We start from the raw sequence: 50,935 nt of genomic DNA on the forward strand, positions 1-50,935 counted from the left end.
CTTTCCTAAAGCCGCCTAGTCAATTTTTAAAAAAATAATGGCAATAGGTTTCTTTGTCATGCACATTTTTGAAAATACAATGAAAATAATGAGTGTGCAGGCCATTCCAATCCAATTTCCAGTAATTTTGGTTCATTTCACCCGGAAAATTGTTATTTATTCCGAGACTCTATTAAAAGGCTACCCAAATAAGTGAGCAATTATGTTTCATTCACCTGTTAAAAGAGCTGTTAGGACAGCCTTTTGTGCATGGAGACGGTTTTCGGCTTGATCATAAATAGCCGAATGAGGACCGTCAATGACAGAAGCTGTTACTTCTTCTCCGCGGTGAGCTGGTAAGCAATGTAAGAAACTAACGTCCTTTTTGGCTAATGTTAAAAGCTGGTCATTCACTTGATACGGCTGGAATATCTCTTCACGCTCAGACTGCTCTGCTTCATATCCCATACTGGCCCAAACATCTGTATAGATCGCATCAGCATTTTCTGCGGCTACTTGCGGGTTTGTCGTCTGAACGAGCGTTGCTCCTGTCTCTTTCGCTGCTTCTGTCGCTCGTTGAAAAATCTCCTGATCGACTTCGTATCCTTTTGGAGTAGCAACCGTCACATCCATGCCCGTTTTTGCCCCTATGGCAAGCAATGAATGGCAAACATTGTTCCCATCGCCAATATAAGCGAGCTTTTTACCAATAAGGGTCTCTTTTTTCTCGAGAATCGTCAAGGCATCTGCAAGCGCCTGACAAGGATGATAAGCATCCGTTAATGCATTAATCACTGGTACGGTCGCATAGTGTGCAAGCTCTTCCACAGACTCATGAGAATTCGTTCGAATCATAATTGCATCCACGTAGCGGGAAAGGACATTGGCGGTATCTTTAATTGGTTCTCCTCTACCAATTTGCAAATCTTTTGGGCTTAAAAACAGTGCATGCCCTCCAAGTTGCGTCATTCCGACTTCAAATGACACCCGGGTTCTCGTCGACGCATTTTCAAAAATCATCCCGAGTGATTTTCCTGTAAGATAAGGGGTCGGCTCTCCATTCTTTGCTTTTTGCTTCAGCTCGAGCGCTTGGGTAAGAAGTTGCTGAACTTCCTCTGGTGTATAATCTAACAGTGTTAATAAGTCACGACCTTTTAAAGAGATGACTTTTTCTGACAAATGGTTCATCTCGTGTTCTCCTCCCATGGTTTCCTAATTCATCACAACATCTGGAAGTAAAAACGGCTCGCCATCCTTTACTTCTAGACATTCAATCATTTTTTCGAAAGTGGCTAGATCAGACACGACCGTCACTCGTTGCTTCAATGCCTCTTCTCTATTTTGTTTTCCGGTTTTTTGCCCAGGAGCCGGAACACTCACTAAACAAATGGCATCCTCTGAAGCGAGCCACTCAGAAAAGGACATCGCTTCCTCCGTTACAACTGAATACCCTTTTTCTTTTAATTGTCGAAGAAGCGGTTGCCATTCGGTATCGTACGCTCGATCCACTTGACAGAAAACAGAGCCTTTTTTCCGGAAAAGCGCTGGAGTCTGTTCCTCTCCCCACGCAAACGCTTTTCGGAAAGCCGATGGGAGATCCTTACTAATAGCAATCAGCTCACCAGTGGATTTCATTTCCGCTTCTAGTAATGGATCGAGCCCCGCGAGCTTTTGATATGAAAACACAGGTGCTTTTACCGTATAATACGGGGATTCCTTTCGGTAACCAGCTGATAGGCCTAACTCGGCAATGGTTTTACCGAACAAAACATCAATTGTATGCGTGATGAGTGGTAATGAAGTGGCCTTACTGAAAATCGGCACGGTCCGGGAAGCCCGGGGGTTCACTTCAATAACGTATAGCTCTTCATCATAAAGGACGAATTGAATATTGAATAATCCTTTGTACGCCATCCCTTTAGCAATTTGCCTTGTATAGTTGATCGCCTGTTGCTTCCACTTAGCTTCAAGTGTAGGTGGTGGAGTCACCGCCATACTATCACCAGAATGAACACCTGCTTTTTCCACATGTTCAAACATCCCCGGTATGAAAATATCAGATCCATCTGTTAATACATCGACTTCAAATTCCACACCCGGATAATAGGCGTCCACAAGTATTGGGTACGTGACCGAATGGTTCTTGTCTTCACAAAAGGCCGCCAGTTCCTCCTGATTAGAAGCGATGAACATCCCTTGACCACCGATCACATACGATGGGCGGAGTAAAATTGGATAACCGATCGATTGTGCAGCTTTCAGTAGTTCTTCCTTCGTCTCTGCCGTCTTCCCTGGAATGTGAGGCACCTCGACGGAGCACATAAATTCATAAAAACGCTCACGATCCTCTAGCTGGTCGATGACATCTTGCGTCGTCCCTAAAATCGAGACACCTGCTTCTTCAAGCCCTTTCGTAAGACCGATCGCTGTCTGTCCACCAAGCTGAACAATGACGTGATCTACATTTTCCACCTCGATGACGTTCAATACATCTTCTACAGCTAATGGCTCAAAGTAAAGACGATCGGCTGTTTCATAATCAGTGCTGACCGTTTCCGGATTGTTGTTAATAATGATCGCTTCAAAGTTACGTGCTCTAAGGCTTTTGGCCCCATGTACAGAACAGTAATCAAATTCGATCCCTTGTCCAATACGAATCGGACCAGAGCCAATAATTAACACTCGTTCTTTTGCTTTTTCCGGTAGCAGTAAATCGTTTTCCCCAGTCCAACTAGAGTAGTAGTATGGCGTTTTTGCTTCAAATTCCGCCGCACACGTATCAACCATTTTGTAGCTTGGAACAACCCCTAACGCTTTTCGAGTGTGCCGAACATCAGCCAATCCAACTCCCCAACTAGATGCGAGCCATTCATCGGAAAATCCGTATTTTTTATAAGTGGAAAGTTCATCTGATGTTATGTCATCTAGTGATTGTCCTGCAATTTCCTTTTCCAATGTCATTAACTTGGCAAAGGAGGTGAGGAAAAAACGATCGATCTTCGTTTGCTCGTGAATCGCTTCAATTGTTACGCCACGGCGAAGCAGTTCAAGGATTGCAAAAAACCGGCGGTCATCCGCTTTTTTCACAATCGCCCATAACTCGCTGTCCTCCCATTGGCTAAGAGAAGGAAGAGAGAGTCCGTGCGTTTTGATTTCGAGCGAGCGTACCGCTTTTTGTAAGCCAGCCTCAAGATTCCGCTCGATCGCCATCACTTCACCAGTCGCTTTCATTTGCGTTCCTAGTTCGCGATTGACATGGACAAGTTTGTCAAACGGCCAACGTGGAAACTTTACAACAACATAATCAAGAGAAGGCTCAAAGCTCGCATACGTATCTTCGGTAACTGGGTTTTTTAGTTCGTGTAACCCGTAACCTAAGCTAAGCTTCGCTGCCATTCGTGCAATTGGATACCCTGTCGCCTTCGAAGCGAGCGCCGATGAACGACTCACGCGAGGATTGACTTCAATAAGATAGTATTGTTTGCTATCAGGGTCTAAGGCGAATTGAATGTTACAGCCGCCTACTATTCCAAGGGTACGAATGATCTTTAACGATGCTGAGCGAAGCATTTGATACTCTTGATCGGTTAACGTTTGTGACGGTGCGACAACGATTGAATCCCCTGTATGAACGCCAACTGGATCAATGTTTTCCATGTTACAAACAGTAATACACGTATCATTGCTGTCACGCATCACTTCATATTCAATTTCTTTAAAACCAGCAATGCTTTTCTCGATCAAACATTGTTGAATCGGACTTAGTTCTAAGCCGCCTTTTACAATGCGGATGAGCGCTTCCTCTGATTCAGCGATTCCACCACCAGCACCGCCAAGGGTATAGGCTGGCCGAACGATAATTGGATAACCAACCGTGTTTGCAAAATCAACGGCTTCTGCCACTGAATGAACAATTTCGCTTTCTGGTACAGGCTCATGGAGCTCATGCATTAATTGACGAAACGCTTCTCGGTCTTCCCCTTTTTTAATTGACTCCATGGGTGTCCCTAATAGCTCCACATTGTAGGCCTCTAAGATACCAGCTTCCTCTAGTTTCATCGCCAGGTTAAGGCCTGTTTGCCCACCTAATGTTGCCAGTAAGCCATCAGGTCGTTCCCGTTCAATAATGTTCTTCACACTGGCAACCGTTAATGGCTCGAAATAAACGACATCAGCGCACGCTTCATCCGTCATAACCGTTGCTGGGTTGTTGTTGACGAGAATGACTTGGATCCCTTCTTCTCTTAAGGCGAGGCATGCTTGTGCGCCAGCGTAATCAAATTCAGCCGCTTGCCCGATGACAATCGGACCTGAGCCGATTACGAGTACTGATTGAATATCCGTCCGTTTAGGCATAGGTTTTCTCTCTCCCCTTTGCTGCTACATCATCGATGAATGAGTGAAAAATTTCGTCACTGTCACTTGGCCCTGGATGAGCCTCTGGGTGGAATTGAACCGTCTGAATCGGTAAATGTTTGTGGGTTAACCCCTCAATGGAACCGTCATTAATATTTTTAAACGTAGTGTCCCAATCCGTTCGTTGGAGTGAGTCTTCCTTCACTACGTAACTATGGTTTTGTGACGTCATATACACACGATTCGACTTCAGGTTGATCACGGGTTGGTTCGCTCCCCGATGACCGAAACGGAGCTTCTCCGTGTCTGCACCAAAGGCTAAGGCGAGCAACTGGTGTCCAAGGCAAATCCCGAGACTCGGATAGGTCGATGCAAGGCGATAAATAGTCGGAAGCCGATCCTCGATTTGCTTTGGATCTCCTGGACCGTTCGAAAATAAGAGACCATCTGGATTTAATTCTTGCACCACTTCAAACGAAACATCGTAGGGAACAATCGTCACCTGACAATCACGTTTTAGTAAAGAATTTAAGATCGATTGTTTAAACCCGTAATCAATTAAAACAATGTGAGGACCGTTCCCTTCAAACGTCTCTACTTTTTTCGTTGACACTTCATCCACTAACGCCCGCTCAGACAGGGGCACCCACTCTTCAAATGACACACGGGAAAGGTCGGTCGTGATGACCGCAGGCATATCACCTTGCTCACGAATTCGTTTCACGACAGCTCTCGTATCAATGCCTGTTAGTAGCGGAAGCTGGTGCTGATCACAAAATTGCTGCAACGATTGAGTCGCTTCATAATGGTGTCCTTCTTCCGATTGTTCACTAACGATAAGCCCAGCGGCTTGTGGCTCCTTGCTTTCAAAATCTGAAGCGTTGATCCCGTAATTCCCGATAAGAGGGTATGTGAAGACAACTAGCTGCCCTTTAAACGATGGATCACTTAACACCTCTTGGTAGCCAGTCATTCCCGTAAAGAAAACAACCTCTCCATATACATCCTCTTTTGCATTCGCGATCTCTCCAGCAAATGTTTCCCCTGTCGCTAATACTAAATATGCCTTCACCTTCGCTCGCCTCCAAAAATCGAATACTTATTACTCCTTAAGAATTTTTATACATTCAATCGCTAAAAAAATACGTTAAGCGTGTACGGAAGCTTGATCAAGCACTTCCTTCAATTGTGTGACCGCCTCGTGCAACTCTTCCGAAGTCACAACGAGAGGTGGCAACAGACGAATCACATTCGGCCCTGCGTTTAAGACTAACAAGCCTTTTTCCCGCAGTTGTTTGATGAAAGGGGCCCCTTCTTCTTGAAGCTCGATTCCGACTAAAAGCCCGTTGCCTCGAATCTCTTTCACAATCTCTAGACCGGAAAGGGCTTCGTTCAAACCGCTCAACAACTGCTTTCCTTTTTCTTGCACAGCCTGTAAAAAGTTAGGCTGGAACACTTCTGTCAGTACCGCTTGTGCGGCCGCCATTGCTAGCGGGTTTCCACCGAACGTAGAGCCGTGACTTCCTGCTGAAAAAGCGTCGATCAAATGTTGTTTTCCAAGCATCGCGCCGACTGGAAAACCGTTTCCGAGTCCTTTTGCGACCGTTATGATATCAGGTGTTAGCTCGTATTGCTGGAAGGCGAATGCCGTCCCTGTACGGCCAATTCCTGTTTGAATTTCATCTACTATAAGTAAAATCCCATGCTCCTGACATACATAATTCACACTAGCGGCAAACTCAGGATCAATAAGGTTCACGCCACCCTCTCCTTGAATTACCTCAAGGACAATCGCAGCTGTTTGCTCGTTTACAACCTGTTTTAAAGCCGCAATGTCATTGAATGGAACGTGATGGAACGTTTCTAGCATCGGACCGAATCCAGTCTTAATTTTGTCCTGTCCTGTCGCAGACATCGTTCCGAGTGTACGCCCGTGAAACGATTGAGTAAATGTGACGATCTCGTGCTTGCCCGTTGCTTTACGTGCAAGCTTAATTGCCGCCTCATTGGCCTCTGCCCCGCTGTTGCAAAAAAAGACAGCATCCATTCCGCTTTGCTCCGTTAACAGTGCTGCTACATTTTCTTGAATTGGAATATGGAATAAGTTCGACACGTGCCAAAACGAATGAAGCTGCTCTTCTACGGCAGCCACGACCTTCGGATGGCAATGACCGAGGTTACAAACAGCGATTCCTGAGACAAAATCTAAATATTCATTTCCTTGGTTATCATAAAGCTTTGTTCCTTTTCCAGAAGTAATCGTTACATCCCATTTGGCATATGTGGGAAAAAGATGGCTCATCGCGTTCCTCTCCTATCCTTGCGAATGAATGACTTGCTTTTTTATCGTCGTTCCGATCAACTTCCCAGACTCTGCAAAAAACACGTCGTTGCCATTAACGATCGAAACAGCCTCAAGGGTCCCTGTCAAACTATGAATTGCGGAACGAACCTTTGGAATCATCCCGCCATAGATCGTGCCCTCTTCAATCAATGACTCTACTTCCTCAGGCGTTAAAGCAGGGACTAACTCATCATCCTTTAAAATTCCTGCAACATCGGTTACGAAGATTAGTTCTTTTGCTTGTAACGCAGTAGCAACCGCCCCTGCGACCGTGTCTGCATTCACATTGTACGGTTCAAATTCATCATTGACGCCGATTGGAGCGAGCACCGGGACAAATCCGTCAGCTACAAGCATATGCAAAAGTTCACCATTAACGTGCACCGGTTCACCCACGTAGCCAAGATTTGCTTCATCGATCGCCTTGACGCGAACGAGTTCACCGTCAGAGCCAGATAATCCAATGCTTTTCACGCCTGCTTTTTGCAGTTTGCGGACGACCTTTTTATTCGTCTGACCACACAATACCATTTCGGCCACTGACAACACGGAATCCGTTGTTTTTCGCAAACCATCAACAAACGTTGTTTCAACCTCGAGCTTGGCGAGCATGCCATTAATGGCTGGTCCGCCCCCATGCACAATGATCGGTTTCGCTCCTTCGGCCTGCAAGCGCCGAACACTCGTAAAAAATGAATCTGACAGTGAATCTAATACACTTCCCCCGCATTTAATGACGACAATGTCCCCCATAAATGTTTCCGCTCCTTTTTTCAATCCCTTACGTTCGATAACCGGCATTAATTCGTACGTAATCATAGGTTAAATCACAGCCCCACGCTTTCCCTGTCCCATTGCCAATATGAAGGTTCACCGAGATTTTTACAGGGTCTGCTTCTTTCAAGTAAGCTGTTGCTTCCTCTTCTGAAAAGCCTGTAGGCTCACTTTGCTTTAATGTCACAATCGGTCCGATCGCTATATCAATTGTCTCTTGATTAACTTCACAACCGCTGTACCCAATCGCACAAATGACCCTTCCCCAGTTGGCATCAGCCCCGTAAATCGCTGTTTTGACAAGATCAGAACCGACGATTTGCTTCGCCACCATTCCTGCTTCTTGATCATTAGCAGCGCCTGTGACTTCGACTTCGATCAATTTTGTCGCCCCTTCGCCATCACGGGCAATTTGCTTCGCGAGATCTTCACAAGCAAGCTGGAGTGCCTTGTAAAAATTAGCCCAATCGGGATGCTCCGGTGTAAGAGTTTCGTTTTCGGCAAGACCGCTCGCCATGACGACAACCATGTCATTTGTTGATGTATCTCCATCCACGGTAATTCGATTAAAGGTCTCATTCGTAATCGCCGATAACGCCCCTTGAAGATGACCATGATCAATATTTGCATCCGTTGTCACGAACGATAACATCGTCGCCATATTCGGATGAATCATCCCTGATCCTTTTGCAACTCCTCCAACAGTAACGGTCATACCATTTACTATCGTTTGATAGCACGTATGCTTTTCTACCGTATCGGTCGTTAAAATCGCTTCATTAAACGCGTGAGCGCCCTCGATAGTCGCTTCTGGCTTCAATTGACGAATCCCATTCGTGATGACGTCCATCGGTAAAAATTCGCCGATCACTCCCGTAGAGGTCACCGCAACATAATGCTCTGGAATGTGAAATGTTTCTGCCCCTACCGCTCTCATCGTATAGGCATCATCCAATCCCCGTTTTCCCGTACAAGCGTTAGCAATTCCACTGTTGACGATCATCGCCTGCAGCTTCCCTTCCACGGCAATGCTTTCTTGTGTCACCTTTAACGGTGCCGCCTGCACTTTGTTTAATGTATAAACAGCCGCGCTGCTCGCAGGAACTTCACAAACAATCGCGCCTAAATCTTTTCGCTTTCGCTTGACACCCGTATGAATGCCTACGGCGGAGAAGCCTTTCGCCGATGTCACGCTGCCCGTTTCAAGTTTTAAGACATTTGCTGTTTCATTGATGACGTTCATCTCTATCGCCTCCATCACGGGTATAGGGGAGAGCTTTCCAAGCCCAATGTTTCCTCATATCCGTTCATTACGTTGTAGTTTTGTATCGCTTGCCCTGCAGCACCTTTCACCAAATTATCAATCACCGAAACGACCGTGATTCGATTCGTCCGCTCATCATAAGTCACGCCGATGTGACAACGATTGCTCCCAAACACTTCTTTCGTTGCTGGGTAATGCCCCTCTGAGTACACATGAACGAACGGTGACGTCTCATACACGTACGCAAAATGTTCGCGCAATTCCTTTTCAGAGATTGCTTGATTAGCCTCAGCATAAATGGTCGCCATAATTCCTCGAACCATTGGGACGAGATGTGTAGAGAAGGTAACATTGCCGACCGACTCATCCCAGTTACGCAATTGTTGCTCAATCTCCGGTGTATGTTTGTGCTGGTTCACTTGATAGATTTTAAAGTTTTCGTTCATCTCACTAAAATGGGTAATCTGCGAAGGGTTTCGTCCAGCCCCTGATGTTCCTGATTTCGCATCAATAATGATTCGTTTCGGGTCAATCCATTTCTGTTGTACTAATGGCGCTAACCCGAGCAGGACAGCCGTTGGATAGCAACCTGGATTGGCAATGATTTGGGCCGCTGCTATTTCGTCACGTTGCCATTCGGTTAATCCGTATACAGCGCCTCGGATCGTTCCCACTGGAGCCGCTTGTCGCTTATACCAAGCTTCATAGACATCTGGTTCATTTATTCGCAAATCACCAGATAAATCGATCACCTTCAGGCCTAATTTCACAAGATCAGGTGTCAACTCTCCCGATACTCCAGGTGGTGTCGCTAAAAACACGGTATCCACGTCCGCGCGTATCGCTTCTGGATCGATTGCCTTTAACGTCCAGCGCACGTTTCCAGAAAGGTGCGGATACATGTCATCTAACGGTAACCCTTCTTGTGATGATGAATAGCAGATGATTTCCTCAACGTTCGGATGCTGCGATAACAGACGAATGAGTTCTAGTCCTCCGTAGCCTGTTGCACCGACAATACCAACCTTCACGATTGTTCTCCCCCAATATCTGTTTTCAGAACTTTTTTAACGTTGCTTCTGATTATAAAACTGAATAAAAATAAATTCAACTGTATTTTTATATATTTTTGTTTTATTTTCTAATCGGCGAAAATGACAAACGATAAGTGCTGAAGTTTTCATGTTTAGCTCCCGTTCTCGTCGGTGTTCATTCATGACTCTGTATAAGCGGCCGCTTAAATCCATAGCTACAACTGAGTGAAAAGAATGATGGTCGCTTTTTAGAACCTTGATGATTTGTGCTTTGTATAAGGTCTCTCCGTTTATACCTTTTAATAAAAGTACCATTTCCTTAGAGTGAAAAAAGAGCGCCGATACCATCTCGTGGTCAGCACTCTTCCTCTTTATTCATTGAGCTCGCTCCTTAAACATTTCTGGCGAGCTAGATTGATTTAATATCTTGGTATGACGAAATAATGATTTTTTGGGGATAAAACCATTATATCTTCGTGAGTTCCGCTATTATCCCCCCAATGGATAAGGAGTTGTATATAGTCATTTTTATTCGTAAACATCGATTCAAAGCTGTGAATAAAATCTTCGCTCTGATGCTCTTCTGTTAAAATCGCTTCTTCATAGAATTCAGCTTTATGCATTAGTTCACCATTCCGTGTAAACTCTGCATCTACAAGAGAGACCTCTCCCTCCCCTTGTCAATAGATAACACCGAGCCAGTCTCCTGGGGCATCAGGTTCTCGATTATAATCGTAAGCCGCTTCCCATTGGTATCTTCTGTCGCTCCTCCCCATTTCAGTGATTGATTGATTGAATATGCACCCCATATGAGAAGGAGGGTTGCGATTACGAAAATTGTGTAAAGATATGGTTTGTGTCGAGCCATTGTACTCACTATCCCCTCTGCCAAAGTAAACAGACTTAATATCGATTACATCTCTCATGATACACGTTGTTCAAAAATTACTATCCTATCTCCTTTGCGTAGTTACAACCTCAGCATAAAAACCTGCTGTGTGTTTTACAGTAGGCTCTACTATTCTATTCATTCTTTCCCAAATAGACTCTTGCTTCATATGGACGTAATCGGAAGGATGTATATGATCCGTTTTCTTCTTCATCATAGTTGCTAAGCAGCAAGGTCGGTTCGCTTAACACTACCTCGGCTGGGCATTCAAAGTCGGTTATTCGCCCGTAAAAGTTACATACGACGAGAAGTGTTTGCCCATTGTACGTCCGTTTGTAGGCAAAAATCTCTGGATCGTCCTCAAGAATGAGATCGTACGAGCCATGAACGAGGATCGCATGCTCTTTTCTTAATTGAATCAGTTTTTGATAGTGATAAAAAATCGAGTTCGGGTCTTTCAATGCTTGCTTTACGTTAATTTCCTTATAATTTGGATTGACTTCAAGCCACGGCGTTCCGTCTGTAAAACCTCCATGTTTTGTCTCATCCCACTGCATCGGCGTTCGTGCATTATCTCGCCCTTTTGCATGAATAGACGCCATAAGTGTTTCATGAGGAACCCCTTGTGCTCGTTTTTCTTTGTACATGTTCAGTGTTTCAATATCTTGATATTGCTCAATCGAATCGAAGCGAACATTCGTCATCCCGATTTCTTCCCCTTGATAAATAAAAGGGGTTCCCTTCATACAATGGAGAAGAGTGGCAAGCATTTTTGCTGATTCTACACGGTAGGATTGATCATCACCGAACCGTGAAACGATTCGCGGTTGATCGTGGTTGTTCCAATAGAGTGAATTCCACCCGATGTCTTGCAATCCTTTTTGCCAGCGGGAAAGACTTGCTTTCAAGTCTTTAAGCTCGAGAGGCTTAAGATCCCATTTCCCGTTTGGCCCTTGATCGAGACCAACGTGTTCAAATTGGAATACCATATTCAGCTCGTTACGCTCTTCTCCCGTATAAAGCTGGGCAAGCTCTGGTGTTACGCCTGGCATTTCACCAACCGTCATGAGATCATAATGCTGCAGGACGTTTTCATGCATTTCCTGTAAATACGTATGGATGTTAGGTCCATTCATAAAATAGTTCGAACCAGATACGTACGGTTGCCCCGGCTGAGGTTCTGCATCAGGTAGCCCGTCCACTTTTGATATAAAGTTGATCACATCCATGCGAAAGCCATCGATTCCTTTGTCAAGCCACCACGTCATCATCTCATAAATCTTTTCCCGTAACTTCGGATTCTCCCAATTTAAATCAGGTTGCTTTTTTGAAAACAAATGCAAATAATATTCACCCGTTGTCTCATCGTACGTCCATGCAGACCCGCTAAAATTAGAAGCCCAATTGTTCGGTTCCTTACCATCTTTCCCTGGTCGCCAAATGTAAAAATCCCGATACGGATTGTCTTTTGACTTTCGTGATTCTACAAACCATGCGTGCTCATCTGAACTATGGTTAACGACAAGATCCATGATCAGCTTCATTCCCCGGGTGTGAATCTCAGCTAAAAGTGTTTCCCAATCGGCCATTGTACCGAACTCATCCATGATCGCCTTATAATCACGAATGTCATAGCCATTGTCATCATTTGGAGAATCGTAAACTGGTGAGAGCCAAATGACATCCACTCCGAGCGTTTTTAAATAATCAAGTCGTGAAATGATACCAGGAATATCGCCAATTCCATCCCCATTGTAATCTTGAAAGCTTCGCGGGTAAATTTGATAAACGACACTTTCTTTCCACCATTGCGTACTCATCGTTTTACCTCCTAACGAAAACGTTTACGTAAACGACCAATTAAAATCTCCCCCATTTATCGGTCCGAGTTCTACTTTGATAGATATGTTCGAGAGAGAAAACGTTTACGTGGACATCCTATCACATCTTTTTTATCCCTTCCACCATTGTCTTTTATTTTTTACCTAAAGGTTCAACGGATAAAAGAGCCTTGACTCAGATGTCAAGACTCCACAAGTATTCCTATTCAACAGTTGCCTTTAAATCGTTAATAATTTCGGCTTGGTCTGTCGCCATTCCATCATAACGACGAATCACTAGCCCTTGATCATCCACTAAGAAAAAGTCCGTCGTATGGATAATATCCTCATTTTCCGGATCTTCTTGGACGATCGAAGCAAAGGCTGTTTTCGCCAATTCTGTGATCTCCTCATCGGAGTAACCAGTGACAAACGACCAATATTCGAAGTCGGCACCGACATTTTCCCCATAAACCTTTAACAGTTCAGGAGTATCGCGATCAGGATCAACCGTAAAGGACACAACCTTTACATCTAGTCCTTCTTCGATCATTGCATCTTGAAGGTTAACCATATTAGGAGTCATAATATTGCACACACCCGGACAGTGAGTAAAAATCATGTTCACTAGCCAATAGTTCCCTTTCAGCTGTTCTGTTCCAAATGGGTCCCCTTCTTGATTCACATATTCAAAATCTGGTACGGTCAAGCCTGCTTCCGAAATATCGAAGGCTGGATCAGTTGCCTCATTGTTACTCCCCATATCATAAAGCCAGTTACAGCCGCCTAACATCAAAGCAAGGACGGCAATTGTCATCCATCTTTTCAATTCGTTTCGACCTCTCTTATTTGACAGTCGGAACATCACTAATGGTGAGCGCCCCGTCCTGCTGTTTTTCTTTTAATAACCATTGTTTAAATACATAGCCGATCGTAAACCCGTATGTGATCTCCTGCATAATCTTCATCAGGACGCCAGCTAATTGTTGATCCATTCTTGTTTCTAAAAAAGTAAATGAGTCTGGGCCATTAAATACTGACAGTGGAACCGACGATCCCGGAGGCAAGCAATAGGCCATCACTTCCGCCCAAATAGCTGGATTCGTATACGTTTGATAAAGAGGTTGCGGTGCAAAAATAATGAGCGCACACGCCGGTGTAATGAGAATCCCATTCGCAAAAATATAGCCGATCCGCCGCAAATCCGATAGCTTGGACGTACTTGGAATCGGAGCAATCATGTGCCACCACATTAAAAAGGCACCGTACAGTAATAAAAACTGATACAAGCTATGAAGGATTGGGGATTGCATCAAACTATCAAACATAAATGGGACGTGATACAATGAAAATAACCCATTAAATAGCAATAAAGCAACAATCGGATTCATAGCTATTTTTGCAAACTGCTCAGACCATGGACGTCTTAACTTTTCAAAAATAGCAGAAAACACCCAAGCTGGCGTTCCTAGTAAAAAGAGGGGTACCGCAATAAAATAAGCAAACACCATTTGTGCCATATGAAACGTGATCATCAAATGCCCAGCAACATAAAATGGGCTACCCCAACCTATATAAAGAGCAATTAGGCCTAAAACAAAGTAGATCTTTTTGCGGATAGGTACTGGTTCACTATTTGTAAATCGTTCTCGCCATTTCGTTGCAATCATAAAATAAACAAAGCCAACCATGGCTAAGATGATGATCAGTTCAGGAGTCCAAAGAGCACGAAACCCAAAGTTTGAAAAAAGCTGATCCAAGAAAATCCCTCCTAAATCAAAAAACACCTTGCATTCATAGCAACACATGTCCACTCTAATGATAGCACAGTTTGACGTTTGCAGAATGGCTTGAATCTGTCCATTTTGTTACCTTATTTTGAAATCCAATAAAAAACAGACATAGAAAGGAAGTAAACATGCCACAACGACATTTAATTGCCCTTGATTTAGATGGAACCTTACTAACAGACAACAAAACCATCTCCATGAAAACAAAACAAACGATCCAAAAAGCACGAGAAGCGGGTCACATTGTTGTAATTTCAACAGGCAGACCTTATCGGGCTAGTATCCAGTATTACCAAGAGCTACAGCTCGATACAGCGATTGTTAATTTTAACGGTGCCTTCGTCCACCATCCGAAAGATTCCAGCTTCGGTACATATCACCATCCATTGGAGCTTTCAACGGCTAGGCAAGTAATTGAGACGTGCGAGGCGTTCGACGTGTCCAACATTATGGTGGAGGTCATCGATGATTATTATTTGCGCTATTATGATGAGCTGTTTATTCAAACCTTTACGGAAGGACAGGGGCCCGTCGAGCATGGGAATTTGCTTAAAAAATTAAGGGATGATCCTACATGTGTTCTCATTCATCCGAAAGACGATCATGTGAGTGAATTACGATCCTTATTAGACGGAGCGCATGCAGAAGTGATTGATCAGCGAACATGGGGAGCGCCATGGAATGTCATTGAAATTGTAAAAGCTGGCATGAACAAAGCGGTCGGTCTCAAGCGAATTGCTGACTATTATCAAGTACCGAAAGAGCGGATCATTGCGTTTGGCGATGAGGATAATGATTTCGAAATGCTTGAGTACGCTGGAAAAGGGGTCGCCATGGCGAATGCCATTGATCCATTAAAAGCTCTTGCCAACGACATCACATTATCTAATGAAGACGATGGGATTGCTGTTTATCTTGAAGAGGCGCTAAATCTTTAATGGTGTATTGCGGGTAGCGGAATGGCGCCCAAGTTTTTTGAAAGAGACAATCACATATTTCGGTCTACTCCCTTGACCCATTTTATGTTAGGCTAGTCTTAAGAAAGAAAGTGCAGGTATTTGGGAGGATAGGAGAATGGTGAACGTCTATAAACTGCCACGTAATGCGGATCGAGATACGCAAATACAACTGGCAGATCTACTTATGGGGCAATTGGAATCCATAGGGACAAAAGAGCCTTATCAACAAGCATTAAAAACCATTGAGCTAGCGCTACATCCAGATTCACAAGCACATATCTTTGTCGCAGAAAAGGATGAAGCAATGGTTGGAGCTGCTTTTCTTAATGTTGGTCTTAGCCTTGATAAGGGAGGCTACTATATTTGGCTCAATGATTTGTATGTGCATAAAGAACACCGGAACCAAGGAATTGCTAAAAAAATTCTACTCAAAATTATTTACTGGGCTGAAACGAAAGAAATCAAAGGAATTGAATTAGAAACAGGAATTAACAACGAGGCAACAAAGGCACTTTACAATTCATTAGGCTTTTATGATATTATTTCGAAACGATACGGATTTCGCTTTTAACCTTTCTGCACCGGCTTTTTAAGCTAGGTGCTTTTTTTGACGAAAGAAACGCCCATTTCTTCCTGAAGTGGGCGTTTTACTTCTTTTTTTTCGATCTCTTACATATGATAAAGCAACTTAAAACCGAAAGCGACACTCCCTGTTCGTACATGATTGTCGTTAAAAGTTGTCACCTCTCCATCATTTGTCCATCTTCCACTGCTGGGGATCCCTGATGTGAGATCAGGAAAAAGGAGTGTATCACATGCGAGATGCTTTTCAAGGTGTTGAGTTTGTTGATCTGTCTGTCAACCTTCCCAAAAAAACATTACATCATTTCATTAAGCAAATGATGAATGAAGAGTACTCCCTCTACTGGCGCTACGATGAGGATCAAATTAAATTATTAATCGAAAAAGAACAAACCGTACACGAAATCCCTTTTATTAAAAATGCACCTTTTTTAACTCTTTCTGCTAAGTCCCTTTTTGTGACTGAGCCTATCATAGCACAAGCCATCGAACGGCTACTGCAATCGGAAAAAGGGTCAGGAGTCGTCAAACGCCATACGAAGGGCCCCCAATACATTACGTCATATCAAGAGGGGGATATTGAATCAATGATTGAGATTGATGGGAGTGAAAAAGTGATGATGAACCGAAATGGCTCGATGATTCAGTACAAAGATGATGACCAAACAATGGAACCGCAAACAATTTACAACATCGTCAGTCTCGAAATTGATTATCTATTAATGGAATTATACGAAGCGCTCCAATCCCGCGATTCAAAAGTTATTGAAACGTGTAAACAAAAGCTCTCCCGACTCGCCAACCAACGCAAACAGCTGGAGCCGCTCGTGCGGCAACAATGATTCTTCCATTACCATATGAAGAAGCAAGCACATTATGACAACTTTTTTCTCGCTTGCTTCTTTTTTTGTCAAAAATTTTGCTGCAACTAGTAGGTTATTTTTTGTTTTATGAAATTAGAGCCCAGTCCATTCATAGGAGATGATGTTCGTAAACACGCACGCTTCACTGGAACTACCATTAATGTAGTGATGCACCTGATCGGCTGGAAAATGAATACCGTCCCCTCTTTCCAGCACATACACTTCATCCCCGATTTTGACGTTTAACGTCCCTTTCTCCACAATGACAAATTCATGCACACCTTGAGCATGGCCTTCAGACGTATGGTCCGTCCCTGCTTCCAGCTTCACCGAAAAAATTTCAAACGGCTTGTCTTTCGAACGGGGAAAGAGAGGAAACACTTGAAAATCACAGCCATCAATGATCGGTAGTACTTGATCACGTTTAATCACTGTAACATTCGGCTTCTCATCCTCAATAAAAGCGGTGAATGAGACGTGAAGGCCTGTGGCAATCTTCCATAATGTACTTACTGTTGGATTCGATTCTCCACGTTCAATTTGACCGAGCATCGGTTTACTTACCCCTGTTTTCTTCGCTAACTGATCAAGAGTCATGCCTCGATCTGAACGAATTCTTTTCAGTCGTTGTCCAATTCGTTTGGAAAGCATCTCTTTGTTCATAAAAAACTCCTTGTCGTGATATACGTTATAGCGTACAATTATATTATAAAACAAACGGAACAGTAAATCATTAGAGAGGACATGTTTTATGGAAACTGCGTCAAACATGATAAAAGCAAGAGAGACTGATTGGCTACGTGGTGCTGCCATCGGTTCAAGCATTGCCATCGGCTATATTCCCGCGGCCTTAACCTTTGGCCTCTTAGCAAAGGGAACCGGCTTAACCTTACTTGAAACAATTGCGATGAGCTTGTTCGTTTATGCCGGTGCATCGCAATATATGGCTTTAACGCTCATCGCTATCGGGACCGGAACGATTGAAATCATTTTAACCACGTTTATCGTCAACATCCGTCATTTGCTTATGTCTGCTTCGATTCGTGCAAAGATGGAAGACACCCATCCAGTGAAACGAGCGATCACCGCTTTTGGTATAACCGACGAAGTGTTCGCCCTTGTCACCTCCCAAGATAGACGATTGACAAATGGATTTGTTATTGGTGTTGCTGTGATTGCCTATGTAAGCTGGGTCGTTCATAGCGCCGTTGGCTACATCGTTGGATCTGCTCTTCCCGCCACATTACAGCAAGGAATGGGAGTGGCATTATACGCTATGTTTATCGCTCTCTTAATTCCTTCTGTGAGAAAACATCGTTCTGTTCTTATTTTAGCGGGAACAGCTGCACTTTTAAACGGGTTATTTTCACTCTTTTTCCCAAGTGGATGGTCGATCATCCTAGCAACGCTCATTGCCTCTGTTGGTTATGAAATTGGAAAAGCAAAGAAAGGAGCGAGAGCATGAGTTTAATGATGGTTTGGTTAATCCTTGGAATGGCGCTTGTGACGTACATTCCTCGTATGCTACCGCTCGTATTTTTAGATACGGAAAAATTCCCCCAATGGATGAAGGGTGTATTACAGAATGTCCCTTACGCCGCACTCGGTGCTCTTATTTTCCCAGGGATTTTAGGGGCTCACGATCAACTTTGGATCGCTCTTTTTGGAGGAGTGGTTGCTGTAGCCTTTGCCTATCTTGGCGCCAACTTAATCGTAGTGGTTTTGGCGAGTATCGGGTTTGTTAGCGGACTCACCTATTTCTTTTCTTAATCTGACCTCCATTCTCCTTTGTAAAAAAGAGCGTAAAGCGTTCACAAAAAGATCGTAGCGACTGAGCCGAAGCCACGGGTGATAAAAAAATCACGGTGAGCTTGCAAACCGATGAACTGATCATGGACACTCTCGGGATGTCGCTTCGTGTTTGGCGCTTTGCGCTCCTCATCACTAGTTAGCCTTTTTTATCAATAAAAGCAGATCACATTCCCCTTCTTCACTCCCTTAGCCTCCCTTTCATTTCTACATCAGACAGGTTACAATAATAGAATGGTTCTCTGACGAATTTTAAAAAACGTGGAAGTTAATTGCTAGAGGAGGCCACTATGGCGGAAACAACTCCATCTCTTTCCATTGAGTATGTGCAGCACTTACTAAATAAAAAATTCCAATCGTATATTGCTGAGCGCGGAAAGCGATATCATGAAGAAGGTAAAGTGATTAACTTTTCCGTTCAGTCGAATAACAGGATTGAAGCACAGGTAGACGGAACACATTTATACCATGTGACAGTGGTTCTTGACGACTTTGGCCTGAGCAACTGCACGTGTCCATACGAAGACTACTGTAAACATATGGCAGCCGTCTTGTATGAATGGCAACATCGCCAAGTACTAGCCAACATCTGGGATAAAAATATTCCGCAACCTGTGATCGATACGCTCCATCCTGTACTGTTTTCAACCTATCGTCAGCTCATATCAAGAGCTTATTTAACAGTGGCACAGGTAGAGGAGCTGATGGAAGCCATGAAAACAGCTGTGAAGCAACACTTTTCAGATGCGGAAGCGGCGGTCATTTATATTTATATCATTCAAGCCATGTACGGTATGGCCACGTCCTATCAAACGTACGAACGACAAGAACGACGGTTTTCTTCTTTTTTTCAAGGGCTACAAGAATTCATAATCCAAGCGCTACCTGCCCTATCAGACGGTGACCTGCTACGGCTTGCCAAGGCGATGTTCCGTTCCTTTTTGTCTAATGAAAACACGGAATACGGACCTTGGGAATCTCTAATGAGGGAGTTTCTCCCCCTCGTTCCGTCACGACTATATCAAAGGCTATCCGATTTATTAGACGCTACGTATGAAAAGCAACCGCTAGGAAAAAAAGGGCGGTTAGTGAAAAGCTATTTTCTCCTAGCTGAAGGACATGGTCTACTCGCATTACAGCAGCTTGAAGGTCATACGATCCGAGAGCCTGATGTCCTTCCTCATATGACATGGATGAAAACAAATCACGCATGGACAACGATGAAAGCATGGTTTCACATGCTCTTTCCTCGTAAAGAGTCGGCCTTTCTCTACCTACAGCCGTTTTACGATGAAATGGAAGTTGAGACAGCCAGTGATGAATCTTTGCAATCGTCGAACGTTTGGGCACGCTGGCTCCAACAGCCTTCATATCAACGGCTGCTGTCACTAACGAAGAATTGGTCAAAAGAAAAACGCTCAGCACTTATTCAAGAGCTGCTTCCAGCCTTAAAAAATCAGCTAGAGCAAATGCCTTCACGGATAGCGTATATTAAGCTCCTCACCCTAGAAAAACGAGCGGAGGAAGGGGCGAACTATTTACTACAATATGAAACAGAGCCTTTTCGTTTACGCCCTGAGGTAAATGAATTACTGCAAATGATTCAGCGTGAAAACAGAGAACTGCTGTTTCCTGTTTACCATCAATTCGTGCTCCGTTTAATCGAAAAAAAATCCAGACCTCATTATGAAGAGGCTGTCCATTTTTTAAAAATCTTGCATTGTTTGTATAAGGAAACCGAAGACAAGGAACGCTTTCACCAATACATTCGCCGGTTAAAATATACGTATAAATCGTACCGAGCGTTGCTAGAGGAGTTGAGACAGCTTGATTCCTAATATCATCGTCCACGGTGGTTGGTTCAAAGATCACTTTTTCATTTGGGGTGAAGAGCAAGCCTCTTCCTCCTCAGGCCGAATCGTTCGTTTCGAATATCCTTTTTTATATTCACCCTTTGAGTTAAGGCTTGCCCTGTTTCGGCATGATCCTCATTCTTTTTACGGGAGTTTTTTGCAACATGGCCAAGCTGTTTTAGAAGTCCCATTGGCGGAAAGAGCGTTTCATTCCCCTGCGGGTACAACAACGATCTACCAAGCCGAACCCTCGATGAAATCGTTTCGTTTTCCTGTCGAAGGGATTATGCTCTCGGCCGATGAATTGTTTGACTACGGTTTATTTTTGTCAAAGCTTGGGTCATCTTCGTCTGATGAATGGGTATTGGCTGACGACTTTCACTTTTGGCTCCATTTTTTCTTGTACATTCGCCAATCCATCAGAAACGGAGCCTTTTCACCATCCGCTCAAGGAACGTGGGTACTTAATAATCCGCATTGGAAAGCTTGGGCAGAAGCCATGCCCGAGGTGTGTCTTGCCCTTACGGAAAACGCCCCTCTTATTCAAACAACGGAAGAAGAACCAGTTCATGAACAATTGCAGGCGATCGGTGAGCACCTGACCGATAAGTGGATTCGCCGTTTGCTTCAAACAGATAAAGGGAAAGATCGCTTTCTTTCTTATGTTCAGTCGCTCCATCCATCTGTCAAACGAACGCTTGAACAGATGGGACCTTACGGAGAGGGACCGACGGAAGAGACGCATTCAGAAAAAGTAGACCGTGATCACTTTCTCGAAGCCGTTGGTGTGAAACCTCAGGCGCCATTCCAATGTGCCTTTGTGTTAAAAGAACCGATAACGGGTAAGACGGATTGGACCCTGTCCCTATGTGTGGTCGATAAAGTCAATCCATCGATTATCGTGGAAATGGAAGAGCTAAGCCAAGGGCAACACCCATGGCGAATGAATCCAGTACCATTACTAAAAGAACGGTTACCAGCCGTCACCGATCGTCTTCCTCTTTTGCAATCGATAAAGCTTTCTTCTCCTGTCATAAAGCTATCGAATGAGGAAGCATATCATTTGTTTACAACCTATGATGAATACTTAAAGGAACTTGGCTTTCGTCTCATCGTTCCTCGCTGGCTCACCCAACGAAGGCCATTAAAAGTGAAACTGAAAATGGATGCCCACGCCTTGCACTCAGAGGTGGAGCCACTATTAAATTGGCAAAGCGTCGCTTCGTTTCAATATGAACTGGCGATTGGGGATAACCGAGTTTCGCTAGAAGAATTCCAAACGTTTGTAGATGAAAACCGTCCGTTTTTACAGCTTAATGGCGAATGGATTGCTTGGGACCCATCCTTAGCTAAAAAATTGCGCGCTTATTTGAATAAGCTTGAACACGGGCAAACGACTTATCTTGATGCTTGGCGATTAGAGCAATCGGAAGAAGGATCTTTTCAAGAAGCGGTGGAGTGGGAGCTTGAGTGGAGCGCTGAAATCGAACAAAAGATCAAACAGTTGTTTCAACAGAACGTTCCATTAAGACCAGCACCTGCTTCCCTTCAGGCGACACTTCGTCCTTATCAGGAAGAGGGGGCTTCTTGGCTTATCCACCTTCGAGAGACAGGCTTTGGCGGTTGCCTAGCCGATGATATGGGGTTAGGAAAAACCGTACAGACCATTTCCTACATTCTCTATGTGCTCGAACACGGACAGCAGAACAAAAAGCCATTTCTATTGTTTTGTCCTACATCGCTCATTACAAACTGGGTTCATGAATGTAAAACGTTTGCTCCAAGCCTAAATGTTTATGTTCACCATGGACAACAGCGTCATCAAGAAAATGAGACGGCTTGGCGCGAAGCAGATATTGTCATTTCCTCCTACTCCTTAGCATATAAAGATCTCGACCAATGGAAGGACATTGAATGGAATGGACTAATCCTTGATGAAGCACAGCAAATCAAAAACGTTGATACGAAACAGCGGCAGGCGGTGAAATCCATTCGTGCAGCTCATCGAATCGCGTTAACTGGGACACCAATTGAAAATCGGTTAAAAGAATTATGGTCGATCATGGATGTATTGAACCCGTCCTATTTAAAATCACTCACCCATTTTACGCGGACCTTTATTAAGCCGATTGAAAGAGAAAAGGATGAAGCACGCCTTCAAGAATTGCAGCAACTCATTCAACCGTTGCTGCTACGGAGAAAAAAATCCGATGAAGCCTTAGCACTACAACTACCTGAAAAACGAGAGCACGTTCATCGTGTGTCACTAAGCGTCGAGCAAGCGGCATTGTATCAGGCGGTCGTTGATAACATGGTGCATCAGCTTGGCGACGTGACCCATATGGAACGGCGAGCACTCATCTTAAAAACTCTCACAAAGCTGAAGCAAATTTGCAACCACCCTGCCCACTTTTTAAAGGATAAAAACGTTGATGCTCATCAATCAGAAAAATGGGAGTTGCTGCTAACCTTAAGTGAGCAAATCATGGATCGACAAGAGAAAATGCTCATCTTTACGCAATTTAAGGAGATGGGTCATTTAATGCAAGATGCGTTTCAGTCGCAAATAGGTACACCGATCCCATTTTTGCACGGCAGTTTATCACGCCAACAAAGACAAGAAGCGGTAGAACGATTTCAAAATGACCGCGAGCTGCCAATCTTTATTCTTTCGCTCAAAGCTGGAGGGGTTGGGCTAAATTTAACAGCGGCCAATCATGTCATTCATTACGATCGGTGGTGGAACCCGGCGGTGGAAAATCAAGCGACCGACCGCGCCTATCGAATCGGGCAAACAGCGGATGTCACGGTCCATAAGCTAATGACAGAAGGAACATTGGAGGAGCGAATTCATCAAATGCTTGAGAGCAAGCAAGCTCTCGCCGAGCAAATTTTAACGGCAGGCGAAAACCAACTAACTGAGCTAACAGACGACGAATTGTTAGCACTCATCCGACTATAGAAAGGAGGATTCTATGGCCGCGGACGATCGTTTTTCCCATTATTGGCGATTGAAAAAGCAGTTGCCAAAAATCGACGACACTCCGATATATGAAGATGAATCCTTGTTAAAGGAAGAGTGGCTAAAACTAAGAAAAGCGATTCAAGAGGAAGCAAAGAGCGCTTTTCCACCGAACACAGAAAAGAGCGAAGACTAATTGTCTTCGCTCTTACTTTAGGCTCTATAATATTTGTTGGGGTTAAGAAACAAATATGAGCATAAAAAAACACGCAAACATCCAATTCTTTTATACTTGAGTTGACTAGAAACAAGTTTGAAAGAATGGAGTTGCGTGCATATGAATTTTACCATGAATTTTCCTGGGTTAAAAGATACATTCATTACCAAGGTTGAAGAGGTTGGAGAGATCGTGCGTCTTTATGTGGAGATGGAGCGGAAAGTACACCGTTGTCCTAAATGTCAGAAGAGGACAAAAAAAGTTCATGATTATCGTATTCAAAAGATCAAACATTTAAAGTGGTTTGAAAGGCAAACACAGATTTTTTATAAGAGACGTCGTTATGTTTGCGCTTGTGGGAAGAGATTCGCCGAGAATAATTCGTTTGTAGAACGATACCAACGTACTTCTATTGAGTGGAACCAGGCAGTTGCTATTCGAGCGATCAAAGGAAAAACGTTTAAAGAAACAGCTGAGAATTATGGAAGTTCTGCCACAACCATCGTTCGCCGGTTTGACCAAATTTCAAGCAGTGAAATTCGTCCCGTAGAGGAATTGCCAGCTATTATTGCCATTGATGAGTATAAAGGAGATACAAAGGAAGGAAAATATCAGCTGATTATAGCTGACGCAGTGACAAAAGAGCCCTTAGATATTCTGCCGAACCGTTATAAGCGTACGATTAAAGATTACTTAAGAAGACATGGAAGTAAGGTCCAGATGGTGATTATGGATATGAGTCCATCCTTTAAAGCTGCTGTTCAAGAGGCTCTGGGAAGGCCAGTTATCATTGCAGATCGATTCCACTTTTGTAGATATATCTACTGGGCACTTGACGGAGTAAGGAGAAGAGTACAAAAGGATTTTCATGCATATGACCGCAAGAAGTGTAAGCGAATGAAACATGTATTCCACAAGGAAAACAGCAGGTTGACAGAGGAAGAGCGTTGGTACTTGGATCGTTACTTAAAAATGTCAACAGAGCTTCAAAAGGCTTATGAATTAAAGGAAGCTTATCAGGACTGGTTTAAACGTTCCAAAGAAATAGGGGCAACCCAAATAGAAAGAGTCAAAAAGGAATTAAAAGCGATCTATAAATTAGTTAAGAATTCAGGGATACCAGAAATGTGCAGAGCTATAGGCACCTTCGAAAACTGGCAGACGGAAATTTTAAATAGCTTTGCGTATGGTTATTCAAATGGATTTTTAGAAGGGATTAATAATTCCACAAAGGTACTAAAGCGAAATGCATTTGGTTTTAGAAGCTATGAACGCTTTCGAGCAAAAATACTATTAACACATAAGTATAAAAGAATTGGGGTTCACATCGGTTAATGTTGTTTTGTGGCGAACGAGAAATTACGTTTTATTCGGTTGAAGGCTGGTACCAGCCTTCAACCGAATAAAAGGCCACCAAGCGTAGCGCGGTAGCCCTTCACCCCAACATTTGACGGAGAACCTTACTTTATGACGGTCGTTTGTGCTTTGTATGGAGACGGCTTTGGAACCGATTCGCCATCAACTGCAGCGACAACGACTTCTGCTAGCAACGTGTACGTACCTGACTCAAGGTCTCCTGCTGGGATCGATTCGGTCCATGTTTTCGATTCCCCTGCTGCAAGCGTCTCATCAATGAGCGCCATCGTAAACATCTTATCGTCCGAGTAACGATAGACTGTATCACCTGCTTCATTTTTCAAGATCAACTCATATTGCTGACCTGAAGAAAATTGAAAATGAACATCTTGATCGGTCGTGTTTATGAGCGTAATCGTTGCTTCGATTTGATCTCCTACTGTTTCTGCTGATACAGATACATTCACACCATTCACCTCAGATTCTTCTTCTTTTAGTTCTTCAGCATCCCCATTCGTTCCATCACCACTTGGCTCAGAACTGGTCCCCTGCCCGCAAGCAGAAAGAGTAGCGAGACCTAATGCCAATAATAGGGTCAAACATCTTCTCATCTTTCTTCACTCTCCCTTCAACAAAAACCTGCCATTTACGTTTTGCGAAACAATCCGTATACACCCTCTGTATGCACAATATTCGTGAACGCCTCTGGGTCCACTTCTTGAACAACGTGTCGTAAGTCATACAGCTCGTAACGCGTAAGGACGATCATCAGCACTTCTTTATCATCCTCTAAATACCCACCTTTTGCCGGCATTCTCGTGATCCCTCGTGTGATTCGCTCGTGAATCGCTTTTCGCAATTCTGTCGGCTTCTTCGTGACAATCATCGCAGTGAGCTTAACATGGCGAGTATGAATCGCATCAATGATCCGGGATGTCACGTATAACGTCACAAGAGTGTACAATGCTTTTTCTGCATCAAACAAAAAACCTGATGCGACCACGATCAACCCATTCAAAAGGAAAAAATAAATGCCGACGGGACGATCACTGACTCTCGATAACAAGAGGGCAATAATGTCCAATCCACCAGATGAAGCGCCGACTTTCAACGTGATTCCAGCACCAATTGCCGCAACCACCCCGCCAAATACAGCGTTTAACAAAATATCAGGGGAAAACGCCTGAACCGGAAACACTTCTAAAAACAGCGTCGTCAATGCCACACTTAGAAAGGAGTAAACCGTGAAGGCCTTCCCGAGCTTTAACCAACCGATAATTGCAACTGGAATGTTGAGCAACAACAGTAAAATCCCCGTCGATAGAGGCAAGAGCGTTGCTAAGATTTGCGCCACTCCCGTAAACCCACTAGCAAATACATCAGCTGGAATAAGGAAGAAGTTTAAAGAAGCAGCGAGAAAAACAGCTCCTATCACAACAACGACGATCTTTTTTAACTCATTCCACATCGTCTGCTTCATCATGTCCTCACAGATGTAGTCGTTGCCATTAACTGTCTTACCATCCAATCGACGCTCTCCAGTAGGGCTGCTCGTGAGACTTTGTGATCACCCCGAGGATCAGACGTAAACACCACTTGCTCATAGTTTCTTTGTTGTAGCTGCTCATTCAGTTGCTGAGAGTAGGCAAAAGGAACAACGTTATCACGCTCCCCATGCCACAAATAAAGCGGACGATTGTTTAAAGCATCAATCTCCTCGCCAAGATCAACCTCTTTCAATTTAATGAGGGTGTCTTCCTTTATTTCATTCGCCAGTGTAACCCCTCTTTCCTCAAGAAACTCGATCTGCTTTTTTGCAAAGTGCTGGTAAAAGGCACTTCCCATTAAGCTAGCACCTGCCCTGATCCAAGGGTATTTCTTTAAGGCGCCGAACATAGTGATCGCCCCCATTGATGTCCCTGTTACACCAATGGCGTCGCTAGCCGTCCACCCGTTTTCCACGACAAAATGTTTCATCTGAGGTAACTCTTCAATCGATCGCAGCACGATTTCCCAAAAGGAAAGCTGCAATTTCTGTTCGTCTTCAAAAGCTGCCCGTTCTCCGTGATAGAGGGCTTCTGGTAAGATGACGCGTATCCTCTTTTGTGCAAGTAAATACGCATGATGAAGATTATGCTCCTTCGCACTAGTAAACCCGTGTAAAAAAAACACGGTCGGTAAAGGCTCATGACGGAGCTCTTCTTGTACTACATGTAACGCCGGAATTGAAGCAATGGTTTCATTTGTAACGGATATCATCATCTCACTCCTGCTTTTTTCATTTCCATTTTTTCTAATTATAGCATTGTCCAGTAAAGAACACATCTTGTATCCTTTTAGACATTTTACCGCTTCTTTTTTCTCATACGGCTATCCTTTGATTATAAAAGGTGGCTCTCAAAAAGAAAAATGCATGAAGCAACATTTAAGGCTTCATGCGTTCTTTTTCTTATTATAATGTTGAATGCTGTAGAGGGCCCCTTCTTCCACCATTCGATTGTCCTCTGTATCATAAGGATCTGGATGACCAATGGAGATTCGTTTCGTTTTGTCGCCTTCTTTTTTCTGTTGGTTCCCTATTTTCACGACTCGTTTAAGCTTGCTCCGTATGGTGCAATTGTTCAGTGCATATGCTGTGACCCCTGCGATCGTAACGACTCCAGTTAGCCAGCCTAACGTTTTTTTCATTTTCACACCTCTCCTTTCTTTATCAATCCATTCCCAGCCTTACGTTCACTGAAACATGGTGTACATGAAAGTCAAGCTGGAGCACACACTAGCTTTAAAGGAGGGAAACGCGTATGGTAACGAAAGACAACAATAAGAAAAAGCAAGATCATCAGGCAGCTCGTGAGCTAAAGAACCAACAGGTGAAAGAGAATGCGAGACACGGAAAACATACGTATTCGAAAGATACCGATCACTTGTAATAAGTATATACGAAGCCGCTCCTTAAATCGAAAAGCACCCGTCATTAGTAGATACGGGTGCTTCCAGCTTATTTTTTATAAAGTTCATGGACATCTTTCACAAACCATTCAAGACCGGATGTCACCTCTCCAGTCCACTCAAGCATACCACCAGCATAGTTTTTCACATCACGGAAGCCTTGATCTTTTAAATAGAGCGCTACATTTTGGCTTCGGCTCCCGCTGCGGCAGACGAAGATGTAGGACTTTTCCTTATCCATTTCCGCAACGACGGCTGGGATGGACGACATCGGTAACAGCGGAAGTCCTGGAATATGTCCCGCCTCATACTCTTCTGGCTCACGGACATCGACGACAATCGTCTCATCGCCCTTTTCATTTAATAAAGCAGCTAGTTCAGTTTCCTCTACTTGTTCAATCCCATCTAATTCAAAAGCCATCTCTTAATCACCTCAATTGTTATCATACCAAAAAAACGTCTACTCTACAGGCTGCTTACGCAATTTCCATAATCGGTACGAATGGGTCACAATCACTTTGCCGACGGCGTAAGTTGGAACGGCCAATAGCATTCCGACCACTCCTGCAAAGCGGCCTGCCACAAGGAGAATGAAAATAATCGTAATCGGATGAATCGCTAACTTTTTCCCCATGACTTGCGGAGAAATAAGATTGCTCTCGATTTGCTGAATCACCACGACCACAATTACGACAATGAGCGCGGTGAGCGGTGAGTCGATAAAGGCCACAATGACCGCTGGAAATGTTCCAATCCACGGGCCAACGAATGGAATCACATTCGTAAACATGGCAACAAGGGCTAAAATCAACGCATAATCCAGACCAATAATTAAATAAGCAATATAGCAGAGAATACCTACACAAAAGCTGACGATAATCTGCCCTTGAATGTAAGAGCTTAACATTTTATCCATATCGGCTAAGATAAGTCGACCTTCGTGCTGCTGCTTCTTGTTGAAAAGCTTCAACAATTGAACGGGCAGCTTTTCCCCTTCTTTTAGCAAGTAGAACAAAATAAATGGGACGAGGACAAGGATGATAAAAAAGTTCGCAAGTGCCCCAATAAAGCCTGTAATATTGGCACCAATCGTTCCAATAATATCATTTAAAGAATTGACGAAGCGTGAAATCATCTCCTCAGGCTGGAACGTTTCACTTTCTTGGAATCGATTAAACAGCTCATTCGACTGTAAGGCTATAAACGTATCCCGTACTTGATTGATCAACGTAGGCAAATTATTATACAAACTTTGGAACTGTCTCTGTAGCTCTGGTCCGACAATTAACGAAAAGGCCGTGAATGCTCCAATAATCATTAAAAAGAGAATCAAGATCGACAGCCCTCGGTTCAGTTTTTTCGACAATAGCCCTACGATCGGACGGAATAAATAGTATAGAATTCCGGCAATAATGACTGGCGCAAATAGTGTTTGAACGAATACGACAATTGGACGGAAAATCCAATCAACAAGCGAGCCTAAATAAATAATGAGTAAAACAAGTACGATTCCATAACCGAATCGAAACCACTTCCCCTGGGGCATATGTACTCGATTCCTTTCAGCGTTTTTTTCAATTTCCATGCCATTACATTATACCATGCTTTCCAGTTTCTTCGAAAGAGAAACGGAAAAGCGCAGCAATTGACCCAAAGCACCGGAGTGAAAGAACAAACCGATAAGTTTGTGAACCGATGATGATTGGCAAGCTTTTAAAGGAGAAAAGATTCTCAGTTGTTGTACAAAAAAACGGTCCGACTATGTCAGACCGCTTGAACTTATGATTTTAGTAGACGCCGGCACGTTTGCCGTTTAATGAGCTTATGAGGAATAATAATTTGTGCTGGCGGTCGCTCTGGATCTTTCATTTTCTCGATCAAGCATTCGGTCGCTTGAAAGCCTAAGTCAAAAATATGAATATCCACTGTCGTAAGAGACGGAGAAGACAGTTCAGAAATCATTGCATTGTTAAAGCTAATGATCGACATTTCCTCCGGTACTGAAACATCCATTTCGTCTAACATGCGCAAGACACCTAATGCCATTAAATCGTCAGCCACGATTAAGGCCGTCGGTGGCTCTTCAAGGGACATTAGCTCAATGACCGCTTCTTGTCCCCCTTCTTCAACCTCATCATAGTAGACAACATACTCCTCGCGAAACGGGATTCCTGCGTTGGCAAGTGCACGCTGATACCCTTCCTTGTGGTCAATCGTCACCGTGTATTCAAGATTCCCACCAATGAATCCAATTTTTCGATGGCCGAGTAATAGGATGTACTCTGTTACCATTTTGGCTGCTTTCACATTGTCATTATTCACGAACGAAACGAGTTCCTTAAGCTGATCGTCGTACGGTCGACCGACTAGGACAAAAGGAAAATCTTCTTCAATTAAATATGGCATCACTTTGTCATCTTGTTTCGCATACAACAAAAGAATTCCATCCACCCTGCGACTCTGCACCATCTCTTTTACTTCTGCAAGCAGTTCCTCTTCCGTCTGCCCTGTGGATAAGTACAAGCCATACTTTTCAACATACGCCTTCGTCGTGATCCCGCGAATGACTTCAGGAAAAAATGGGTTCTGAAACGCAATTCTCGCAGAGCTCGGAATGATGATCCCTAACGTTTTTGTACTTTGGTTCACGAGACTCCGAGCATTGTAATTCGGATAATATCCGAGTTGCTCCATCGCTTCACGGACGCGCTCCTTTGTTCGTTGGCTAATTCTCGGATTGTTGGCAATGACTCGTGATACCGTTGACGGTGCAACCTTTGCCAGTTTTGCCACATCTTTAATTGTTACCGCCATCGGTATCCCCTCCGATCGTAAAAATTTGTATGAACAATCGTTTTTTATTGTAAACGATTTTTTCACAAAAGACGATAGACTTTCTTTTTTATTTAAAGAAAGGGGTTCCTAATTTAACCTTTCGTAGCACCAGTCGTTAACCCGCTAATCAAATAGCGCTGCAAGAACAAGAAAACAGTTGCAATCGGAATGGCAATTAAAATTGCTCCTGCCGCAAACCTAGTAAAGTTGTTGGCAAACTGATCGTTCACAAAGTTGAATAACCCTAAAGCGAGCGTATAATTCTCGGGGCTTCGTAAAATAATTCGTGGCAAAATAAAATCCATGAAAGGCGACATAAAATTAAACAGTGCCACGACGGCTAAAATGGGCTTTGCCAGTGGTAGCATAATCGTAAAGAAAATACGGAAATGGCCAGCACCATCCAATTTCGCTGATTCGTCTAATTCGCGAGGAATCGTATCAAAGTAGCCTTTTACGAGAAACGCATTCATCGGAATGGAGGTTCCTACATAAATAAGGATAAGCCCAAGAAGCGTATCAAGCAAATTCACCGTGTTTAACAAAATATACAAGGCGACCATCGCCATTAAAACAGGGAACATTTGCAGCAATAAAAAGCCGTACAGGCCATATGTTCTTCCGACAAAACGATAACGTGAAAACGCATAGGCTGTTAAAGCAACAAGGAACGTTGAACAAACAGAGGTTACACTCGCGACGATGAGCGTATTTTTATACCATTGCAAATAGTTGCTTCGTGGATCGAAGAACAACCATTCATAATGGCGAAACGAAATCGTCTCTGGGATCATCCGTGACGAGAATAAACTTGTCCCGGGATTCAACGACAACCCGACCGTCCAAAGAAGGGGATAAAGAATGACGATACCCATGACGAGTAAAAACAAATAAATCGCTGTCACTTCGAGTCGTGATTTTACTTTTTTATTCATTAGATACTCCCCTCCTCTTTAAAGGAACGACTGCGACGGAACTGGAACAAAGCGAAGCCGGCAACAATTAAACCGATAATAATCGAAATGGCTGCCGCCATACTGTACTGTGAGTTTTCAAATGTGAGACTGTACACCCACGAAATTAGAATATCGGTTCCGCCTGCATTTTGCCCGCGAATCGGCGGTCCCCCTTGGTTAAAAAGATAAATGATCGTAAAGTTGTTAAAGTTTCCTGCATACTGCATGATGAGTAGCGGCGCGGTCGCAAACAAAATATGTGGCATCGTAATGTGACGAAATTTTTGCAGTCGATTGGCTCCATCCATATCTGCCGCTTCGTACCAGTCGCTTGAAATGCTTTGAAGAACCCCCGTAAATAAGGCAAAAACAAATGGAAAGCCTAGCCAAGTTTGAATCATGATTAACGCGAACCGGGACCAGAATGGATCAGTTAACCATGGAGCCCCTTGGCCAAACAAAGGAATGAGAATATCTCGGTTAATAGCACCGAAATTGTCATTAAACATCGCAGAGAAAATCAAAATCGTCACAAAAGCCGGTACGGCCCACGGTAAAATTAGAATCGTGCGAATGAATTTTTTAAACTTAATCCGCGGATCATTGACCATCATCGCTAAAAATAACCCGAGCGCAATTTGACATGACGTGGCGACAAACGTCCAAATTAACGTCCAGGAAAAGACGCTAAAAAACGTTTCGCGCCAAATCGGTACTGTTACGAGCTGAACAAAGTTGTCAAATCCAACCCAATCAAGTAAATTGCGGGGCGGGGCATTATACAAATTGTAGTTCGTAAAAGCAAGTCCGAGCATAAACAACAGAGGAAAGACAACAGTAAAGATTAAAAAGATGAGTCCCGGCCCGATAAGCATATAAGGGAATCCTTTATCCCATGCTTGCTGAAAGCTTTCTCGAAGCGGAGGAATTCTCCAGCCTTGTTGAATTCTCTTTGCATCCTTATATGCATCACGTAAATTTAGAAGATAAAAGCCAACGGCAAAAACGGTAAGAATGAGCGCCATGATTCCTTGGGCGAGTAACATCCGTGAGTCATCGACTCTCTCTAACGTCCCTAGCGTCATAATCCCCCAATAGCCAATATTTAAAAAGTCATGAAAGACGATGATAAAGGCAGCAAAGAGAATGAAAAAGACCGACCCTTTTAAATAACGCTTATTGTACAATTGTCCCAATCCAGGAATGATCGACAGTAAAAGCGCGAGTTTTGGGTTCGTTGTCGCTGCTTTCTCCCTTACCTCTTTTTCCATTTTTGTTCCTCCTCTACATGCGATGACCTCGTTCACCGCCTACACTCTATCAGAAGGATGGAGAGCGGTTAACTCTCCATCCAATCACTTGAATTAACTTTCTTGAAGGGTGATCTTATCAGCAATTTGTTGAACCGCTTCTTCTAAAACTTCTGCCGGATCCTCCCCTTGTGAAATGAACTCAAATGCATCCTCCATTGGTTCCCATACAGATGACATGGCTGGGATGTTCGGCATCGGCACTGCGTATTCAGATTGCTCTAAAATCGGTTGACGCAGTTCATCATCAATCTCCACATCTGTACGAGCTGGCAACTCACCTGCTACTTCAAAGTACGTAAGTGAGTTTTCAGGGTTTGTAATAAATAACGCTAAGTCTGTTGCCCAATATTGATTCGCGCTGTATTCGTTCACTAACCAACCTTTTACGCCTGAAAATGAAGCAGGATTTTTGCCGTTGATTTTAGGAAGAGGAGCAACGGCTAGATTGTCGCCAAGAGCCTCTGAAAATTCCGGAATGCTCCATGGACCCGTGATGACGGCTCCCACTTGTCCATCGCGGAAATAGCCGCTCATAATATCACCGTTAATCCCTACTGGTAAGTAACCTTCTTCAAACCATGATTGAATTAAACTTGCTCCTTCAATCGCACCTTCGTTGGCAAGGCCGATGCTTGCCGAATCATACACGCCTTCCGCATCTTGCTCAAACACGTAGCCTCCATGCGCTTCAAGGAATGGGTAAAGGTAATAGAAATTAGTCGCTTCCATTAAAAATCCGTACTCGTCCGCGCTAGCATTCGTAAGCTCTGCTGCGATTTGTTCCATTTCCTCAAATGTTTCAGGTGCTTCTGGAACAAGCTCAGTGTTATAGAATAACGCGTAGGTTTCAATAACAGCCGGTATCCCTAGCTGGGCTCCTTCGTAGTTTAAAGCATCAATTGCACCTTCTGGATATCCTTCAAGTTGTTCTGGCGTTAACTCTAGCTCGGCCGCCAACCCTTGTAAGTAAATATCCCCCATCCGATCGTTCGGCTGGAAGAATAGATCAGGCCCACCACCAGCTGCTGCATCTAAAGAAAGGGCATCCAATTGATCAAGCATGGAAAATGGGGTAATCTCAACCGCAATGCCTGTCTCTTCTTCATATTTCTCAACAATTTGTTCATATGCACTTAATTGTGCATCTTCATCATTGACCCACATTGTTAATGTATCTGGCTTCTCTGGTGCTGTCCCTTCTCCCCCATCTTCACCAGCTGACGCTCCGCTCTCACTTGCTGAACCATTTCCTTCATCACGATCAGGACCACACGCAGCAAGCAATGCCGATAACGCAAGAACTAAAACAGTAAGCCACAAAAATGATTTTGTTCTCTTCATTTCGTTTTTCCCCCTTAAACGTAATTTTCTCTGCAAGGCCGAAAACTCACCTTGCAGCAGCGCAATTTTAGGAAATCGTTTGCACAACCTACGAGAAAAAATGAAACCGGTTGCAATAACCACTTCCAACGCCATTATATTACGTTATCATGAGGAATACAACTATTTTTTCTGTCACATAGAAATCTATTAACCTATCATTCGACAAACGTTTGCACATTTCTCTTGACATTCCTATCCTCATCTCCTAGGCTGAAAAGTATAAAGACTGTAAACGTTTAAGCAAGCTTGTAATCTCATATGGAAGGGAGTTAGTTACGATTGAAAGCTACAATCTATCATCGACCAAAAAGTGAAGACGCTTATGCTTATGATAAAAGCACGATGCACATTCGTCTTCGCACAGGTAAGAATTACGTGCAAAAAGTGAACCTGATTTATGGCGATCCTTATGACTGGGTAAAAAAACAATGGGTAACCTCTAAAAAAGAGATGACTCCAACAGGATCTGATGCACAGCATGATTTCTGGTTCGTAGAGGTAACTCCTCCTTATCGACGGTTGCGTTATGGCTTCGAAATCATAACAAAAACTGAAACGATCTACTATGGAGAAAGTGGGTTTCTCGATACACCATCAAAAGATACGAGCGATTATTTCTGCTTTCCATTTATGAATTCAGCTGATTTGTTTTCACCACCTGAGTGGGTAAAAGACACTGTATGGTATCAAATTTTCCCCGAACGCTTTGCAAATGGGGATCCGAGCCGTAATCCTGAAGGTACCTTACCGTGGGGAAGCGCTGCGCCAACTCCAACCAACCATTTCGGTGGAGACCTTCAAGGAATCATCGATCATCTCGATTACTTGCAAGAGTTAGGGATTAATGGAATCTATTTAACACCGATCTTTGAAGCGTTTTCTAATCATAAATACGACACGATTGATTATGTAAAAGTGGACCCTCACTTTGGTAATAAAGCAACGTTTAAACGTCTTGTAGATGAGTGCCACAAACGGGGAATTCGCATCATGCTTGATGCCGTTTTCAATCATGCCGGCTTCTACTTCCCACCGTTTCAAGATGTGCTCAAAAACCAGCAGCACTCAAAATATCGTGATTGGTTTCATTTGCGTGACTTTCCTGTTCGTGCGGAAGAGCCGCCAAACTACGATACGTTTGCCTTCACGCCATTTATGCCAAAGTTCAATACAGAAAACGAGAAAGTGAGAGAATACTTGCTGAATGTGGCAACGTATTGGATCAAAGAGTTTGACATTGACGGCTGGCGGTTAGACGTAGCTAATGAAGTCGACCATGCCTTCTGGCGAGAATTTCGTAAAAGAGTTAAAGCATTAAAGCCTGACTTATACATCCTTGGTGAAGTATGGCACAACTCCCTTCCTTGGCTTGCCGGCGATCAATTTGATGCAGTCATGAATTATCCACTGACTAATGCGATCATCGATTTTGCCGGGAAACAAAAGATAGGTAAACAGCAATTCGAGCATGTCATAACCCAATTGATGCACATGTACCCAATTCACGTCCAACAAGTAGCCTTTAATTTGCTCGGTAGTCATGATACCCCGCGAATATTGACGCAAACGAACCACGATGTGGCCCGTGTTAAACTTCAGTTTCTCTTGCTCTTTTCGCAGCGCGGAACACCGTGTATTTATTACGGAGATGAGATTGGCATGACCGGTGAGCAAGATCCTGGATGTCGTAAATGCATGATTTGGGAGGAAGAAGAACAAAATCAAGAGTTACTCTCCTTTGTCAAAAGTCTCATTCAACTTCGCAAGCAAGAGAAAGCTTTCGGAACCGAAGGGGATTTGACGTTTGTGGAGAATGATTCTTCTCTTCTCATCTATCAAAAGACATACGAAAATCAACAGCTCTTGTTTGTCATCAATTCCACAGATCAACCAGACAGCGTACAGTTACCTGTCAGCTGGACAAATCGTGACGCAAATGACTTGCTAACAGGTGAAACTCTCTCGCTCACAACAGAAATTGGCATTCCGGCTAAATCCGCGATGGTTCTTAAATAGGTCTTTAGAATAGAACAACACACCACTTGAAAGTTCAATAAAGTGGTGTGTTGTTTGCAATGAAAGACTAATCTTCGTTCTGCTTGATTTCTTCCAATAGCGATTCATACTTTTCTATGTCTTCTTGTGATTCATTCCAATCGTCTGCGTAAATGTAGGCGATTTGGCCAAGTTCTACTCCGACAATTGCCTGAACATCTGTTTCTTTATTCACTAGAAGACAATAAGCGACGAGCGATAACCCTCTATGTGGATAAAAAACTTCTGCTATTTCTGCACCGATCAATTGTTCAAAAAGAGGATGGTCTAAATTTTCTCGTATGATTGATTGGTAGCTTGGTTCAACGATTTGCGATAGAACCGCTTCTAACTCATGATCAGCCAAACGTTGCAGAAATAATTCGACAGGTTGTATCGTTTCTTCTACCATGCTAGCTTCTCTTTCTTGTGCAAAAGCTTCTTGTGTTTCCCTAATGGACTCTTGAATTTCAGGCGTGACAGCTTCTGGAACCGTTTTATCCTCAAATATCATATCCCCGTATTTATAGAAAAAACTAAGAATCAATCCTGTGATCATGATAATCGTAGGCCATTTATATGCGTTATATTTCCCTGATCGATTCGTTTTCTTCTTTTTTTCGCTCCCTTGGTGGTTGCCCTCATTCATGTCCATTCCTCCATAACATTTTCATGCTGTCAAAGGGGGCGGTTGCTGCCCTCATTCCTTCAAACGGTATAAATACTAAATTGCTCATGGTTAAGCCTTGAATGACGGTTCCTCCTCAGGTTGTTGCTCGAGATCTTCCTTGCTAGCCTTTAACTGCTGTAAGCTGTTTGTGACGGCCTTTAATAACAGAAACGACAAAATCATTAGAGTCAGAAAAACGAGATCTGATACGAGCAATAACTCGTTGGTAATATCTAAGGGATGTGCTCTAAGCATATAGTTATCAATGGAAGAATCGATGAAATAAAGACCCTTTGCAAACGGCCACATAGCAGAAAAGCGTTTCCCGTCATCGGCAGTTACTGGCTCGTGTTTTAACTTATTACTTATTTTCATAGGATGCATCTATCAAGAAGCGGCAAAAGCTTCTTTAACCACGGCCGCGCACGCCATAGGCTTAAATGGGGTTAAAAACGCAATCAAAGCTGGAGTCAATACAATCGAACATGGATATTACTTAGATAAGGAAACGGTTGATACGATGAGAGATTTAGGGATCTATCTCACACCCACTCTCTTGGCTCCGACATTACTTCAAAAAAACAGTGAACACATTCCACAACATATGATAGATAAAATAGAAGAGATTGAAAAGGAACATAGAAAAAGTTTCCGACTAGCTTTAGAAAGAGGCGTTAAAATCATCGCGGGTACAGACGCTGGACCCCTTTTAATAATCCCGGTCAACTTGTAGAAGAATTAAAAATTATGTTAGAAGAAGGTATGACAACTGCTCAGGCCATTGAATCGGCTACCTATTTAGGCGCTAAGTGTCTTAAAGTCGATTCCTTAATAGGATCTCTTGAGGAACAAAAATTGGCCGACCTAATTGTCGTTAAAGGAAATCCTTTAGAAGATATAAGCAACCTCAAGAATATTCAACACGTGTTTAAAGGAGGGGTTCGTCTTTACCCGGATCAAATCCATTGACAGAATGCCATTTATATTCACAAAGAATAAAAAGGCGAAAAATTTTTTTCGCAAGTCTAAATAACCCCTTACCTTTTCATAAGTTACCCTTTATAATTAACGTCGACATTAATTTTTTAAGGGGATTAGAAATGAAAGGTGAAACGAAAAAACAACTCACCCTCTTTGCCCTCACTTGGCCTATATTCATTGAAATTTTGCTGCACATGCTTATGGGAAACGCTGACACTCTTATGCTCAGTCAATATTCTGATGACGCTGTTGCTGCGGTCGGTGTTTCAAATCAAATTCTCGCGGTCATTATTGTCATGTTCGGGTTCGTCGCAACTGGCACAAGCATTTTAGTCGCGCAACACCTTGGTGCAAAGGAGCGAGAAAATGCCGGAAAAGTAGCGGTTGTTTCGATAGGCGCCAACTTGATATTTGGTATCGTTTTAGGTTTATTGCTCATCGCCTTTGGTCCACCTATTCTAAAAGCGATGCAATTAGATGATAGCCTGTTACAAGAGGCCACTCTTTATTTACAAATCGTCGGTGGCTTTTCCGTTGTTCAGTCACTCATTATGACCGCAGGTGCCATTCTTCGGAGCCATTCATTTACGAAAGATGTTATGTATGTAACGATCGGGATGAACATCCTTAATGTGATCGGAAACTATTTGTTTATTTTTGGTCCGTTTGGGATTCCCGTGCTCGGTGTTACAGGGGTTGCCTTATCCACTGTCGTAAGTCGTACGATTGGCCTTTTCGTGATCGCCATCTTGCTTTATAAACGAATTAGAGGAGAGCTTCCATTTGCTTACTTATTAAAAACATTTCCTCGTGTCGAATTGAGAAATCTATTAAAAATTGGGATTCCATCTGCTGGAGAGCAATTATCCTACAATGCATCTCAGTTAGTGATCACCTACTTTATCGCTATGATGGGCACAGAAGCACTCACAACGAAAGTGTACACCCAGAACTTGATGATGTTCGTGTTCCTTTTTGCTGTTGCCATCGGGCAAGGTACGCAAATTTTGATCGGTCATCAGGTCGGTGCGAAACAAATTCAGGCAGCGTATGTCCGCTGTTTTAGAAGTCTATGGATTGCCATGACTGTCTCCGTTTCAATGGCTGTGGTATTTTTTGCTTTCAGTACACCATTGCTCGGAGTTTTCACCGACAATCCCGACATCTTATCCCTCGGCACGACCTTGCTTTTGCTTACGATCATCTTAGAACCTGGGAGAGCATGTAACCTCGTGGTGATTAGCTCACTGCGAGCGGCAGGGGATGTTAAGTTCCCGGTCTATTTAGCGATCGTGTCCATGTGGGGAATTGCCGTACCGATTGCCTATCTACTAGGGCTCCCCCTCGGTCTAGGCCTCATTGGGGTATGGATTGCCTTTATCGCAGATGAATGGTTCAGGGGATTGTTGATGATTTGGCGTTGGCGGAAAGGGAAGTGGCAAGAAATGTCCTTTGTCGGAAAAAAAGCGTCTGCATAAACCTGCTCATATAAGAGAAAATGTCCCAGTTCGTTGTAAAAAACAGGGGGAAGACATGAAAAATATGTCGGATTTTCTCCCACGAAACTTATCCCATTCTTTTAGTCACTCTTTGACATTAAACGAAATTTTAGATTAAAATGGTACTATGCCTGTATGAAAGGGCATACGAAATAATAAATAAAAAAGGGGGAAACTTTCATGAAGAAGAAACTTGGTTTTCTTTCAGCAGGCTTTCTTTCACTTGGTCTGATTCTAGGTGCATGTGGTGGCAATGCTGACACAGATGCGGAAGAACCAGCAGGTGACGATCCGGCCGATACAGGTGAAGAGCAGGAAGAAGCAGCTGGAGATCACTTAACAGATTTACAGCTTGGGACGGGGAGTACCGGTGGTACATATTATCCACTTGGTCAAGAAATCGCAAATGTATTAAATGCGAACGTGGATTACGATGGATTTAACGTTAGTGCCGTAGCATCTGGTGCATCGGTTGATAACCTTGGGCAAATTTTCCGCGGGGAAATGCAGCTTGGGATGACCGTTCATATCCCTGCCTTACAAGCGATTGCTGGTGAGGGGGACTTTGAAGGAGCAGTTGTTGATAACTTCGGCTTCTTAGGCTACATCTATCCTGAAGTAATGCAAGTAGTTACGACAGAAGACACAGGAATTACTTCTATTGAGGACCTTAAAGGGAAGCGCGTTGCTATTGGTCCAGCTGGGAGTGCTACGCAGTCAGCTGCTCGGTTAATTTTAGAAGCACACGGTATTGAAGATGGTGACTATGAAGCATTTGAAGAAGGCTTCGGTGATGCAGCTGCTCGTATTCAAGACGGACAGCTTGACGCCTCTTTCGGATTACTCGGGTTACCAGATAGCACGACTTCAGAGCTTTCCCTTCAACGCGAAGTTGTCATCCTACCAATCGAAGGTGATGCCCTCGCATACGTTGAAGAAAACAGCGATTACGGTGCCTATGAAATTGATGCAGGGGCATATGACTTCTTAGATGACTCTGTAAGTACGGTTACGGCTTATGCAATTCTCGTTGCTTCCTTAGATCAAGTTAGCGAAGATCTTGGCTACGAAATCGTTAAAGCGTTGTATGAAAATGCTGGAGGCATCACTCATCCACAAGGTGAACACATGAAAATGGAAAACATCCTAAATGGATCTGAAGGATTACCGATCCATCCTGGTGCGCAAAAGTATTTCGAAGAGCAAGGTATAAGTGAATAATTGAATGAAAGGGACTGGGCATCTCGCTGTCCAGTCTTTTTTTATACTTCCTCTAGTACGATTTATAAGTTTTGTAGAGTCGCTCAAAAATTGTCGACGAAAAAGCTATGAGCCGTTACAATAGAAAGAGCCTTGGATTTCTACAAATGATTAGACCTTCCTCGCATCGGCTTTAATTACGGGTCCTTCCTGTTCACTCTAGTTGTCTCTTCCTTTTTCGTCGGGAATTTTAACTTTATTTTAAGGTGGTGAATAGTCGTATGAAAGAAAAGCAATCTGAAGCAGCTACAGTCGATAAAGCTGAAGAAATTTTGCGTAAATATGATAAAGAATCAAACTACCGTACGAACTTACAAAAATGGGTTTGGGTGGTTACGATACTCGCCATCTCCTTAACCCTTTTTCAACTATACACATCGTTTCGCGGGGCCTATGTGACCCTCATACAAGGGGCCATCCATTTAGCTGGTGGCTTGTCGTTAATTTTTATTTTGTATCCAGCGAAACGCTCCCTATTAAAGAAGAAGGGAGTTCCTTGGTATGACGGAGTACTTGCCCTCCTAGCCTTAGCCGCGAACTTTTACATTGTTTTTGAATACCAACGATTGACAAGCAATCAAGTGACGATTTTAGGTTACACCGATTTGGATATTATCGTTGCCACATTAGGGGTTTTACTCGTCCTTGAAGCGACTCGTCGCGCGGTTGGCTTACCGATTGTGATCATTGCCACGGTCGCCTTATTGTACGGGCTATTTGGGCAGCATTTTCCTGTCGCCCAGTTCCGACATGCCGGCTTCGATTTCGACCGGTTAATGACGCTCATGTTTTTTAATACCGAGGCGATATTTGGTACGCCGATCCGGATTTCATCCACTTTCATCTTCCTGTTTTTATTTTTCGGTGTCATGCTAACGAAGACGGGAATTGGCCAGTTTTTCAACGACCTCGCCTTCGGTGCAACAGGCCGAATGACAGGGGGAACAGCTAAGGCTGCTGTTACCGCTAGTGGACTCCAAGGGATGGTTACGGGTAGCTCAGTTGCCAACACGGTTAGTTCTGGATCGTTCACCATTCCGATGATGAAGCGGGCTGGTTTCAAACCGGAATTTTCTGCAGCAGCTGAGGCCTCTGCGTCAACTGGTGGACAAATCATGCCACCGATTATGGGGGCAGCTGCCTTTATTATGGCGAGTAATACGGCGATACCGTATCAAGAAATTATTTTAATTGCTATTATTCCAGCTCTTTTATATTTTACCGGTGTGTTTATGGGTACCCATTTTGAAGCAAAAAAACAAGGCATTCGTGGTTTGCCAAAGGAACAACTTCCATCGCTAAAAGGGATTCTCAGACGACTTGATTTACTCGCACCGCTCGTAGCAATCATTGTCATGCTATACCTTGGCTACTCGCCTACACGTGCGGCTCTTTTTGGAATCGGTGCTGCTTTCTTCGTAAGCTTGTTCCGTAAAGACACACGCATGGGGATTCGCGATATTTTTGATACCCTTGAACAAGGAGCCCGTATCGCACTCCCGGTGATTGCGGCTTGTGCCACGGCTGGGATCATTGCTGGGATCGTCACAACGACAGGTTTGGGCGGGAAAATTGCCGGTGGTATTATCGATCTAGCCGGAGGAGTCTTCTTCCTCGTCTTGTTCTTTACAATGATTGCTTGCATCTTGCTCGGAATGGGCTTACCGACAACAGCTAACTATGTGGTTACTGCGTCGATGGCAGCGCCTGCTCTTATGGCCTTCGATAGTGTACCACTGATTGCTGCTCATTTCTTTGTGTTCTATTTCGGGATCGTTGCAGACATTACACCACCTGTTTGTCTTGCCGCCTATGCAGGTGCTGGGATTGCCAGGGCCAATCCGATGAAAGCAGGGATTACCGCCTTTAAACTGGCGATAGCCGCCTTTATCATTCCGTACGCCTTTATGTACAATCCGGTCTTACTCTTAGTAGATGCGAATTTTGTAGACATTGTCATTGCCGTCTCGACTGCCCTCATCGGTATGGCAGCCGTTAGCGCATCGATGATGAACTACTTTGTTTCCCATACAAATATCATTGAACGCATTCTTTTATTCTTTGCAGGGGTCGCGTTGATTTTACCAGGTATTCTTTCCGCTTCAGGACTTGTCGTCGTCCTTGCGATCGCTGGTATTCAATTTTTCCGCAAACGAAGTAAAGACCAAGCACGAGCCACAACCTAACGAAAAAACGCTAATCCCTCAAAAGGGGGATAGCGTTTTTTTAACTAAAAAATACGAGACTCAGAGCCGCAATGGCTACAACGATGCCTGCCAATCTACGAATGTTTTTCTGAGACAAGTAGGTGAAGCAATAAACACCGAGGCGTGTTCCAATGAAGACGCTTAAAAGACCGACAAGCAAGTAGATGAGGTACGATTGAGTAAAATCCCCATGTACACCGTGAATGACGACCGTTGTGAAATTGGTAATAAAAAAACTGACTTGCAAATTGGCACTGTAGGCATACTTGTCGTCTCGGAATAAAAGCATAAAATAAAAAACAAAAAACGGTCCGCCCACTGCAAAAACGCCTCCAACAAGCCCACCGAAAAAGCCAAGGGTCGCTGGTAACCACGTTTGATTCACACTTCGTCCCTCCGGCTGCGGCTTATCCCAAAACAAGTAGCCAACCACGATAAGTAAAAATACACCTAAAATGGACTTTAAAAGATCCATCTCCCCGTAAGCTGTCAATACAAACGAAGCGACATAACGACCAATAATCGCTGCACACATAATGACAATTAAATCTTTCCAACGAATATGGTGGAATAATTGAATAACAATAAACAATGCCGTTAAAACACCTAGCGCTACGACAAGAAGGGTGCTCTCTTTAATCGTAAAGAAAAACGGCAGAAAGCTCATGGCAATGATACCAAAGCCAAAACCGCTCACGCCTTGGACAAAACTTCCAACTAACAAAATCAAAAATATAAAAATAAGCTCCATCCACATCTGTTTTGATCCTTCCTATATTCCAAGAGACCTACAATCGACGAATCTCTCGTGATTCATTTCCAGTTCCATGCCCTATCTAGCAATGGTAAAGGCTCTATGCTATAAGTAAAGCACAGGTAAAAAACTCAGCGTTTGTTGAACCTTTAAAAGGGCAAAGCCGTAATTTGCTTACCGTAATCCTTTGTCCTTTAATCCTTAATAGAAATTAAACTTTCTAAAAAAACGTAGACCCATGCAACACGCACGGGCCCTATTTTTCATTCATAAAAGACGTTAAAAGACGCCCACAGTTCTTCTAACTGCTGGAGTCGATTTTGAACTTTCTCGTGTTCCGATCGTGTGACCGCCGTAATGAATGCACTGACGATGCTATGGGGAGCTGCAAATGAATCAATAAATGAGTTGATCTCCGTAGCCGCTAAGAGCACACGGTCTCCATATGGAACGAGGGGGGACAACGCATGATCGGTAATGACGATCGTTTTGGCCCCTCGTTGTTTCACATACTTTAACACATCAACGGTTCGCTTCGTATAACGGGCAAATCCGAAGCCAATGACAAGATCGTCCTCGGTAATGTCCAGTAAGTGCTCAGACACTCCATCTGCCTGCTCAACCAGCTCTGTGTTTTGCAAGACAAGATCTAAATAAAACGTTAAAAATTGTCCTAAGCTCGCGGCACTTCGATAGGCAATCACATAGATACGCTTCGCTTCTATAATACTATTAACGGCCTGTTCAAACTCTTCAAGCTCAATTTGTTGTAACGTCGCTCGTAAATTGGCCATGTCATCGGTTAAAATTTCTTCAATTGCATGGGACGGCCGATCCTCTCGATCCGTTGTCCGTGCAAAAACTTCCGCCGATGTCATTTTCTTTTGCAAAGCCTCTTGCAAATGACGCTGTAGGTCAGGGTAGCCCTCATAGCCTAAAAACACCGCAAAGCGAATGACCGTCGCTTCCCCCACTGCTGCATATTTTGCTAATTTTGATGCTGTGAGAAAAGGAGCGGTATCGGGATGTTGAATCAAGTAGTTGGCAATTTTCTTTTGTGATTTGCTCATTTTTTCTTGCAGATCCATAATCCGTTTGTACACATCGCTGTTTAACACAGGCATCATTCCTTTAAGATCAACCTCCAAATAATCGGGATAACACTCGATCATACGCCGCAATCGTTCGCTCCACCTCACGCTCCGTATGGGCAGTGGATAAGCTATAACGGTTAAGAGGTTTCGTATAAATACCTTCATTTAATAAATGCAGGTCAATCAGTTTACGCGTTTGTAGATCGGACGCTTGGAGATCACGGTAATTAAAAATGTCTTCCTCTGTTAATACTACACTAAAGATTGAACCGATGCCAACCGCTTTCATTGGCACTCCTTTTCGGACAAACAACGCTTCCAACTCATCCTTCAGCATATCCGTTCGTGCAAAAACATCTTTAATATCCCGTTTAAGAACGTCCACGGTTTTTAACCCTGCTGCTAAAATCAGCGGATGTCCATTGTACGTACCGCTATGAAAGACAACATCTTTTGCCCTTGAAAAGGTGCTTTGTGATTGATCAAACACATCAGAACCCGTCGTTGGAGATGTGACCTCCATAATGTCCTTCCGTCCGCCGACAATTCCGAATGGGAATCCAGCGCCAATGACTTTTCCGAGTGTCGTCAGGTCTGGTGACACCCCATACCACTCTTGCGCACCCCCGAGTCTAATGCGAAAACCTGTTTTGACTTCATCAAAAATCAGCACGATCCCTAACTCTTCGGTCAATTCCCGTAAACCGGCAATAAACGTATCGGTCGCGGGTATAAATCCCCCTTGCAACGGCTCGATCATGACGGCCGCAATCGAATCTTGCTGTGCCCGTAGCAATCGTTCACATGCGGTTAAATTGTTGAATGGTAAAATGAGCGGCTCTTCTCCATCCGTCACATGCATCCCCTTTGATTCTTTAACCGGTATAGGCGCGTCTGCTGGCCCCGCTTCCGAAAGTGTCGGACTGACACTATAAAGTACATCATTGTATCCGCCATGGTAATGACCTTCAAATTTAGCGATCCTCTTTTTGTTCGTATACGCCTGTGCAATCCGCATGGCTAAAAGCGTCGCTTCCGTTCCAGAATTTGTGTAACGGAGCCGTTCCATGCTCGGATAGAGCTGCTGAATTTCATGTCCAAACGTTACTTCCAACGGATGAGGTGCCCCAAACAAAAGAGTTCCGGAGTCTGCAAACATCTCATCGATCGCCTGCTTTACCTCTGGGTGACCGTGACCTAGCATCAACGCCCCATAGGCGAGTAAATAGTCTACATATTGGTGGTTATCCACATCTGTAATGAACGCCCCGCAACCTTTTTTCATAACAATGGGGTATGGAGCAAAATGTTTAATGTTTGCTGTAATTCCACCGGGCATTATTTTTTTCGCCTGTTCAATCCACGATTTCGATCGGGGGGTTTGCTCCGCATACGTGTGCTCAGGTCGGGTGTCTTCTACCATCGCCATCCATTCATCACTCACCTTAAGAAATATTTTTTTCTTTTGTTTATATCTATGAAATTTACACTTCATTATACTATGTGTCGGCCTAATTTTGAATAATTAATTTCATTTTTAAATATAAATGAAGGTTTTCCTTCTTTCAGAAAATGAACCTGCCCTCTCGTGGATCTCCTAACACGTAACCAAATGAAAGAAAAAGTGAAGGTTTTTTTTCATTTTCATTCAATTTCTTCAATTTTTCTTTCTTTTTTGACGTTTTTTACAAGAGATTGTTATACTGATGATGCAGGGACTTCCCTAGATTACGAGAACGGAAGGTGAAGAAAGATGGCTCAACCAAAGTACATTATGAATGTGGACAAGATTGAGCAAATACCAAAAGAAGAACGGGAAAAACTTAAGCAAATTACGGACAAGTTCGTTTTTCGTGTAAACGATTATTATTTAAGCCTCATTGATTGGAACGATCCGAACGATCCTATACGAAAGCTAGTCATTCCAAATGAGGGAGAGCTTAGTGAGTATGGGCGCTGGGATGCTTCCGATGAAGACACTAATTACGTTGTGCCAGGCTGTCAGCACAAATATGAAACGACTGCCCTCCTCATCTGTTCGGAGGTTTGCGGGGCTTACTGTCGTTATTGCTTCCGAAAGCGCCTTTTCCGTAATGATGTAAAAGAAGCGATGTCCGACGTAGATCCTGGTCTTGATTACATTGCTCAAACGCCACAGATTAACAACGTGTTGCTGACTGGTGGCGATCCACTCATTTTAGCAACGAAAAAACTTCGCTACATTATCGAGCGTCTCCGTGCAATCGATCACGTAAAAATCATCCGCATTGGCTCAAAGCTACCTGTCTTTAACCCAATGCGTATTACAGAAGATGAACAACTACTAGAGTTAATCCGTGAATACTCCACCCCAGATCATCGTATATACATTATGGCTCATATTAATCACCCCGTAGAAATTACAAATGAAGCGAGACAAGCATTCCAAGCCTTACATGATGTAGGTGCAATTGTCGTGAACCAAACGCCTGTATTGAAAGGAATTAATGATGATCCTGATGTCTTGGCCGAGCTCCTCGACAAGTTGTCATGGGCCGGAGTTACTCCATATTATTTCTTCATTAATCGTCCGGTTGCAGGTAATAATGATTTCGTTCTCACATTGGAAGAAGTGTACAACATTGTGGAAAAAGCAAAAGCGAAAACCTCGGGTCTAGGGAAACGTGTTCGCTTAAGCATGAGCCACACATCGGGGAAAATTGAGGTCCTTGCGATAGAGGACGGAAAAGCCTACTTAAAATACCATCAATCGAGAGACGGAAATTACGGTAAATTTATGGTTCTTGACTGTCCGAAAGACGCAACATGGTTTGATGATTTACCAGGCAATGAAAACTATTGGACAAAACCGGAGAAAAAAGTAAAAGAAGTCGTGTCAGTCAATGAAATGCCAGATACTCCGCAAAAAAAGAAACGAGCTGCTGCCATAAGATAACTAAAAACATGCAAGGTGCTCCTCACGCACCTTGTATGTTTTTTGTCTTTTACATTTTCAACCGAACCAATATTACGGAAGAGAGGCTGTCAAGGGGACATTATTCGTGGTAAAATGGTGGTGTAATTCTTCATACATATTTGAGGTGAATCGATTGAAACGATTGTTAGGGGGGAGTATTCTCCTATTTCTATTCTTTTTAGCAGGGTGCAACGAAACGTTTGAAACGATTGTACAAGCAAATAATGCCGAGCATCCCACCGATCATCATCGCTTTGAAATAGGGACTCCTCATGTTGTGGCAGAGCCCGACGGGTTTTTTATCGAAATAATGTTAACATCTAAAGATCCAGACTATGCGTTAGATGAAGACTATCTTTTCGCCATAAGCCATATTAGTATTGATGAAACTGGTAAGGAGTATGAAGCCCAATCGAGTGAAAAAGAACATTTTGTGACGGATCAAGATCAAGACGCTGTTCTTATCAGGCAATTTTACACACCAGCGTTGGAATCAGAGGCGCCAAGCATTGATTTTACCTTGTATGTCCAACCTACGTACTACGAACATGAAGTGGTTTTTAACAAGCTCGATGAACACGTGCGCTCTGTCGAAAAAAACGATTTAACGATTCGCTCAATAGACATTAAAGGAAAAAAACTTGCCCTTGTCGTAGAAGATGTCCACAACGTCAAAGGAATAGAGCTTGCATTAAAGCAAGGACAGGAGTACATTTACCCGATCTCTTCCATAACCGATCATCACCCTCACTTTAATTCCTTTCACGCCGAATATGAATTTGCCCAATCGTTACCTAATACGTTGACGCTCCGCATGCGTCGTCCCCACCTCGATAAAATTATTTGGGAGTTTCCACTCACGGCACGGAAGAAATAATAAACACACCCGCTAAGTAAAGAGAACGACGGGTGTGTTTCCACGTTAAATTCATAAGCTGACTGTTGCGCTAGCCACTGCCTGCTTCTTTCCTCTCCACCATTGATACAATAGGACGAAACCAATGATAGCAAAGCCCATTAGATCTTGAACAAGATTCGGATTCATGAACAACAAGGCTCCACCAAACAACAAGATTCGTAGAAACAGTGGAATTTTCGTAAATAGATAGCCTTCTGCCGCGGCACCTAGCATGACAACACCTGTTATGGAAGTAACAACAACTAGCGCCCCTTCGATAAAGGTCGTATTTAGCAACAACAGCGCTTCGTTGTACACAAACATATACGGAACGATAAATCCCGCGATAGCCAGTTTCATGGATATAAAGCCTGTTTTCATCTGATCTCCGCCAGATATGCCAGCCGCAGCAAATGCAGCCAAAGCGACCGGAGGCGTAATGTTGGCAAACAATCCAAAATAGAATACAAAGAGATGGGCAACGAGTGGTTCAATCCCTAATGTGACTAAGGCCGGAGCTGCCATTGTCGCCGTAATAATATATGTTGGAATGCTCGGTAAACCCATTCCGAGAATGATGCAAGCAATCATCGTAAAGAATAAGGTCAAAAATAAGCTTTCTCCCCCAAGCATCACAATGCCGTTGGCGAGTTTTAACCCAAAGCCCGTCATCGTGGCAACCCCAACAATTATTCCGACACACGCACAAGCAACGGCAACACCGATCGCGTTTCGTGCTCCCTGTTCTAATGCATCAAGAAGATCACGTATGGTCATCCGAGTCGTTTTTCTAAACATCGCCACAAAAACTGTTACGATAATGGTTAAAAACGCAGAATAAATAATTGTTCGACCGCTGAAAAAGAGCATATAAAGGAGAAAAAATAACGGAATTAACAAATGACCACGCTCTTTTAATACATCCATTACTTGCGGTAAGTTCTCCTTTGAAATCCCTTTCAACCCCAGCTTCGTCGCCCGTAAATGAATTTGAACGATAATCGCCAAATAGAATAAAAGGGCTGGCAATAGGGCTGCAAGGGCAATTTGACTATAAGGAATGCCGAGAATTTCCGCCATGATGAAGGCTGCTGCTCCCATAATAGGCGGTAAAATTTGCCCACCGACCGAGGCTGCTGCTTCAACCGCTCCAGCAAAGTTTCGGTGATAGCCGATTTTTTTCATTAGTGGTATCGTAAACGAACCTGTCGTGACTACATTGGCGATCGCCGCACCATTAATGCTGCCTAAAAAGCCGCTCGCAATGACGGACACTTTGGCCGGCCCACCTTTCGTTTGCCCCGCAATCGCAAGGGCCATATCGTTGAAAAATTGTCCCATACCCGATTTGCTTAAAAAGGCTCCGAACAAGATGAATAAGAAAATGTAAGTGGCCGATACACCAATCGCCGTCCCATATACACCTTCTGTCGTCACATACATGAAGTTAATCAGTTCATCCCAGCCATACCCCCGATGCCGCCAAATGCCTGAAAGCTCTCGCCCAAAAAGTCCATAAATGAAAAATAGTACAGCTAAAAGGGGGAGCGCCCATCCTGTTACACGGCGTGCTGCCTCGAGGATGAGGATGACTAAAATGGCTCCGAACAGCAGGTCATACGTATTAGGGATTCCGCCTCGATGAACGATTCCAGCATAATCAACAAAAAAATAGATGGTCGTTGATAAGGCTAACAAGACGCAGAGCCAATCATATAGGGGAACGCTTTTACGGTTAGCCTTTTTAAAGGGCGGATAAAGAAAAAACACAAGCGCTAAAATAACCGCCACGTGCAAGGATCGATGTTGAAGCGTTAGCGGTGTTCCAAAATAAGATGTATATAAATGATAGAGCGATAAGCCGATGGCCAACAAGGAGACGAGCAAGGGTAACTTTTTGCCGCTGAAAGTGCGAAATCGCGACTCTGCATCGTACTTTTCAAGTATTTCTTGCTCCTCAGGCGATAATTTAGGCTCGTCAATTGTTTGTTTTTCTGTCATGTTCGTTCACCTCTTCGTGAATGACAATTTCGATTTTTTCATGATGGGGTAAATCAGCTCCTGTGAAAACCCTCTCCCCATTGATGTTGAGCTGAAAATGAACCGAGTGGGAGTGAATCCATTTGAGCGCGTCCACTTGATCATTCATCCCCCTTGCGACAATCTGGCGTATTGTCAAAACTTTATATAAAAATAGGCTATTAAATCCTATGTTAGAGGGCTTTATAAGCAAAAAAATTGCCACTCCCTGATTTCTGTAGATAATTGAGGTTACCACACACCCAATTCCAGAAA

46 protein-coding genes are annotated in these 50,935 nt (G+C 43.5%); 18 read left to right on the plus strand and 28 right to left on the minus strand.

The features are described from left to right. Positions 1-207: 207 nt before the first annotated feature. From argF to ctaG, 10 genes are all read right to left on the minus strand, one after another. Positions 208-1,167 carry an ornithine carbamoyltransferase gene (gene argF, locus E2L07_RS08415; protein ID WP_134229347.1) on the minus strand — a complete coding sequence of 320 codons (960 nt, stop codon included), beginning with the start codon at positions 1,165-1,167 and terminating at the stop codon, positions 208-210. 24 nt (positions 1,168-1,191) lie between these two features. After that, on the minus strand, positions 1,192-4,335 hold the full coding sequence (locus E2L07_RS08420) for a carbamoyl phosphate synthase large subunit (RefSeq protein ID WP_053430663.1): 3,144 nt from the start codon (positions 4,333-4,335) through the stop codon (positions 1,192-1,194). Continuing rightward, positions 4,328-5,407, minus strand: a complete 1,080-nt coding sequence (locus tag E2L07_RS08425) for a carbamoyl phosphate synthase small subunit (RefSeq protein ID WP_134229348.1) — start codon at positions 5,405-5,407, stop codon at positions 4,328-4,330. The genes E2L07_RS08420 and E2L07_RS08425 overlap by 8 nt, the downstream gene beginning before the upstream one ends. 75 nt (positions 5,408-5,482) lie before the next feature. Further along, complete coding sequence (locus tag E2L07_RS08430) at positions 5,483-6,637, minus strand: acetylornithine transaminase (RefSeq protein ID WP_134229349.1); 1,155 nt, start codon at positions 6,635-6,637, stop codon at positions 5,483-5,485. Between the two features lie 12 nt (positions 6,638-6,649). After that, positions 6,650-7,432, minus strand: a complete 783-nt coding sequence (gene argB, locus E2L07_RS08435; protein WP_083445611.1) for an acetylglutamate kinase — start codon at positions 7,430-7,432, stop codon at positions 6,650-6,652. Positions 7,433-7,460: 28 nt separating this feature from the next. After that, positions 7,461-8,696: a bifunctional glutamate N-acetyltransferase/amino-acid acetyltransferase ArgJ gene (gene argJ, locus E2L07_RS08440; protein WP_134229350.1), complete on the minus strand. Its 1,236-nt coding sequence runs from the start codon at positions 8,694-8,696 to the stop codon at positions 7,461-7,463. A 14-nt stretch (positions 8,697-8,710) separates the two neighbouring features. Then, positions 8,711-9,748, minus strand: a complete 1,038-nt coding sequence (argC, locus tag E2L07_RS08445) for an N-acetyl-gamma-glutamyl-phosphate reductase (protein WP_134229351.1) — start codon at positions 9,746-9,748, stop codon at positions 8,711-8,713. Positions 9,749-10,774: 1,026 nt separating this feature from the next. Then, the gene (locus E2L07_RS08450; RefSeq protein ID WP_134229352.1) at positions 10,775-12,460 is read right to left on the minus strand and encodes a glycoside hydrolase family 13 protein; all 1,686 of its coding nucleotides are present in this window, start codon (positions 12,458-12,460) and stop codon (positions 10,775-10,777) included. Positions 12,461-12,683: 223 nt separating this feature from the next. Continuing rightward, entirely contained in the window at positions 12,684-13,289 is a 606-nt protein-coding gene (locus E2L07_RS08455; protein WP_053430656.1) for an SCO family protein, read from the minus strand. 16 nt (positions 13,290-13,305) lie between these two features. Next, the gene (ctaG, locus tag E2L07_RS08460; protein WP_134229353.1) at positions 13,306-14,220 is read right to left on the minus strand and encodes a cytochrome c oxidase assembly factor CtaG; all 915 of its coding nucleotides are present in this window, start codon (positions 14,218-14,220) and stop codon (positions 13,306-13,308) included. A gap of 158 nt (positions 14,221-14,378) precedes the next feature. Here ctaG and E2L07_RS08465 point away from each other — a divergent pair, with 158 nt between their 5' ends. The 3 genes from E2L07_RS08465 to E2L07_RS08475 all read left to right on the plus strand — a co-directional run bounded on the left by E2L07_RS08465 (position 14,379) and on the right by E2L07_RS08475 (position 16,633). Further along, on the plus strand, positions 14,379-15,188 hold the full coding sequence (locus E2L07_RS08465) for a Cof-type HAD-IIB family hydrolase (RefSeq protein ID WP_134229354.1): 810 nt from the start codon (positions 14,379-14,381) through the stop codon (positions 15,186-15,188). Positions 15,189-15,324: 136 nt separating this feature from the next. Then, the gene (locus E2L07_RS08470; protein WP_053430655.1) at positions 15,325-15,780 is read left to right on the plus strand and encodes a GNAT family N-acetyltransferase; all 456 of its coding nucleotides are present in this window, start codon (positions 15,325-15,327) and stop codon (positions 15,778-15,780) included. Positions 15,781-16,024: 244 nt separating this feature from the next. Beyond that, positions 16,025-16,633, plus strand: a complete 609-nt coding sequence (locus E2L07_RS08475; RefSeq protein WP_134229355.1) for a hypothetical protein — start codon at positions 16,025-16,027, stop codon at positions 16,631-16,633. A 114-nt stretch (positions 16,634-16,747) separates the two neighbouring features. Here E2L07_RS08475 and E2L07_RS08480 read toward each other — a convergent pair whose 3' ends face one another. Further along, complete coding sequence (locus tag E2L07_RS08480; RefSeq protein WP_010899056.1) at positions 16,748-17,317, minus strand: helix-turn-helix domain-containing protein; 570 nt, start codon at positions 17,315-17,317, stop codon at positions 16,748-16,750. 88 nt (positions 17,318-17,405) lie between these two features. Here E2L07_RS08480 and E2L07_RS08485 point away from each other — a divergent pair, with 88 nt between their 5' ends. The 6 genes from E2L07_RS08485 (at position 17,406) to E2L07_RS08510 (ending at position 24,830) form a co-directional block, all read left to right on the plus strand. Continuing rightward, positions 17,406-18,119, plus strand: a complete 714-nt coding sequence (locus E2L07_RS08485) for an AzlC family ABC transporter permease (RefSeq protein ID WP_053430653.1) — start codon at positions 17,406-17,408, stop codon at positions 18,117-18,119. Continuing rightward, the gene (locus E2L07_RS08490; protein WP_010899058.1) at positions 18,116-18,424 is read left to right on the plus strand and encodes an AzlD domain-containing protein; all 309 of its coding nucleotides are present in this window, start codon (positions 18,116-18,118) and stop codon (positions 18,422-18,424) included. Before E2L07_RS08485 ends, E2L07_RS08490 begins: the two co-directional genes overlap by 4 nt. 329 nt (positions 18,425-18,753) lie before the next feature. Further along, a complete protein-coding gene (locus E2L07_RS08495; protein ID WP_134229356.1) occupies positions 18,754-20,301 on the plus strand; it encodes an SWIM zinc finger family protein in 1,548 nt (515 codons plus the stop codon). After that, positions 20,291-23,278 (plus strand): DEAD/DEAH box helicase, encoded by a 2,988-nt coding sequence (locus E2L07_RS08500; protein ID WP_134229357.1) that lies wholly within the window; start codon positions 20,291-20,293, stop codon positions 23,276-23,278. The genes E2L07_RS08495 and E2L07_RS08500 overlap by 11 nt, the downstream gene beginning before the upstream one ends. 13 nt (positions 23,279-23,291) lie before the next feature. Next, on the plus strand, positions 23,292-23,474 hold the full coding sequence (locus E2L07_RS08505; RefSeq protein WP_010899061.1) for a hypothetical protein: 183 nt from the start codon (positions 23,292-23,294) through the stop codon (positions 23,472-23,474). Between the two features lie 141 nt (positions 23,475-23,615). Beyond that, complete coding sequence (locus E2L07_RS08510) at positions 23,616-24,830, plus strand: ISL3-like element IS652 family transposase (protein ID WP_010897126.1); 1,215 nt, start codon at positions 23,616-23,618, stop codon at positions 24,828-24,830. A gap of 125 nt (positions 24,831-24,955) precedes the next feature. Here E2L07_RS08510 and E2L07_RS08515 read toward each other — a convergent pair whose 3' ends face one another. The 4 genes from E2L07_RS08515 to E2L07_RS08530 form a co-directional block, all read right to left on the minus strand. Continuing rightward, positions 24,956-25,462, minus strand: coding sequence for a BsuPI-related putative proteinase inhibitor (locus E2L07_RS08515; RefSeq protein ID WP_010899062.1), 507 nt, complete (start codon positions 25,460-25,462; stop codon positions 24,956-24,958). Between the two features lie 35 nt (positions 25,463-25,497). Beyond that, positions 25,498-26,319 carry a YitT family protein gene (locus E2L07_RS08520; RefSeq protein WP_041821717.1) on the minus strand — a complete coding sequence of 274 codons (822 nt, stop codon included), beginning with the start codon at positions 26,317-26,319 and terminating at the stop codon, positions 25,498-25,500. An 11-nt stretch (positions 26,320-26,330) separates the two neighbouring features. After that, positions 26,331-27,110: an esterase gene (gene yjfP, locus E2L07_RS08525; protein ID WP_134229358.1), complete on the minus strand. Its 780-nt coding sequence runs from the start codon at positions 27,108-27,110 to the stop codon at positions 26,331-26,333. Between the two features lie 174 nt (positions 27,111-27,284). Beyond that, positions 27,285-27,539, minus strand: coding sequence for a hypothetical protein (locus E2L07_RS08530; RefSeq protein WP_010899065.1), 255 nt, complete (start codon positions 27,537-27,539; stop codon positions 27,285-27,287). Positions 27,540-27,652: 113 nt separating this feature from the next. On the opposite strand from E2L07_RS08530, the gene E2L07_RS08535 reads away from it, so the two are divergent. Next, entirely contained in the window at positions 27,653-27,781 is a 129-nt protein-coding gene (locus tag E2L07_RS08535) for a DUF3941 domain-containing protein (protein ID WP_010899066.1), read from the plus strand. Positions 27,782-27,849: 68 nt separating this feature from the next. On the opposite strand, the gene E2L07_RS08540 is transcribed toward E2L07_RS08535, so the two are convergent. From E2L07_RS08540 to E2L07_RS08565, 6 genes are all read right to left on the minus strand, one after another. Further along, positions 27,850-28,221 (minus strand): rhodanese-like domain-containing protein, encoded by a 372-nt coding sequence (locus tag E2L07_RS08540; protein WP_010899067.1) that lies wholly within the window; start codon positions 28,219-28,221, stop codon positions 27,850-27,852. Positions 28,222-28,260: 39 nt separating this feature from the next. Then, the gene (locus E2L07_RS08545; RefSeq protein ID WP_053430649.1) at positions 28,261-29,346 is read right to left on the minus strand and encodes an AI-2E family transporter; all 1,086 of its coding nucleotides are present in this window, start codon (positions 29,344-29,346) and stop codon (positions 28,261-28,263) included. Between the two features lie 233 nt (positions 29,347-29,579). Beyond that, positions 29,580-30,614 (minus strand): LacI family DNA-binding transcriptional regulator, encoded by a 1,035-nt coding sequence (locus E2L07_RS08550; RefSeq protein WP_134229359.1) that lies wholly within the window; start codon positions 30,612-30,614, stop codon positions 29,580-29,582. Positions 30,615-30,727: 113 nt separating this feature from the next. Next, positions 30,728-31,570, minus strand: coding sequence for a sugar ABC transporter permease (locus tag E2L07_RS08555; RefSeq protein ID WP_010899070.1), 843 nt, complete (start codon positions 31,568-31,570; stop codon positions 30,728-30,730). After that, positions 31,570-32,862 (minus strand): sugar ABC transporter permease, encoded by a 1,293-nt coding sequence (locus tag E2L07_RS08560; protein WP_053430647.1) that lies wholly within the window; start codon positions 32,860-32,862, stop codon positions 31,570-31,572. Before E2L07_RS08560 ends, E2L07_RS08555 begins: the two co-directional genes overlap by 1 nt. A gap of 93 nt (positions 32,863-32,955) precedes the next feature. Beyond that, positions 32,956-34,245, minus strand: a complete 1,290-nt coding sequence (locus tag E2L07_RS08565) for an extracellular solute-binding protein (RefSeq protein ID WP_134229360.1) — start codon at positions 34,243-34,245, stop codon at positions 32,956-32,958. Between the two features lie 321 nt (positions 34,246-34,566). Here E2L07_RS08565 and E2L07_RS08570 point away from each other — a divergent pair, with 321 nt between their 5' ends. Continuing rightward, complete coding sequence (locus E2L07_RS08570; RefSeq protein WP_134229361.1) at positions 34,567-36,303, plus strand: alpha-glycosidase; 1,737 nt, start codon at positions 34,567-34,569, stop codon at positions 36,301-36,303. Between the two features lie 67 nt (positions 36,304-36,370). Here E2L07_RS08570 and E2L07_RS08575 read toward each other — a convergent pair whose 3' ends face one another. Then, positions 36,371-36,970 (minus strand): hypothetical protein, encoded by a 600-nt coding sequence (locus E2L07_RS08575; RefSeq protein ID WP_134229362.1) that lies wholly within the window; start codon positions 36,968-36,970, stop codon positions 36,371-36,373. A gap of 90 nt (positions 36,971-37,060) precedes the next feature. Continuing rightward, a complete protein-coding gene (locus tag E2L07_RS08580) occupies positions 37,061-37,366 on the minus strand; it encodes a hypothetical protein (protein ID WP_134229363.1) in 306 nt (101 codons plus the stop codon). Positions 37,367-37,421: 55 nt separating this feature from the next. Between E2L07_RS08580 and E2L07_RS21500 the strand changes: the two genes are divergently transcribed. From E2L07_RS21500 to E2L07_RS08600, 5 genes are all read left to right on the plus strand, one after another. Continuing rightward, complete coding sequence (locus E2L07_RS21500) at positions 37,422-37,724, plus strand: amidohydrolase family protein (protein WP_276399887.1); 303 nt, start codon at positions 37,422-37,424, stop codon at positions 37,722-37,724. Positions 37,725-37,738: 14 nt separating this feature from the next. Further along, positions 37,739-37,960, plus strand: coding sequence for an amidohydrolase family protein (locus E2L07_RS21505; RefSeq protein WP_276399886.1), 222 nt, complete (start codon positions 37,739-37,741; stop codon positions 37,958-37,960). Between the two features lie 131 nt (positions 37,961-38,091). Then, complete coding sequence (locus E2L07_RS08590) at positions 38,092-39,450, plus strand: MATE family efflux transporter (RefSeq protein WP_134229364.1); 1,359 nt, start codon at positions 38,092-38,094, stop codon at positions 39,448-39,450. Between the two features lie 201 nt (positions 39,451-39,651). After that, positions 39,652-40,692, plus strand: a complete 1,041-nt coding sequence (locus E2L07_RS08595; protein WP_134229365.1) for a TAXI family TRAP transporter solute-binding subunit — start codon at positions 39,652-39,654, stop codon at positions 40,690-40,692. A gap of 260 nt (positions 40,693-40,952) precedes the next feature. Further along, positions 40,953-42,917 carry a TRAP transporter permease gene (locus tag E2L07_RS08600; RefSeq protein WP_134229366.1) on the plus strand — a complete coding sequence of 655 codons (1,965 nt, stop codon included), beginning with the start codon at positions 40,953-40,955 and terminating at the stop codon, positions 42,915-42,917. A gap of 40 nt (positions 42,918-42,957) precedes the next feature. Here the strand turns inward: E2L07_RS08600 and E2L07_RS08605 are convergent, their stop codons facing one another. The 3 genes from E2L07_RS08605 to E2L07_RS08615 form a co-directional block, all read right to left on the minus strand. Beyond that, complete coding sequence (locus E2L07_RS08605; protein WP_134229367.1) at positions 42,958-43,695, minus strand: sulfite exporter TauE/SafE family protein; 738 nt, start codon at positions 43,693-43,695, stop codon at positions 42,958-42,960. A gap of 260 nt (positions 43,696-43,955) precedes the next feature. After that, positions 43,956-44,810 (minus strand): MurR/RpiR family transcriptional regulator, encoded by an 855-nt coding sequence (locus E2L07_RS08610; RefSeq protein ID WP_010899086.1) that lies wholly within the window; start codon positions 44,808-44,810, stop codon positions 43,956-43,958. Between the two features lie 19 nt (positions 44,811-44,829). Next, the gene (locus E2L07_RS08615) at positions 44,830-46,215 is read right to left on the minus strand and encodes an aspartate aminotransferase family protein (protein WP_134229368.1); all 1,386 of its coding nucleotides are present in this window, start codon (positions 46,213-46,215) and stop codon (positions 44,830-44,832) included. A gap of 324 nt (positions 46,216-46,539) precedes the next feature. Here E2L07_RS08615 and E2L07_RS08620 point away from each other — a divergent pair, with 324 nt between their 5' ends. Together E2L07_RS08620 and E2L07_RS08625 are read left to right on the plus strand one after the other, a co-directional pair. Continuing rightward, on the plus strand, positions 46,540-47,721 hold the full coding sequence (locus tag E2L07_RS08620; RefSeq protein ID WP_134229369.1) for a KamA family radical SAM protein: 1,182 nt from the start codon (positions 46,540-46,542) through the stop codon (positions 47,719-47,721). Between the two features lie 154 nt (positions 47,722-47,875). Further along, on the plus strand, positions 47,876-48,619 hold the full coding sequence (locus tag E2L07_RS08625) for a hypothetical protein (RefSeq protein ID WP_134229370.1): 744 nt from the start codon (positions 47,876-47,878) through the stop codon (positions 48,617-48,619). Positions 48,620-48,670: 51 nt separating this feature from the next. Here E2L07_RS08625 and E2L07_RS08630 read toward each other — a convergent pair whose 3' ends face one another. Then, entirely contained in the window at positions 48,671-50,641 is a 1,971-nt protein-coding gene (locus E2L07_RS08630; RefSeq protein WP_134229371.1) for a TRAP transporter permease, read from the minus strand. After that, the coding region (locus E2L07_RS21040; RefSeq protein ID WP_208402002.1) for a hypothetical protein at positions 50,619-50,935 on the minus strand (317 nt) is incomplete at its 5' end. The genes E2L07_RS08630 and E2L07_RS21040, both read right to left, overlap by 23 nt.

Origin of the sequence: Halalkalibacterium halodurans, from assembly GCF_004376175.1 — a bacterium.
Taxonomy (GTDB): Bacteria; Bacillota; Bacilli; order Bacillales; family Bacillaceae_D; genus Halalkalibacterium; species Halalkalibacterium halodurans.

Coding starts and splice junctions, on each gene's coding strand:
- E2L07_RS08475 (WP_134229355.1), top strand. CDS start 16,025: ATGCGAGATGCTTTTCAAGGTGTTGAGTTTGTTGATCTGTCTGTCAAC.
- E2L07_RS08565 (WP_134229360.1), bottom strand. CDS start 34,245: ATGAAGAGAACAAAATCATTTTTGTGGCTTACTGTTTTAGTTCTTGCG.
- E2L07_RS08560 (WP_053430647.1), bottom strand. CDS start 32,862: ATGGAAAAAGAGGTAAGGGAGAAAGCAGCGACAACGAACCCAAAACTC.
- E2L07_RS08605 (WP_134229367.1), bottom strand. CDS start 43,695: ATGTGGATGGAGCTTATTTTTATATTTTTGATTTTGTTAGTTGGAAGT.
- E2L07_RS08630 (WP_134229371.1), bottom strand. CDS start 50,641: ATGACAGAAAAACAAACAATTGACGAGCCTAAATTATCGCCTGAGGAG.
- E2L07_RS08420 (WP_053430663.1), bottom strand. CDS start 4,335: ATGCCTAAACGGACGGATATTCAATCAGTACTCGTAATCGGCTCAGGT.
- E2L07_RS08535 (WP_010899066.1), top strand. CDS start 27,653: ATGGTAACGAAAGACAACAATAAGAAAAAGCAAGATCATCAGGCAGCT.
- E2L07_RS08515 (WP_010899062.1), bottom strand. CDS start 25,462: ATGAGAAGATGTTTGACCCTATTATTGGCATTAGGTCTCGCTACTCTT.
- E2L07_RS08590 (WP_134229364.1), top strand. CDS start 38,092: ATGAAAGGTGAAACGAAAAAACAACTCACCCTCTTTGCCCTCACTTGG.
- E2L07_RS08555 (WP_010899070.1), bottom strand. CDS start 31,570: ATGAATAAAAAAGTAAAATCACGACTCGAAGTGACAGCGATTTATTTG.
- E2L07_RS08490 (WP_010899058.1), top strand. CDS start 18,116: ATGAGTTTAATGATGGTTTGGTTAATCCTTGGAATGGCGCTTGTGACG.
- E2L07_RS08545 (WP_053430649.1), bottom strand. CDS start 29,346: ATGCCCCAGGGGAAGTGGTTTCGATTCGGTTATGGAATCGTACTTGTT.
- E2L07_RS08580 (WP_134229363.1), bottom strand. CDS start 37,366: ATGAAAATAAGTAATAAGTTAAAACACGAGCCAGTAACTGCCGATGAC.
- E2L07_RS08465 (WP_134229354.1), top strand. CDS start 14,379: ATGCCACAACGACATTTAATTGCCCTTGATTTAGATGGAACCTTACTA.
- E2L07_RS08620 (WP_134229369.1), top strand. CDS start 46,540: ATGGCTCAACCAAAGTACATTATGAATGTGGACAAGATTGAGCAAATA.
- E2L07_RS08430 (WP_134229349.1), bottom strand. CDS start 6,637: ATGAGCCATCTTTTTCCCACATATGCCAAATGGGATGTAACGATTACT.
- E2L07_RS21505 (WP_276399886.1), top strand. CDS start 37,739: ATGTTAGAAGAAGGTATGACAACTGCTCAGGCCATTGAATCGGCTACC.
- E2L07_RS08550 (WP_134229359.1), bottom strand. CDS start 30,614: ATGGCGGTAACAATTAAAGATGTGGCAAAACTGGCAAAGGTTGCACCG.
- argJ (WP_134229350.1), bottom strand. CDS start 8,696: ATGAACGTCATCAATGAAACAGCAAATGTCTTAAAACTTGAAACGGGC.
- E2L07_RS08600 (WP_134229366.1), top strand. CDS start 40,953: ATGAAAGAAAAGCAATCTGAAGCAGCTACAGTCGATAAAGCTGAAGAA.
- E2L07_RS08510 (WP_010897126.1), top strand. CDS start 23,616: ATGAATTTTACCATGAATTTTCCTGGGTTAAAAGATACATTCATTACC.
- E2L07_RS08530 (WP_010899065.1), bottom strand. CDS start 27,539: ATGAAAAAAACGTTAGGCTGGCTAACTGGAGTCGTTACGATCGCAGGG.
- E2L07_RS08505 (WP_010899061.1), top strand. CDS start 23,292: ATGGCCGCGGACGATCGTTTTTCCCATTATTGGCGATTGAAAAAGCAG.
- E2L07_RS08540 (WP_010899067.1), bottom strand. CDS start 28,221: ATGGCTTTTGAATTAGATGGGATTGAACAAGTAGAGGAAACTGAACTA.
- argB (WP_083445611.1), bottom strand. CDS start 7,432: ATGGGGGACATTGTCGTCATTAAATGCGGGGGAAGTGTATTAGATTCA.
- E2L07_RS08450 (WP_134229352.1), bottom strand. CDS start 12,460: ATGAGTACGCAATGGTGGAAAGAAAGTGTCGTTTATCAAATTTACCCG.
- E2L07_RS08485 (WP_053430653.1), top strand. CDS start 17,406: ATGGAAACTGCGTCAAACATGATAAAAGCAAGAGAGACTGATTGGCTA.
- yjfP (WP_134229358.1), bottom strand. CDS start 27,110: ATGATATCCGTTACAAATGAAACCATTGCTTCAATTCCGGCGTTACAT.
- E2L07_RS08520 (WP_041821717.1), bottom strand. CDS start 26,319: ATGTGGAATGAGTTAAAAAAGATCGTCGTTGTTGTGATAGGAGCTGTT.
- E2L07_RS08595 (WP_134229365.1), top strand. CDS start 39,652: ATGAAGAAGAAACTTGGTTTTCTTTCAGCAGGCTTTCTTTCACTTGGT.
- E2L07_RS08615 (WP_134229368.1), bottom strand. CDS start 46,215: ATGGCGATGGTAGAAGACACCCGACCTGAGCACACGTATGCGGAGCAA.
- E2L07_RS08470 (WP_053430655.1), top strand. CDS start 15,325: ATGGTGAACGTCTATAAACTGCCACGTAATGCGGATCGAGATACGCAA.
- E2L07_RS08575 (WP_134229362.1), bottom strand. CDS start 36,970: ATGAATGAGGGCAACCACCAAGGGAGCGAAAAAAAGAAGAAAACGAAT.
- argF (WP_134229347.1), bottom strand. CDS start 1,167: ATGAACCATTTGTCAGAAAAAGTCATCTCTTTAAAAGGTCGTGACTTA.
- E2L07_RS08495 (WP_134229356.1), top strand. CDS start 18,754: ATGGCGGAAACAACTCCATCTCTTTCCATTGAGTATGTGCAGCACTTA.
- E2L07_RS08480 (WP_010899056.1), bottom strand. CDS start 17,317: ATGAACAAAGAGATGCTTTCCAAACGAATTGGACAACGACTGAAAAGA.